Origin of the sequence: Capnocytophaga bilenii, from assembly GCF_017565765.1 — a bacterium.
GTDB lineage: Bacteria > Bacteroidota > Bacteroidia > Flavobacteriales > Flavobacteriaceae > Capnocytophaga > Capnocytophaga bilenii.
The window spans coordinates 57672-115342 of sequence record NZ_JAGDYP010000006.1 but is presented as its reverse complement, the minus strand read 5'-3'; the positions used below and the strand labels follow the sequence as shown (position 1 = coordinate 115342).

General features: G+C 41.5%; 26 protein-coding genes (2 of these 26 cut by a window edge). 10 read left to right on the top strand and 16 right to left on the bottom strand.

Annotation, left to right across the window (positions count from 1 at the left end; all coding sequences use genetic code 11):
• Window positions 1-499: the 5' portion of a class I SAM-dependent methyltransferase gene (locus tag J4N46_RS08745; RefSeq protein ID WP_208058982.1), read on the bottom strand. 284 nt of this gene lie to the left of the window's left edge; the window shows 499 of its 783 coding nt (coding positions 1-499); the start codon lies at window positions 497-499; its stop codon lies off the left edge, out of view.
• Between the two features lie 132 nt (window positions 500-631).
• On the opposite strand from J4N46_RS08745, the gene J4N46_RS08740 reads away from it, so the two are divergent.
• A complete protein-coding gene (locus J4N46_RS08740; RefSeq protein WP_009416422.1) occupies window positions 632-1120 on the top strand; it encodes a thioredoxin family protein in 489 nt (162 codons plus the stop codon).
• 63 nt (window positions 1121-1183) lie between these two features.
• Window positions 1184-2107 (top strand): aspartate carbamoyltransferase catalytic subunit, encoded by a 924-nt coding sequence (locus tag J4N46_RS08735; RefSeq protein ID WP_009416421.1) that lies wholly within the window; start codon window positions 1184-1186, stop codon window positions 2105-2107.
• 73 nt (window positions 2108-2180) lie between these two features.
• Here the strand turns inward: J4N46_RS08735 and J4N46_RS08730 are convergent, their stop codons facing one another.
• From J4N46_RS08730 to J4N46_RS08715, 3 genes are read right to left on the bottom strand one after another with little or no spacing between them, the layout of a single operon-like run.
• On the bottom strand, window positions 2181-3053 hold the full coding sequence (locus J4N46_RS08730; RefSeq protein ID WP_208058981.1) for a bile acid:sodium symporter family protein: 873 nt from the start codon (window positions 3051-3053) through the stop codon (window positions 2181-2183).
• A gap of 54 nt (window positions 3054-3107) precedes the next feature.
• Complete coding sequence (locus J4N46_RS08720) at window positions 3108-6944, bottom strand: reprolysin-like metallopeptidase (protein ID WP_236013902.1); 3837 nt, start codon at window positions 6942-6944, stop codon at window positions 3108-3110.
• Window positions 6945-6954: 10 nt separating this feature from the next.
• Complete coding sequence (locus J4N46_RS08715) at window positions 6955-10011, bottom strand: reprolysin-like metallopeptidase (RefSeq protein WP_208058980.1); 3057 nt, start codon at window positions 10009-10011, stop codon at window positions 6955-6957.
• A gap of 235 nt (window positions 10012-10246) precedes the next feature.
• Here J4N46_RS08715 and ctlX point away from each other — a divergent pair, with 235 nt between their 5' ends.
• The 4 genes from ctlX to J4N46_RS08695 are packed head-to-tail and all read left to right on the top strand — an operon-like array spanning window position 10247 to window position 13400.
• A complete protein-coding gene (gene ctlX / locus J4N46_RS08710; protein ID WP_208058979.1) occupies window positions 10247-11182 on the top strand; it encodes a citrulline utilization hydrolase CtlX in 936 nt (311 codons plus the stop codon).
• A gap of 1 nt (window position 11183) precedes the next feature.
• Entirely contained in the window at window positions 11184-12227 is a 1044-nt protein-coding gene (locus J4N46_RS08705) for an AAA family ATPase (protein ID WP_208058978.1), read from the top strand.
• 3 nt (window positions 12228-12230) lie between these two features.
• On the top strand, window positions 12231-12869 hold the full coding sequence (locus J4N46_RS08700; RefSeq protein WP_208058977.1) for a DUF4276 family protein: 639 nt from the start codon (window positions 12231-12233) through the stop codon (window positions 12867-12869).
• Window positions 12870-12878: 9 nt separating this feature from the next.
• The gene (locus J4N46_RS08695) at window positions 12879-13400 is read left to right on the top strand and encodes an adenine phosphoribosyltransferase (RefSeq protein ID WP_208058976.1); all 522 of its coding nucleotides are present in this window, start codon (window positions 12879-12881) and stop codon (window positions 13398-13400) included.
• A gap of 75 nt (window positions 13401-13475) precedes the next feature.
• Here the strand turns inward: J4N46_RS08695 and metE are convergent, their stop codons facing one another.
• From metE to J4N46_RS08635, 12 genes are all read right to left on the bottom strand, one after another.
• Entirely contained in the window at window positions 13476-15779 is a 2304-nt protein-coding gene (metE, locus tag J4N46_RS08690; protein ID WP_208058975.1) for a 5-methyltetrahydropteroyltriglutamate--homocysteine S-methyltransferase, read from the bottom strand.
• 64 nt (window positions 15780-15843) lie between these two features.
• Complete coding sequence (locus tag J4N46_RS08685; protein ID WP_208058974.1) at window positions 15844-18108, bottom strand: GH92 family glycosyl hydrolase; 2265 nt, start codon at window positions 18106-18108, stop codon at window positions 15844-15846.
• 31 nt (window positions 18109-18139) lie between these two features.
• A complete protein-coding gene (locus J4N46_RS08680; RefSeq protein WP_208058973.1) occupies window positions 18140-19003 on the bottom strand; it encodes a lysophospholipid acyltransferase family protein in 864 nt (287 codons plus the stop codon).
• A gap of 117 nt (window positions 19004-19120) precedes the next feature.
• Window positions 19121-20515 (bottom strand): DUF5723 family protein, encoded by a 1395-nt coding sequence (locus tag J4N46_RS08675; RefSeq protein ID WP_208058972.1) that lies wholly within the window; start codon window positions 20513-20515, stop codon window positions 19121-19123.
• Between the two features lie 78 nt (window positions 20516-20593).
• Window positions 20594-21355, bottom strand: a complete 762-nt coding sequence (locus J4N46_RS08670) for a carboxypeptidase-like regulatory domain-containing protein (RefSeq protein WP_009416408.1) — start codon at window positions 21353-21355, stop codon at window positions 20594-20596.
• A gap of 123 nt (window positions 21356-21478) precedes the next feature.
• Window positions 21479-22771, bottom strand: a complete 1293-nt coding sequence (eno, locus tag J4N46_RS08665) for a phosphopyruvate hydratase (RefSeq protein ID WP_208058971.1) — start codon at window positions 22769-22771, stop codon at window positions 21479-21481.
• Between the two features lie 423 nt (window positions 22772-23194).
• Window positions 23195-23662, bottom strand: coding sequence for a DinB family protein (locus J4N46_RS08660; protein ID WP_208058970.1), 468 nt, complete (start codon window positions 23660-23662; stop codon window positions 23195-23197).
• 179 nt (window positions 23663-23841) lie between these two features.
• Complete coding sequence (carA, locus tag J4N46_RS08655; protein ID WP_208058969.1) at window positions 23842-24942, bottom strand: glutamine-hydrolyzing carbamoyl-phosphate synthase small subunit; 1101 nt, start codon at window positions 24940-24942, stop codon at window positions 23842-23844.
• 256 nt (window positions 24943-25198) lie between these two features.
• Window positions 25199-40153: a T9SS type B sorting domain-containing protein gene (locus tag J4N46_RS08650; protein ID WP_208058968.1), complete on the bottom strand. Its 14955-nt coding sequence runs from the start codon at window positions 40151-40153 to the stop codon at window positions 25199-25201.
• Between the two features lie 489 nt (window positions 40154-40642).
• Window positions 40643-43801, bottom strand: coding sequence for an efflux RND transporter permease subunit (locus tag J4N46_RS08645; protein WP_208058967.1), 3159 nt, complete (start codon window positions 43799-43801; stop codon window positions 40643-40645).
• A gap of 38 nt (window positions 43802-43839) precedes the next feature.
• On the bottom strand, window positions 43840-45234 hold the full coding sequence (locus J4N46_RS08640) for an efflux transporter outer membrane subunit (protein ID WP_208058966.1): 1395 nt from the start codon (window positions 45232-45234) through the stop codon (window positions 43840-43842).
• 35 nt (window positions 45235-45269) lie between these two features.
• Window positions 45270-46379 (bottom strand): efflux RND transporter periplasmic adaptor subunit, encoded by a 1110-nt coding sequence (locus J4N46_RS08635; protein WP_208058965.1) that lies wholly within the window; start codon window positions 46377-46379, stop codon window positions 45270-45272.
• 599 nt (window positions 46380-46978) lie between these two features.
• Between J4N46_RS08635 and J4N46_RS08630 the strand changes: the two genes are divergently transcribed.
• The 4 genes from J4N46_RS08630 to sov form a co-directional block, all read left to right on the top strand.
• Window positions 46979-47647: a hypothetical protein gene (locus tag J4N46_RS08630; protein ID WP_009414839.1), complete on the top strand. Its 669-nt coding sequence runs from the start codon at window positions 46979-46981 to the stop codon at window positions 47645-47647.
• A complete protein-coding gene (pbpC, locus tag J4N46_RS08625) occupies window positions 47644-50019 on the top strand; it encodes a penicillin-binding protein 1C (RefSeq protein WP_208058964.1) in 2376 nt (791 codons plus the stop codon). Before J4N46_RS08630 ends, pbpC begins: the two co-directional genes overlap by 4 nt.
• Window positions 50020-50027: 8 nt before the next feature.
• Window positions 50028-50615 carry a Holliday junction branch migration protein RuvA gene (gene ruvA / locus J4N46_RS08620; RefSeq protein WP_208058963.1) on the top strand — a complete coding sequence of 196 codons (588 nt, stop codon included), beginning with the start codon at window positions 50028-50030 and terminating at the stop codon, window positions 50613-50615.
• Window positions 50616-50734: 119 nt separating this feature from the next.
• Window positions 50735-57671, top strand: the 5' portion of a protein-coding gene (sov, locus tag J4N46_RS08615; RefSeq protein ID WP_208058962.1) for a T9SS outer membrane translocon Sov/SprA. It continues 158 nt past the right edge of the window; only the first 6937 of its 7095 coding nucleotides appear in the window; its start codon is at window positions 50735-50737; its stop codon lies beyond the right edge, outside the window.

The following is a 57671-nucleotide window of genomic DNA, read 5'->3' as shown; positions in this document are numbered from 1 at the left end:
TGAGGTCTTTGAAGAGGTCGTTTTTGACAGCCTCGCTAACCTCATCAGGTTGCAACCCAAGTTCGTGAATGGCATAGTAGCCTCCTGCTTTCAAGATACGATAAGCTTCGGCAATGATAGCTCGCTTATGCTCAAGGGGTTGCATAGTGAGCATTGCTTCGCCATAAACTTTATTGACAGAAGCATCGGCGAGGGTAGTGTGGGCAGCATCGGCATTGATAACACGAGCACTTTCATACTTGATACTCTTCTTTGCCAGCGCAGCAGCTTCTTCATTTTTATCGATTCCTGTATAGCTAAAAGGCTTGTAACTGCAAGCGATATTGGCGGTGAACCCGAGTCCTGGGGCAAACTCTACGATGTCGTCTTTTGGAGTAATATCCAAATTTTTGACGAGCCACTCAGTAAGGACACGACCACCAGGGCGCAATACGCGTTTGCCTAATTTGGCGAGTATCCAGTGCCCTTGTTTTTCATTTAAAGTTGTTTCAGTACTCATAAAGATGATATTTAATATTTAGGACACAAAGGTACGAAATCTTTTTGAATTGAGGATATGAATGATTAATTTTTGGATAGCATTTGTTTAGAAAAAAATTATTATCTTTGCAGCATCAAATAATTTGTAGATATGAGAATGTATATTTTTATGGCATTGTTGTGCTGTACTACTACGGGGGTATTTTCCCAAAATAGTGAAGAGATAAATCAGGAACGAGCGAAATATGAACAGCCTTATCACCCTGAAGAGGACGGCGATAAGCGTATAACAGAACTGCTAAAGCAAGCTAAAAAAGAGCGCAAAAAACTATTGGTGCAAGTTGGTGGTAATTGGTGTGTGTGGTGCTTACGCTTTAACAACTTGGTTACGAAAACGCCTGAATTGAAACGCATTTTAGACAAGAAATATATTTACTATCATCTGAACTTTTCACCTGAAAACAAGAATGAAGCGGCTTTTAAGAAATATGGAAACCCCGGTGCAAAATTTGGGTATCCTGCTTTCTTGATTTTGGATAGCGATGGCGTTGTGCTTTTCACCCAAAAGAGTGAAGAATTGGAGGAAGGCAAAGGTTATGACCCTAAAAAGGTGAAAAAGTTCTTGCAAGGAAGATTATAAAGCTAAATAAAGCTTACTAAAATATTACTTTATATTTTTACGAATCACTTAAATGTATATTATATGAGTGAATTGAGTGTAAATCATCTATTGGGTATCAAATATATTACAGAGGAAGATATTCGGCTGATATTTGAGACAGCAGACCATTTTAAAGAGGTTATCAATCGCCCTATTAAGAAAGTACCTTCGCTGCGTGACATTACTATTGCCAATCTTTTTTTTGAGAATAGTACTCGTACTAGGTTATCATTTGAATTGGCTGAAAAACGACTTTCGGCTGATGTGATTAACTTTTCAGCCTCACAATCATCGGTTACAAAAGGAGAAACGCTTGTGGATACGGTGAATAATATTCTTTCGATGAAAGTGGATATGGTAGTGATGCGACACCCTAACCCTGGTGCAGGAGTGTTTCTCTCTCAACACGTAAAGGCTGCGATAGTGAATGCGGGTGATGGGGCTCACGAACACCCTACACAAGCACTTTTAGATTCGTATTCTATACGAGAACGCTTGGGGGAGGTTGCTGGCAAAAAGGTGGTGATAGTGGGTGATATATTACACTCAAGGGTGGCACTCTCTAATATCTATGCCTTGCACAAACAAGGTGCTGAAGTAATGGTATGCGGGCCTCAAACGCTTATTCCTAAATATATACACGAATTAGGAGTGAAAGTAGAGACAAATTTGCGCAAAGCACTAAATTGGTGCGATGTGGCAAATATGCTACGAATACAAAATGAACGTCTTGATATTAGTTATTTTCCTTCAACTCGTGAGTATGTGCAACAATATGGACTTACAAAAGAAATCCTCGACTCCTTAGATAAAGAAATTGTAATTATGCACCCAGGTCCTATCAATAGAGGGGTGGAGATTACAAGTGATGTGGCTGATAGCTCGCAATCAATTATCCTACAACAGGTAGAAAATGGAGTGGCAATACGTATGGCAGTTATATATTTATTGGCAAGCAAGTTGTAAGTAAAATATAAATACAAAAAAGCGCGATGTTTTTGAATGATAAACATCGCGCTTTTTTGTTGTATTAGGGTTACTATTTTTTTATTCGGATAGTAATAAGGGCAAAGGCTAGGGTAGTAAAGAATGAGAACATTGCATATACAAGGGCTGGTTTGGTCATATCAGTATTATGCATTAAAGTTCCTGCCACGAAAATAGCCAAAACCGTGTTTTGTAGTCCTACTTCTATACTAATGGTAGTAGCTTGTACTCCTGAAAGCCTGAAAGGTGGTTTAATAGCTATAAAATAGCTGAGAATCATAGCACTGAGGTGCATTAGCAAGGTAGCAGGTAATAGCCTGAAAATTTCATCTACTGAAATACCACTTCCCCCCGACTCTTCACCAGCAAAAAACTTGATAAGAAATACAATGCCCAAAAGAGATGTATTGATGACCTTTAGAGGAAACTTTATTTTTTGTGCTATATTAGAAAAAAAACGATTGAATAATAAACCTAAAACTGCTGGAACAATAATAATTTTGGTTACGTCCCATACCATATTGAGAATAGGTAATGATACTTCGGTATGACTGTCCATAAAGGTTACTACAGCCAAATTGGAAAGTAGCGGAATGGTGAGCAGTATAAGCAGACTATTCACAGCGGTGAGTGCTACTGCCAAGGCGGTATCGGCTTTGATAAGATAACTAATAAAATTAGAGGTTGTACCCCCAGGACAAATAGCTACAATAATAAGCCCTACTTTCTCGGCTGGAGAAAGTCCAGCAAATTCGGCAATAATAAAAGCGCATATGGGTAAGAACACCATTTGCAAGAAAAGCCCCAAAAGAAGGGGCTTTGAGTTTTTAAATATATTTTCAAAATCGGCAAAGCGTAATGAGCTACCTATAGCAAAGGTGATAAGCATCAATACTGCCGAGAGTAGGTAATCTATATAGGTCATTTTATATCTTGTTTATTTGAGTGGCAAAGGTACAAAAACTATTCCTAAAAGCAATTACCTAACGTATAAAAATCCTTTTTTCTCTTCTAATTTATTATTTTTGTAATATCTTAAAACATAGAAAAATGTACCTGCTAAAGGCTTACTGCCTATTATATTCTTCACATTGGCATATCCTCTAAATATTTCTCCTCTTTTTTGATAATGGTCACTTTCATATACTTTTAGTCCCATTTCGTCAAAAATAACTACTGAAATAGGTTTGTCTATATCAATATTTTCTATTTTGAAATAGTTTCTCGGATCTGTTGTTGAAATACCGTTGTAAATAATTACTTCTGTACTTTCGGGTATATCAGGAATTGTAGGAGTGCTCACTGTTGGGGTGCTTACTGTCGGAGTCGTTACCGTTGGAGTGCTCACAGTTGGGGTACTTACCGTTGGTGTGCTCACTGTCGGAGTACTCACTGTTGGGGTACTCAGTGTTGGGGTACTCACTGTCGGAGTCGTTACCGTTGGTGTGCTCACTGTTGGTGTCGTTACCGTTGGTGTGCTCACTGTTGGTGTACTCACTGTCGGAGTACTTACCGTAGGCGTACTTACTGTTGGGGTGCTTACCGTAGGCGTACTTACTGTTGGGGTGCTTACCGTAGGCGTACTTACTGTTGGGGTGCTTACCGTTGGAGTCGTTACCGTAGGAGTGCTAACCGTTGGGGTGCTAACCGTTGGGGTGCTCACTGTCGGGGTACTTACCGTTGGCGTACTCACTGTTGGGGTACTTACAGTCGGAGTGCTCACTGTCGGAGTGCTCACCGTTGGAGTAGTCACCGTTGGCGTGCTCACTGTCGGAGTCGTTACCGTTGGAGTGCTCACTGTAGGGGTACTTACCGTTGGGGTACTTACTGTTGGAGTGCTCACTGTTGGTGTCGTTACCGTTGGAGTTGTTACCATTGGGGTGCTCACTGTTGGCGTGCTTACTGTTGGAGTACTTACAGTTGGCGTTGTTACCGTTGGGGTACTCACTGTTGGGGTACTTACTGTTGGCGTACTTACTGTTGGGGTGCTTACTGTTGGTGTCGTTACCGTTGGAGTGCTCACTGTCGGAGTACTTACTGTTGGCGTCGTTACCGTTGGAGTGCTCACTGTCGGAGTACTTACTGTTGGCGTGCTTACTGTTGGGGTACTTACTGTAGGCGTTGTTACCGTTGGTGTACTTACTGTTGGTGTCGTTACTGTAGGCGTACTTACCGTTGGAGTGCTCACTGTCGGTGTCGTTACTGTCGGGGTGCTCACTGTCGGTGTCGTTACCGTTGGGTTAGGATTAATAGTAATTATTTGTTGATAACGATTTTTGTTATGAACACTATCCTCTACATACCACGTATAACGTACTTCTATCTTTTTGCCATTTTTGTCGTATTTACTTTCTTCACTTGAAGTTACTTCTAATACCCCACCGCAGTTATCAGTAGCAGTAAGATTTTCTCTTAAAGGCACTTCGTCTTCACTTTTTACAGTCATACTCTTCGGATAAGATGAAAGCTCCGGTTTTTGCGTGTCTTTCAGAAAGATTTGCTGTGTATGCCTAATAGGCAGTGCTCCATCAGCATAAGCTATCCAAGAGCGTGTAAATTTATAGGATTCTTTATCCCCTTCTTTCATTTCTTCTTCATAGTCTATATGAATATTATCAGCTCCTTCTGCTTTTACCTCAGCTTTTTCGGGTATTTCTCCCTTGCACTGCACGTGCATATCTTTAGGCAAATCTCCCACAAAGTGTAAACTATTGGTAAGAGCGTCTTTTTCGTAGTAGATAAATTGCTGTGCAGTAGCTGTGCGGTTACACTGGTCAGAGGCTACCCATTTGCGCAGTAAATAGGTAGTGTGATCTTCTTCCGTAAATGTTACTTGGGCTACCTTATTACGGCAGTAATTAGCAACTGCTGTAACAATAGGTACTTCTGGTACTTCTCCTTTTTTTACGGTTATTGTAGGTTCTGGCAAATTTTTAAAGGTAATATCAGGACTGTGCATATCCGATAAATAAGGATAGTCCTTGCTGACAGCATAAGCTATATGGTCAATTACTTCTATTTTAAAGTATTCTTCCATATATGAGCTACCTCCCTTCCACCCTCTAGCTTGTACAGGAAAAATAACAGTAGCTTTACCATTGTTCGGAATTCCTTCGGCTAACACATATTTATAACTTTTTCCATAATCGTCCGAAAAAAGTATACGCACTTTGCTATCTTCGCCAAAAATATTTTTATCAACATTCCAAAAGATAGTAGTTTCTTTTCCGTATTTAAATCTGCCTGCACTGCTTTTGCTTACATTAGTTATTCTAAAAGGAGTACCATCTACGATATTTACCTTAGTTTCATATACATCATAAAGAGTCGCGTGAGGTTTGCCGTTTTTGTAAGCCCCTACTTTGCCATCGGATACCCCTAACCAAAAGGTAAAATCTCCTGTTTCTTCGGGCTTTGTAAATTTATAATCTATAGGTTTCCATTCATTGCTTTCATTCTTTTTATAAGGCTGATAGAACTCTATACGATTGCTTTCTGTAGGGCGATTAGAAGGAAAGCGGGCTTTCCCAAATGCCAAAAAATCAGCTTGGTGAGCCATATAAAGTAGCGGGTCTCCATCAGGGTCGCTGGCTTCTATAGTAAACTGAAAATAAGTATTAGGAGGCAATTTGTAATTTTTTTTCAATGCAGAACGATTGATTACAGGAGCACGATTGTCCGATACCTCACCATAAGGAATATTAGCTTGTGGCACCCCTACCAATTGGGTACGCTCCTTGTCGCTATAGTAAGCATCGTGCAGATTAGTACGATTGCGAATCGTATAGATTGAAGGCAACGAAAAATAAGTGCCATAAGGGTCGTTGATGTAACTCATTATAGAGTTTCCTCTATCAGGCTCTGTAAATGATGAAGCCGTTTGTCCTCCAATAGTAAAAGTATGCGCCGAACCTAATAAGTGTCCTAATTCGTGTAGTATAATATAAAACTCGTGATTGGCAATACAACCACCTTTCAGTTTCCCTGTGATTTCGCCCAAATGTGCCAACCCACGATTATCCTTATATACCGAAAATACTATACCTGCATCGTAATTTTCTTCACCTATCAAGCTGTTAAAATCGCCTGTAGCTCTCTCAACTACCGTTCTTACTGTGGGAAAGTCATACACTTCCTTTTCTTTAGTAGTGATGATAAGGCGAGGGTCGTTTACCAATTCAAATTGGCAACCTATCTCTCTGCCACACACCTCATTAAGCCCTGTTTGCACTTCTGTCATAAAGGCTTTTGCTTTGTCAACATCTCTCTGGCAGTGCCTTACAAAAAAACTGTAGTCAATGAGCATTGCCAAGCGGAAGGTTCTCAGTACATTACTATTGTAAAGCACCCGTTGGTCTTCTGAAGGAAGTGCCATTTGGGTATTTTCACTACTTCTCGCCATAGAGCTTATTCGCGAGGTAGCAGTCCTTGGTGCGGCAGTATTACAATGTCCATCGGCACAAGTGCCACAGCTAAAATGACTCTTTTCAGTAGAAACTTTTAGCACTCCCTTTTCGCTACTTAAAAAATAAGTTTTTCCTTCGTGCCATACCTCACCCGATAGGGTTGTGGCATTGAGCGAAATGCTACCCGCAAAAGCACCATTATAGTAGGCTACAAAGGTACGAAAGCCCTCTTGTGCAAGCGAGTTATCGCGTTGGTACCACTTTAGAGCAATGTTTTTGCCCCCTGCGGGTACACTCCATTCTACAGAGTTGCCCTCTTCAAATAAACGTGCAATCTGAGATACATTTTCTTGTGCATTTATAGTTCCTATGGCTAAAAACCATAATGCTAATAGTCGTAATATATTCATATTGTTAGTGTTATCTTATGTATAAGAATCCTTTTTTACTTTCTAATTGTCCATTTTTATAATAAGTAGCAATATAAAAATAAGTGCCAGCTAATTTTTTCCGACTTCCTATTATATTGCCCACATTGGCAACACCCCTAAATATTTCTCCTCTTTCTTGATAATGGTCACTTTCATATACTTTTAGTCCCATTTCGTCAAAAATAATTACTGAAATAGGTTTGTCAATATCAACATTTTCTATTTTGAAATAGTTTCTCGGATCTGTTGTTGAAATACCATTGTAAATAATAACTTCTTCTGTCGGATTATTTACCGTTGGTGTACTCACTGTTGGAGTGCTCACTGCCGGAGTGCTCACCGTTGGGGTACTTACTGTCGGTGTCGTTACCGTTGGACTGCTCACTGTCGGACTGCTCACTGTTGGAGTACTTACAGTCGGACTGCTCACCGTTGGCGTGCTCACTGTTGGCGTGCTCACTGTCGGGGTCGTTACTGTCGGACTGCTCACCGTTGGGGTGCTCACCGTTGGGGTACTCACTGTCGGTGTCGTTACCGTTGGAGTACTCACTGTCGGGGTGCTTACTGTCGGTGTCGTAGTCTTAGGCTGAATGGTAATCGTCTGTGTATGAAAAACACTATTGCCACAACCATCGGTAGCTTCCCAGCGGTATATTACCTTATTTGCTATTACTTTTTTAGTAGGTAACACTTTCAATACTCCTGCACAGTTGTCATTAGCTGTCAAAAGTAAGTTGTCGGGCAAGTGACTGCCCTCCTCAAAAGTCTGATCAGTAGGCAATACCCCTGAAAAAGTAGGAGCAACCTCATCTTTCACTGTAATATATTGTTCAAAAATTAGTGTCGTATGGCACTCATCTACAAAATGGTAACTTCGTTTTAAGCTGTAATGATTAGCACATTGCTTATTGGTTTCCTCTTCTGTAATTTCCGATGTAATACTACCACAACCTCCTTGCGTTTCTATTTTTGCCGCAGCGGGTATTTCACTTGCACAAGCTACCGTAATATACTGATTAGGCAAGCTATTCACTACAAACGTAAGCGGGTCTGGCGTAGGCTCAGGTGTAGGTTCAGGTTCGGGGTCTGGTTCAGGCTCAGGATCAGGGGCATTTTTGTTCTTCTCTATCATAAAACCGCCTACGTGATAAGGTTTAGTGCACGAAAGAGCAAAAGCCAACCCATCAATCACCTCTATTTTTATGATGCCTTGTCCCCTTTCCTTGCCAAAATGTCCGTGAGTGCTCGTAATAGTGATATTAGGCAACTGCACCTCGCAAGTGCCGTTGTTGTCAGCTTGTTTTTTCAGTATATATTTAAAGGTCTTTCCCGAGTCGTCCGATAGCAAAATACGCACTTTGCTATTCTTCGCAAAAATATTTTTATCTACCTGCCAATGCAGTGTAATTCGTTCTCCTCCTTTGTAAGTTTTGTTTCGTTCCCATTTGCCATTGTCAAAGTCCTTAATAGCAAAAGGTTCTCCTTCAGCTATTTTTAGCGTTACCTCTTCCACATCGTATTTCACTACGTGGTTGCGGTCTGCCCTATTGTGGTCGGCAGCGGCTAACCAAAAAGTAAAAGTACCAGGACTATATCCTAAAGGCGAAGTAGCTGCTATAGGTACAAAAGTATTTCGTTCACTTTCAAGCCAAGTAGTCTCAAAACGTATATTGCCATTAGTTTTCCCCTTATAAGTCATAAAGCGGGCGTTAGATTTAGTAGAGTGAAAGCGCCTATCGGCTTGGTGGGCTATATAAGTAATAGTGTCGTTTTCGGCATCACTACCCGATAAGTAAAACTGAAAGTAAGTATCTTTAGGAATTACGTATGTTTTCTTTAAGTGTTTTCTGTCCAATACAGGCGGCTGGTTGTTGCTCTTCACGCCATACACAAGGTTAGAGCCGGTGCCTTCCACGCGTTTCCCCGCCTCTTGAGTGCGCGCCTCATCAGCATAATACGCCATCGAATTACCCAAAAATCTACGTATGGTTTCCAAATTCACCAATGAGAAAAAATCACGAGGGTAATCGTGCCCGTAACTCATAATAGATTGCCCCGATCCTATTTCTGTCTTGCTCGAATATTGTCCGCCGTTAGAAAAAGTATGGTCAGCCCCAAACATATGCCCTATTTCGTGAGCTATAGTTGAAGGTTTTATAGGGCGTGCAGCCGCATTCGCTTTATTATGTTGCTCATAAGCTGAATAAACCATTGCCAACCCGTTATAGTTTTCTCTATAATCTGTCAGAATAACTGCCAAATCATACTTTTTAGGGTCATAATGTTTGTTAAGGGTAATCGTACCGTTGTTTACTACTTCATTAGCTGCCTCTCTTCTGCGAAAGAGCTGATCTTTTGGAGTAGTAAAAATAAGAGCCTCATCATCTACCAAAGTAAAATCTACCCCTACATCATTGCGGTATAGTTCATTCGCAAAAGCAATGGTAGCATTCCAAAAAGCCTTAATTCTATTGATATCTTTATTAAAAAATTTTGAATCGTAAATGCTGTAATCTACCGGAAGTGCCAACCGATAGTGCCTAAATACCCCATCGGTATGAATAAGAGCCTTAGGGTAAAGCGAATTGTATATTTCAGGTTGTTCAATAGGAGGGTCATTCTTGTCCTCATTATCTTCAGGAAACATATTTCGCCCTGTAGGGAGCGATGGTGTTGTGGGCTGATTCCCACAAGCGCTCTCATCTGTAATTTCTGTAACAGTTAAGTAACCCTTTTTGTTACTGCCCAATACATACGATTTTCCTTTGTAAAACACTTCTCCACTAAGCGTTTTCAGATTCATACTGATAACACCTACAAAATGTCCTTGATGGTATCCTACGTAATTGCGAAAGCCATCAGTACTAAAATTGTTGTTACGCTCTTGCCATTCAATGGGTAAAGTTTCGGTTTTTTGAAGAGGAACTGCCCAGCTAACAGTTTGATTTTGCGTAAAATAATTGAAGATTTCTACTACTTTTTGTTGTGCGTTGGCGGTCTGCAAACCTATAATCAATGCACAACAATAGTATAATATTGTTTTCATTGTCCTATATTAGTTTGACACTGCAAAGGTACGAACTTATATTCAACTGGCAAAATATTTTAATATAAATTTTATTAATAATATTATTTGTTTAACAAAAATAAGTCTAACTACCCAACACTATCCACCGAAGCACACCCTCTCCCAATTTAAAATTCATTAAACATTAAGTATCAATAATTAAACATTATTTCGTATCTTTGCCCCGTTAATCATTTTTTCTTACATTTAACAAATGCAAATTACCAACACTGTTTTAATGATACGTCCTGTACGTTTCAGAATGAACGAACAAACGGCTGTCAACAACTATTTTCAAGAGAAAATAGATACAGAAAACCAGCAAATTAACCACCAAGCGCAACAAGAATTTGATACCTTCGTACAAAAACTTCGTTTGGTAGGGGTAAAAGTAATCGTAGTAGATGATATTTACGAGCAAAACACCCCCGATTCCATCTTCCCTAACAATTGGATTTCTTTCCATCAAAACGGAAACGTTGCCTTATACCCTATGTTTGCCGAAAATCGCCGCCGCGAGCGCCGCGAAGATATACTTGATAAAATAGAAGCCGAAGGCTTTCTTATAGAAAACGTATATGATTATACCAGTGCCGAAGAAGAAAATATCTTTTTAGAAGGCACAGGCGTTATGGTACTCGATAGGGTAAACCGCAAGGCTTATTGTGCGCTATCCCCCCGTGCCGACGAAGACCTCTTCATTGAATTTTGTGAAGACTTTGAGTACACCCCCATTATCTTCCACGCCTACCAGCAAGTAGGCGATAAGCAAGCCCTCATCTATCACACCAACGTGATGATGGCTGTAGGCGATACCTTTGCTGTAATTTGTGCCGATAGCATCACCGATAAAAAAGAACGAAAAAATGTGTTAGCACACCTCAAAGACGACAAGAAAGACATTATCTACATCACTACACAGCAAATGGAGCACTTTGCAGGTAATATGCTACAAGTACAAGGCGATAACAGCACTTATTTAGTAATGAGCGATGCTGCTTACCAATCGCTTACCCCTGCTCAAATCAATCAATTAGAACAACACACCAAAATATTACATACCAATCTCACTACCATCGAAACCTGCGGCGGTGGTAGCGCCCGCTGTATGTTGGCAGAAGTCTTCAACCCTCTAACCCCTAATGCCTAAAATGGAAAGTATCGATATAAAAGGCTTTAAATCGATTAAAGAGTTACAGCTCCCCCTGAAACCTATCAATATACTGATAGGAGCTAATGGCAGTGGGAAATCCAACTTTTTGTCGTTTTTTGAACTATTGCAAAATATATATCGTAAAAATTTACAAGGATATGTAGCTCTCAACGGAGGGGTAGATAAATTTCTGTACAATGGTAGTAAAGTAACACAAGAAATTGAAGGAAAACTTACTTTTTCTGCAAATTCGTACTCTTTTACATTGAAAAAAGGCGAAAATAACTTAACATTTAGCAAAGAAATATTAAGTTATTACGACAACAACTATGAAGTATCTAATTTTTCTTCTGAAACTTACTTGCATAGTTCAGAAAGTGCCAAATATATAAAAGATTATTTGGAAGAAGTACGAAAATACCATTTCCACGATACTGGTAAAAACGCTCCTTTTCACAAAGCATCCAATATTAATACTGATTTTTTGTATTTATATAATGACGGTAGTAATATAGGAACTTTGCTGTATAAGATTAAACAAGAAAAACCTAAAACATATAATTGGATTTTACAAACAATTCAATCTATAGCTCCTTATTTTTTAGATTTTGTATTAAATCCTAATGAAAATGGCTATATAGAGCTTCTATGGCGTAATAAATTCAACGAACAGCTCTATAATACTTATAATTTTTCCGATGGTACACTGCGTTTTATTGCCCTAACGACATTACTTTTGCAACCTAAGTTACCTCAAACTATTATTATTGATGAGCCCGAATTAGGTTTGCACCCTTTCGCTATAGCCAAATTAGCGGGACTTATCAAATCGGCTTCTCAGCGAGGTTGCCAAATCATAGTAGCTACCCAATCGGTAGAACTAATTAATTACTTTACCCCTGAAGACATCATCACAGTAGACTATAAAAATGGAGAAAGCGTTTTTGAACGTCTTGATGAAGCATCTTTAGCTATTTGGTTAGAAGATTTTAGCTTAGGAGAGTTGTGGAAAGGAAATTTTATTAACGGACAACCTTTTTAATATATGAAAACAATAATTATTATTTGTGAAGGAGCTACTGAAGAAGTGTTTTGTAGGAACTTACTTTCTCAGTATTTACAAAATAGTTGTAGGGTAGAAATACGTTTGTTAGGAGGTAATTGCAACTGGCAACGTATCAAAGATATAGCTGAAAAGGCTTTAAAGCAGCAGAAAGATGCGTTAGTTACTACTTTTTTTGATTATTATGGGGTGAAAACGAGGAAATTCCCTAATTGGAAGGAAACAATAGGAATGAATAATGCTAATGTTAGAGAACGTATTGAAATCTTAGAAAATGGAATGCGCGAAGAGATTGATAGTAATTTAAGATACCGATTTATTCCTTATATCCAATTACACGAATTTGAAGCCTTGTTGTTTAATAGCATAGAAATTTTTGACGATATGTTTGAGCTTGAGCAATATGATAGAACTAAACTGCTAAACATATTTAATGAATTTCCCGACCCTGAAATGATTGATCAAGGAACAGAAACCAGCCCTTCACATAGGCTAATTAAGATTATTCCTGCTTACAGAAAAATAATACAAGGGAATGCAATTGCCGAAAAAATCGGTATAGAACAAATACGTCAAAAGAACAAACATTTTAACGACTGGATAGAACAACTTATAAAATAACTTATAAAAATGGATAAAATAGCATACATTAAATCTAAAATACGCGATGTTGAAAACTTCCCTAAGGAAGGTATTATTTTCAAAGACATTACTCCCCTATTAATGGATGTAAAAGGCGTAACTTATGTAATTGACACTTTGGTAGAAAACCTACACGGGCAACGTATCGATAAAGTAATCGGTATGGAAAGTCGTGGTTTCTTCTTCGGAATGCTACTTGCTCAGCGCCTAAATGCAGGCTTTGTACCCGTACGTAAAAAAGGAAAACTACCCTGCAAAACTATTGCGCAAACTTACGACTTAGAATACGGACAAGACGTACTCGAAATTCACGAAGATGCCATCAACAAAGGCGAAAACATACTTATTCACGATGATATCCTCGCTACTGGAGGAACAGCCGAAGCTGTCGTAAAATTAGTTGAGCGACTTGGTGGCAACATCGTCCAACTCGATTTTTTAATGGAACTCACCTTCCTAAACGGGCGTAACAAACTTAAAGATTACCCTGTTTATAGTATCATCAGTTAGTACCCTATATTTATCAAAAGAGCAAAGCGGTTTTCCCACTTTGCTCTTTTTTATTGTTTTCTTAATTCTCAACTATTATTTGCTGTAAAGTGCTCTCAGCTCTTTAGCCGTTTCCACCATCGCATGCAACGCCGCTTTGGTTTCAGGCCAGTGGCGCGTTTTAAGTCCGCAGTCTGGGTTTACCCATAGCTGCTCTTTAGCCACTACGCTGATAGCTTTCTTCATCAAGTCTGTCATTTCTTGTTGTGAAGGCACACGTGGTGAGTGAATATCATACACCCCAGGACCTATTTCATTAGGATATTTAAAATCTCCAAACACATCCAAAAGCTCCATTTGTGAGCGTGAGCACTCTATGGTAATCACATCAGCATCCATATCTGCAATAGCTTCAATCATATCATTGAATTCCGAATAGCACATATGTGTATGTATTTGTGTTTCATCTTGTACCCCAGATGCCGAAATACGGAACGCTTTGATAGCCCAATCAAAGTAAGCCTTCCACTCGCTTTTGCGCAATGGCAGCCCCTCACGTATTGCAGGCTCATCTATTTGGATAACCTTAATACCCGCTTTTTCCAAATCCACTACCTCATCGCGAATTGCCAAGGCTATTTGCAAACAAGTTTCCGAACGTGGTTGGTCATCGCGCACAAACGACCATTGTAGGATAGTCACAGGACCCGTAAGCATACCCTTCACAGGCAATTTAGTAAGCGATTGCGCATATTGGCTCCAGCGTACAGTCATCGGTTCAGGACGTGAAATATCACCAAAGATAATCGGTGGTTTTACGCAACGCGAACCGTAGCTTTGTACCCATCCAAATTTAGTAAAGGTGTATCCTTTTAGCAACTCACCAAAATATTCCACCATATCATTACGCTCAAATTCGCCGTGTACAAGAACATCTATCTGAGTATCCTCCTGAAAACGAATAGACTCTTCTATCTCTTTTTCAAGAAGCTTATCGTATTCAGCTTGTGTAAGTTCTCCTTTCTTAAAGCGAGCACGCCAGCTGCGTACCTCATCTGTTTGCGGGAACGAACCTATGGTAGTCGTTGGGAATGCTGGCAAGTGAAGCGATTTGTGTTGAGCTTCTTTGCGAACATCAAACGAATGCAAGCGTTGCGCATCTTTATCAGTAATTTTCTGCACGCGCTCTTTCACTGCTTTATCGTGAATAAGCGTTGAAGTCTTGCGGTTTTCAGCAGCTTTTTTATTCTCTTCAAAGATAGCTTTTACCTGTTCACATACCTTTCCTGTAGCAAGAGCTTGTAGAGTAGTAACCTCTTTTACTTTTTGTTTAGCAAATGCCAACCATTGTTTAATTTCAGCAGTAAGTACTTTCTCATTGTTTTCAAGCTCAAGGTTGCAAGGCGAGTGCAATAACGAGCACGAAGTACTCACCCACAAGCGATCAGCTCCAATAGCTTCTTTAGCTTTTTCTATCAATGCCAATGAATGTTCAAAGTTATTTTTCCACACATTGCGCCCATCCACTACCCCAAGCGATAACTTTTTATCTGCAGGAAGTACTTTAAGCACCCTGTCAAGCTGTGCTGCAGCGCGCACCAAGTCTATGTGCAACACATCAAAAGGCAACGATACTGCCAACTCTGTATTATTATCTAGCGCACCAAAGTAAGTAGTAAGTACAAATTCAGTAGTAGGGAATTTACTTCTTAGTTCAGCATATACTTTTTTGTATACAGCCTCAGCACCTTCAGGAAGGTCAAGTACCAAGTAAGGTTCATCTATCTGAATCGTTTTTGCACCTGCACTCACCAAGCTTTCTACTATTTGCAAGTATACAGGCAATAAGCGATCTGCAAGCTCTAAACGGTGAAAACCCTGTTCTTTCTCTTTACCAAGCAACAAGTAAGTAACCAACCCTATAAGTACAGGTTTAGTGTCAAATCCGTGCTTTTTCGCCAACTGATACTCTTGCAAAGGTTTGTTTACAAGAATACGAAACTCCTGATTCTTAGTAAATTCAGGCACTATATAATGGTAATTCGTATCAAACCACTTAGTCATTTCCATAGCGGTGATATCGATTCCATCTTTCTGATAACCACGTGCCAAAGCGTAATAACGCTCTGTATCTCTCAACTTGTGAATAGGGGCAAAACGCTCTGGAATAGCGTTCACCGTAAATGAAAAGTCAAGCATCTGGTCGTAGAAAGAAAAATCATTCGAAGGAATCAAGTCTACACCTGCCTCCTTCTGTAGTGTCCAATTATGAACACGAATATTCTCAGCAACAGACAAAAGCTCTTCTTCGCTGATTTTACCAGCCCAAAAAGCCTCATTAGCCTTCTTAAGTTCTCGTTTTTCACCTATACGAGGATAACCTAATACGTTTGATTTCATATATTCTTTTTAAATTTGCGCAAAGATACAAAATTATTTTTAATTACCATCTATACCAAAAGTACTAATTTTTGAAGAACGTCAAATTCCCATTATCCCTAAACACAGCAAATGGCAATTCAAATCCCTCCATCTTCTTCCCGTTCAGCTGCACACTCTCTACCAGTTCACTACCCTTACTGCGTTCCACACTCTTTATCAAAAACTTTTTATTATCAGGCAATTGCAAGGTTACCGATTTAAATAATGGGCTACCCAGCACATACACATCATCAGCGGGCGTAACAGGGTAAAAGCCCAATGCCGAAAACACGTACCAAGCCGAAGTCTGTCCATTATCCTCATCACCACAATAGCCATCAGGGGTAGGCGCATATAGCTTTTCCATTACCTCCCGCACTTTGCGCTGTGTTTTTTCTGGCTTACCTGCATACTGATAAAGGTATATCAAATGCTGCACTGGCTGATTGCCGTGAGCGTAATTCCCCATATCCATCACCTGCATTTCGCGTATTTCGTGTATCGTAAAGCCGTAGTAACTATCGTCAAAAAGCGGAGGCATCTCAAATACTTGGTCTATTTTTTTCGCAAAAGCTTCCTTACCGCCCATCAAACTGATGAGCCCATTTATATCCTGAAATACCGACCACGTGTAGTGCAAGCTATTCCCTTCCGTAAAAGCATCACCCCATTTTAGCGGATTAAAAGGTGTTTGAAATTTCCCATCTTTATTCCTGCCGCGCATCCATTTAGTTTCTGGGTCAAACACATTTTTATAGCGTCCCATCTGCTCGTAGTATTGTTTGGCAATAGCCACTTTGCCCATCTTTTCTGCCATACGAGCTATGCAATAATCAGCATAAGCATATTCCAGCGTGCGTGCCACATTTTCATTAATATTCACATTATAAGGCACATAACCCAGTTGGTTGTAGTAATCTACCCCCTCACGCCCCACCGATTTCACTGGGCGACCTTTCTCTTGGGTAGCATTCTTCAGCATCGCCTCCAATAGTATTTCAGCATCGGCTTGCGCTATATTCCCCTTCAAATAAGCATCTGCTATTATCGATGCCGAATTAGAGCCTATCATACAATCTCTATGCCCAGGACTTGCCCATTCAGGCAGCCATCCACTTTCTTTATAAGTATTCACCAAGCCCTTCATTATCTGCTGATTCATTTCTGGATACAACAAATTGAACAAAGGAAATACAGCCCTGAAGGTATCCCAAAAACCATTGTCAGTATACATATACCCCGCCTCTACTTTACCGTTATAAGGACTATAATGCACTATTTTCCCTTCTTCATCTATCTCGTAGAATGTACGCGGAAAAAGCAATACCCTATACAAGCAAGAGTAAAATGTACGTAAATGGTCTATATTATCATCTTCCACCTGCACCTTTCCTAATTCACGCTCCCATAAGTCAAAAGCCTTTTGTTTTGTCTGTTCAAAAGTATCACTACCTATTTCCGTCTGCAAATTGCGCTCAGCCTGCTTTGGCGATATAAAAGACGAGGCAACTTTCACGGTTACCTGCTCCCCTCTTTTGGTAGCAAAACCTATTACAGCACCCGTATGGTCGCCGATACTTTCATTTTTCCCAGTCAGTTTATAGCCATCGCCCCAAGTGTTAGTCAGTTCAAAATCCTTATCAAAAGTAGCTACAAAATAATTATGAAAGTTTTCAGGCACACCACCACTATTATTACGGGCATATCCTATAATTTTTCTCTCTTCGGGAATTACCTTCACCATCGACCCTTTGAAGAAAGCATCTAATAATAAATACGACTTTTGATTTTCAGGAAAAGTAACCCGAAACTGCGCTGCGCGGTTAGTAGCAGTAATTTCTACGGAGGTGTCATAATCAGCCAAATACACCTTGTAGTAATGAGGTTGTGCCGTTTCAGCTTTGTGTGAAAACCACGAAGCGCGCTCCTCCTCTTTTATCTTCAGCTCACCTGTTACAGGCATCAACGAAAATGCCCCATAGTCATTTATCCACGGACTTGGTTGGTGGGTTTGTTTAAACCCTCTTATTTTATCAGCGTGGTATTGGTATGCCCATCCATCACCCATCTTTCCTGTCTGGGGAGTCCAAAAGTTCATTCCCCAAGGTACCGCTATAGCAGGGTAAGTATTCCCGTTGGATAAGTCAAAACGCGAGTCTGTCCCCATTAGCGTATTCACATAGTTAGTGTATGGCACGGTTTCCACTACAGCTGTAGCCACCTCTTGTCGTTTCTCTTCACGAGGGGCAACGGACTTATTACAAGCCACTACCACACTTAGCAAACTCAAAATAACAATCCTCCTCATAATTCATTAAATATTAGTTGTTAAACATTTATTACATTCTTTTAAATCTATTATGTGTCCAAAGATAATACGCAGGCTCATCATATATCTGCCTATTTACCCTTTCAAAAAACATATCTGTAATTTGGTAATCAACAAATTCTTGCGGATTTTCTGCCAATACCTCAAAAGTCGTCTGGTAATACCCGCGTTTCACCTTTTCTATTTTTGCAAAAACAATCACCGTATTCAGGGCTTTACCCAATCGCTCTGCCCCAGTAAATACAGGAACACGCAAACCCAAAAAAGGACGCTTATAATTTTTTTTGTTATTAGGCACTTGGTCACTTGCAAATCCATAACAATACACCCCCTGTTCATCTTTGTGCCGCTTCATCTCTTTGTGAGCCGTATAGCGCGAGAGCAAATAACTGTGATGTTTGGTTCGTATTTTCTGCAAAAACTTGTCAAAATACTTGTTTGATAAAGGCGTATAAAGCGCATACGATTTGTGTTTCAAGTAATAAGCCAATGACAGCAACCACTCATAGCTCGCATAGTGGCTACACATAAAAAGTATATTGCGTTCTTCATCTTCGTATTTTCGCAACACCTCTATATTAGTAAACACCATACGGCGCTTCATCTCCTGCTCGCTCATCTTATACGATTTTACCATTTCCAATAGCGTATCGCAAAAGTGATGATAAAACTTTCGCTCTATCACCCTCAATTCTTCTGTCGTTTTAAACGGAAATGCCGTATACAAATTCTTGCGTACCACCTTCACACGGTACTTTAGCAATACGTACATTACAAAGTAAAGCACATCCGAAACACAATACAACAGCCTAAAAGGTAATACCGATAACAACCAAATTATAGGGTACGTTACCAAATATATTATATAATCCATTAATTATAAGCAATTCGCATTAAGTAATTCGTCTGCAAATATACAGAAAAAAACTTTGCCAAATTCATATTCAGCAAAGTTTTTTCTATTATATACACTTTTTATTATAAAAGCAATTTATCTACTTTTTTCAGTAGGATAAGCTATGTGTCCAAAGCCAAGACCTACAAACACGTTCAAATCTTTTCCACCACCTGCTAAGTTGCTGATGATAGAGCTTGAACCTATTGTTAAAAATGAACCCAATCGCAATCCAAAACCTACACTTGTTTTAGTAACCTCGTTGTATGAGATAGGCAAGTAAGCTCCAAAATAGCTAATATCGTAGTGAGGAGTAAGCGAATAAGTAGAAGCGTAGTTTGCATTATACTGGTCTGCTTTAGATTTTGAAGCCACGTTGATATTACCAGCAGCACTCACATAAAGCCCATCAATAATGCGATAGTCAGCACTCAAGTTCAAAGTCGTAGGCAAAGAACTCTTTACAGTACGTCCTGCTACTTGTGTAGTAGCTGTAGTCAAACCTGCTTTTGTCAAAGCCTCTTCCGATAAGTCATCAAGAGACAATTTTATAGCCCCCGATGCAGGCAATTGGTATCTAAACGATTGTTTGTTAAGCTTATACTGAACATTTCCTATATCCATCAATGAAAGCCCTACTTTGAAGTCGTGCGGACGGTTGTGGCAAGTGCGGCAACCATCAAAACGGTATTCATATACCACACCAAGGTCTAACCCCATTGTAGAAGCCTCTTTCCCTAATAGCGAACTCGAACTTAAGTTGCTCAATTTCACCAAATCTGTACCCCCATTTAGCACTTCAAAATTGCCTCCACGAGAGTCTATATTCACCTTTAGTTTGTCATTTTCTACAGTAAGTGATGCCGAACCAGCAAAATCACGGAAGCCAACATACAGATTACCTGCTCCCATTATATATTTTACTGAAGCTCCTGCTTTAATAGCGTTATGTCCATCAAAATACAATTCGCCAGCCCACGAAAGCCCAAACTCAGAAAAACCGTGTAATACTATCTCTTGGTTCTTAAGATTGATACTATAGTTATTGCGAAGCTCCATATTTTTAACATCAGATATGTATGACTGTATTAGTTTTGCATCTATATCATTAATGTTGCCTAATGCACGCACACGTGTAAAGAACCCTACTGAGTGTTTATCGCCTATTTTAAAAAAAGCCGAAGGCCCCAATACATCTATATTCAAACGTGCATTGATATTGTTGTTGTTCAGTAAAGATTTGCTTGCACTCTCAAAGTTGTTGAAACTTTTTGCAATATCAGTACTCAATTTCACTGCATTAGTACCAATATTCACGTTGGCTAAGAACAAAGTTGCATCCCACGGACGTTTACTGCTAATCATATAAGCAGGATTGGCTGTGCGTTGCATCGTACCCGCATATTCACTTTCGCGAAAGCCCACAAACGATTGTTGCGCTTCAGCTGCAAAACCGCTTAATAATAACATTGTTAAAATTACTTTTTTCATTGTCTGTATTTATAAAAATCATTATTTCTATTCAGGGTACAAAGATACAAATTATTTTCTAATGCACAACCCTTTCCATTATTTTTCTTTGCTTTTATGAAGCACTCTGTATTCTTCGTAACATTGGCTGATAGCTTCCAATACCTGCAAGTCGTTTGCAGTCATTATAAAATCGTTAGAATAGTTGCACGAACGTATGATTTCTTCCAGTTCAGCCCTATCCACTTTTAGCAGTTCCAAAAGCGTTTCGCGGTCATAACGTGTAGAAAGTGCATCGCTCAGCTCATTATCTTTACGCATACTGCGCAGTTTTCGCAGTTCTTTTCCTTTGTTGCTAAATGAGCGATACAGCAAGTCGGCAGGGTTCATCACACTGTTCAGTACCCGCCCCACAGCACTGGCACTTGCCCTGCTTTCATAGCCTATTTCTAAGCCCGATATACTATAACGTGTGTTGTTGTTAATAGGTGCATTTTTTGCATCTATATCTAAGTAACCTGTTAGTTTATAGGGGGTTACTACTACCTCTTCCAAAGCGTAGGCAAGTTCTGTCATCCCTATTTTCAGCCCCTGATATTTCACCATATCATTGGTTACCAACACTTTAGTAGATTTATATCCTAAAAATGAAATATACAAAGTATCATTCACAGCCACATTTATCACAAAGTCGCCTTTGTCATTGGTGGTAGTTCCTTTCACCTTATTCAAGTTCAAAATATGCACATTAGGCATCGGTTTGTTGTGCTGTACGCTATATATATGCCCGTGCAACTCAGTTTCCTGAGCCACAAGCGGTGTTACACATAGCAATAGGATAAACTTTAGTATATTCTTCATTGTAAAAAATAGTTTTTAGACAAAATAAGAGGCTATCCGAAAAAAAACACAATTTCACTTTTGCAGTGCTCAACTTCCTTTTTCGGATACCCTCTTGATATTCCTGATATTATTAAGCTTTTCTTAGTTTTTCACGTTAAAAGCTTTTTCTTTAGGATAATAAGCCACACTACCAAGCGACTCTTCTATGCGAAGCAGTTGGTTATATTTAGCCATACGGTCTGAGCGTGATGCAGAACCTGTCTTAATTTGTCCTGTATTCAAAGCTACAGCAAGGTCAGCAATAGTATTATCCTCAGTTTCACCAGAGCGGTGCGACATTACCGCAGTATAACCAGCACGATTTGCCATTTCCACTGCTGCTATTGTTTCAGAAAGCGTTCCTATTTGGTTCACTTTGATAAGGATAGAGTTTGCGATACCTTTTGCGATACCTCTTTCAAGGATAGAAACGTTAGTAACAAACAAGTCATCACCTACCAATTGTACGCGGTCGCCAATTTTGTCAGTAAGCAATTTCCAGCCGTCCCAGTCATTCTGATCCATACCATCTTCAATAGAGATGATAGGGTATTTAGCCACCAATTCAGCCAAGTATTCAGCTTGTTCTGCTGAAGTACGCACTTTACCTTTAGAACCTTCAAAAATAGTATAGTCATATTTACCATCTTTGTAAAATTCAGATGAAGCACAGTCTAAGGCAATTTTAATGTCTTCACCCCATTTGTAGCCAGCTTTGTTTACAGCTTCTTTAATAGAGTCAAGCGCATCTTCAATGTCTTTGAAGTTAGGAGCGAAACCACCTTCATCACCCACAGCAGTACCCAATCCTTTGTTGTGCAACACCTTTTTAAGGTTGTGGAATACCTCTGCACCCATTTGGATAGCTTGTGAAAAGTCTTTTGCATTCACAGGCATAATCATAAATTCTTGGAAAGCAATAGGCGCATCAGAGTGAGCCCCAGCGTTGATGATATTCATCATAGGCACAGGCAAAGTGTGAGCATTTACCCCCCCTACGTAGCGGTACAAAGGCAAGCCCAATTCTTCAGCAGCAGCTCTTGCTACAGCTAGCGAAACACCAAGGATAGCGTTAGCTCCCAATTTAGATTTGTTAGGAGTACCGTCAAGTGCAATCATTGTTTGGTCGATAAGGTTTTGTTCAAAAACATTCATCCCTATCAATTCCTCAGCAATGATTTCGTTAACGTTAGCAACAGCTTTTTGTACGCCTTTGCCCAAATACTCCTTGCCACCATCACGTAGTTCTACAGCCTCATATTCACCTGTTGAAGCACCTGATGGCACAGCAGCTCTACCAAGAGCCCCAGCATCAGTCAATACATCTACTTCCACTGTGGGATTACCACGCGAGTCCAAAATCTGACGTGCATGCACGCTTACTATAATACTCATATTTTTTATATTTTGTTAAATTATTTACTTTCTTTACTTTTTTACACATTACCTACTAGCCCCACAAGTCTCACCTATCCCATAATCGCCCCCGCTGGCGCAAGCTTGCAACTTGTGCCCAATTCAAAATTCAAAATTCAGAATTCAAAATTCTCCTCCTGTCTCACAAGTCGCACCTGTCCCCCAATTCAAAATTCAGAATTCTCCTCCTGCGACTCACACTCCCACTAGTGCGTTACCCCCTTTGGCAAACTTTAAGAGTTTGCCAAAGTTTTTCAGAAGCATCACCCTCACAAGTCCCATTCGTCTCACAAGTCCCACTCGTCTGACAAGTCCCAAAAATCTGCCTGTGCGGCTCGCACTCCCACCAATTCAAAATTCAGAATTCAAAATTCAAAATTCTCCTCCTGCGGCTCGCATCTATCACCCAAAACTCTCTCTTCCCCAAAAGAGAGGAGGTTCAATACCCAAAGCACGAAGGTATGTATAGCCTTGTCCGCGGTGATGACTCTCGTTTTCAATGAAGTATAATATCCATTGAGCAAAGCTAAAAGTCATTTGATAGATAGTAAGCGGTTGAGTATAATCGCCTACTTTTTGCCATTCGCGGTCGAGGATTTCAGTAGCTCTATCCCACAAAGCCAATACTTCTGCTTTAGTAGTAGGAAAAGTACCCTCCAAGAAAAGAGTATGTTGTTCCTGAAATCTCTCTTTAAAAAGATAGTCCATCACTCTTAAAAACTCTTCTACCATTCCTGAGAACGGACGTAAGTTAGCTATTTTAAATTCAAAAAGGTCTTTTTCAGGAAAAGCCTCAATCACCTTACGAGTAAGAGCACGTACATCCTTCAAATTAGTAAGTAATGCTTCAGGAGTAAGTATTTCTTTCATATTATTATTTATTTTTTCAATCTTTTATATATCTCTACTAACAACCACTCGTCTCACCTGTCCCCAAAATCTGCCCGTGCGGCTCGCACCCTCCGCTGGCGCAAGCTTGCAGCTTGTGCCCAATTCAAAATTCAAAATTCAAAATTCAGATTTCAAAATTCTCCTCCTGCGGCTCGCACTTAGCGCCTTATCATCTCCACAAACTGGTCAAACAGATAAGTAGCGTCATTAGGCCCTGGTGCCGCTTCAGGGTGATATTGCACACTGAAACATCTTTTACCTTTAATGCGTAAGCCCATTACCGTATTATCATTTAGGTGTGTATGAGTAATTTCCACATTTGCATTAGCTTCTGCTTCAGCCCTATTTACTGCAAAACCGTGATTTTGCGAAGTAATTTCATCCTTGCCTGTCAGTAAGTTTTTCACAGGGTGGTTAATTCCCCTATGTCCGTTGTGCATTTTATAGGTAGAAATACCATTAGCTAGAGCGATAATTTGGTGTCCTAAGCAAATACCAAAAAGAGGCAAATCTTCTGCAATCATTTGTTTTACTAGAACTATAGCCTCTGTTAGCGGTTCAGGGTCGCCAGGCCCGTTTGATAAGAAATAACCATCAGGTTGCCACGCTTTTAGTTCTTCCAAAGGCGTGTTATAAGGAAACACTTTTATATACATATCGCGAGCAGCCAAATTGCGCAATATATTGCGTTTGATACCAAAATCAAGAGCTGCAACTTTGTATTTAGCATCCGGATTACCAAAAAAATAAGGTTCAGTAACCGACACTCGTGATGCCAATTCTAAACCTTTCATATTAGGAACATCGTTTAAACGTGCTTTAAGCACCTCCAAGTCGGTTGTTTCGGTAGAAATAACAGCGTTCATTGTGCCGTTGTCGCGTATATAGCTCACTAAAGCACGAGTATCAACATCAGTAATAGCTACTAAGTAGTTGGTATCAAAGAAATCTTTCAGCGTACTTTCCATACCCGCTCTTGAGGCTGTATAGCTAAAATTCCTACATACCAAACCCGCTATTTTCAGTCCATCCGATTCATCTTCAGAACTTGTAATTCCATAATTACCTATATGAGCATTGGTAGCTACCATTATCTGACCAAAGTAAGAAGGGTCAGTAAAGATTTCTTGGTAGCCTGTCATCCCTGTATTAAAACATACTTCCCCAAAAGCAGTACCTTCATAGCCTACGCTTTTACCGTAAAAAGCAGTTCCATCAGCTAAAAGCAATACCGCATCTTTTTTTTGTTGATACTTCATCGTTCTGTTGTAATTTTGTGGCAAAGATACAAAATAATGTTTAATTGTCAATGATTAATAATTATTTTTTTTAAACAATTTGCCAATTCAGAATTCACAATTCAAAATTCTCTCACCTATCTCACCTATCCCAAAAATCTGCCTGTGCGGCTCGCACTCCCACCAATTCAAAATTCAGAATTCACAATTCAAAATTCATAAAAAAACTTTGGCAAAGCCCCAAGCCTTGCCAAAGTTTTTCTTCATTAAACATTAATTATTTTTTCAAATACAACCAGCCCACTTCTTTATGTCTCTCATTAGCTGCATCGTAGTATTCTATGATGTAGTAATAAGTACCTTGTGGCAAGTGGTCGCCCGCGTCCATAGTAGCTCGTGCATTCGATCTTCCGTTAAATACCTTCGTCAAGTTGTCATAACCCTCTGCACTAAATACTTCTGCTCCCCAACGGTTATAGATGCGTACCGTATTATTTGGATAAGCCTCTATACCTCCTATATGGAAGTGATTATTCAATGCCGAACCGTTCAATGACACCCCGTTATAGATTATCAAATCTGCTGTAACAGTGATGCGTACAGTTGCTGTGCTACAGCCACCTGCGGTGCATAGTGTATATTCAAATTCATCAGTGCCCACAAAGCCGTTGTTTGGCTCATAAGTAATTGTACCGTCTCCGTTGTTGGTAGCTATACCATTGGCAGGAGGTGTAATTACATTCACGTGAGTTGCTGGCTTATCGGTTACTTTTATCTCTACAGGAGTATTGATAAAGGTAGTAGCCGTTATCGTATGTGCGTCAGGCACTTCGTTATCAGGCACTTCAAAATTCACTTCACCTGTTGTACAAGTACTTGGCGAAGCCGTTGTACACAATTGGTAAGTAATTGTATAGTTACCAGGTCTCAAACCTTCTGGTATTGTTATCGTACCATCAGGGTTGATAGTAGGCGTTACTGTATTACCACTTGCATTCGTTGTTACACTTTGAGTACTGATAGTCACCGTACTACTATTTACTGCAGTAGTGCTACCGTTAGGGTGCAATATATGGTCGTTATCAAATACACTTGGGGTTGTACGAGTACCCGTACCTGTAACTACAAAGCTATCTGGGTTAACAATCACCGTTGGCTGTGTAGGTACTACCGTAAAGGTTACCGTACCATTAGCACAAGTCGTTGGCGTTGTAGTTGTACACAATTGGTAAGTAATTGTATAGTTACCAGGTCTCAAGCCTTCTGGTATAGTTATCGTACCATCAGGGTTGATTGTTGGCGTTACCGTATTACCACTTGCATTTGTTGTTACCGTTTGCGTACTGATAGTTACCGTACTGCTGGTTACACTATGAGTGTTGCCGTTAGCATCTACTATGCGGTCATTATCAAATACACTTGGGGTAGTGCGCGTACTTGTACTCGATACCACAAAACTATCTGGTGTGATTACAATAGTCGGTGTTACATCACCTACTATTATCGTTGTTGTTCTGCTTACACAGCTTGTTGGCGTTGCTGTTGTACAAATATTGTAACTAATAGTATATACTCCATTAGGCGTTGTAGGTGGTACCGTTACTATTCCTGTTGATGGGTCTAATCTTGGCACTACCGAACCTGTTGGGGTCGATGTTACCGTAATTTGTACCGTTGGGTTAGCACCCGTTACAGTTGCCGACTGACTGCCGCCATTCACCGTACCGCCGTCCAATACATTCCTTGTAGTGGTTGCTGTACCGCTATGGGTGATGCTCACCGTTGGAACATTTGGCAACAATTGTGGTACAGTTACCGTTACAGTACCTGTAGCGCACTTAGCACCATTGCACACTTCGTAACCAATAGTGTATACTCCCGCTGGCGTATTACCACTCACCGTTACACTACCTGTCGATGGATTTAATACCGGCGCATTTGGCGTGGTTGGCGTATGAGTTACGTGTATCGTTACTTCATTGGTTGTTACCGAAGCTCCTCCTATGTTGTCATTGGTCAAGATATTACCTATAGTACCTGATACTACGCCGCTTGTTGTTACACTCGCTGCTACATCATCCGAAGTAATTGTTGGTGTTACATCACCTACTATTATCGTTGTTGTTCTGCTTACACAGCTTGTTGGCGTTGCAGTCGTACAAATATTGTAACTAATAGTATAAACTCCATTAGGCGTTGTCGGTGGTACCGTTACTATTCCTGTCGATGGGTCTAATCTTGGTACTACTGAACCTGTCGGACTTGATGTTACCGTAATTTGTACCGTTGGGTTAGCGCCCGTTACAGTTGCCGACTGACTGCCGCCATTCACCGTACCGCCGTCCAATACATTTCTTGTAGTGGTTGCTGTACCGCTATGGGTGATGCTCACATTCGGAACATTTGGCAACAATTGTGGTACAGTTACCGTTACAGTACCTGTAGCGCAGTTAGCACCATTGCACACTTCGTAACTAATAGTGTATACTCCTGCTGGCGTATTTCCACTCACCGTTACACTACCTGTCGCTGGATGCAATACCGGTGCATTTGGCGTAGTCGGTGTATGAGTTACACGTATCGTTACATTTCCTCCCGTGCCTGCAGTTGCCGAACCTGTACCTACGCGGTCGTTAGTCAATATATTACCTATAGTGCCTGGTACTACGCTGTTAGTTGTTACACTCGCTGTTACATCATCTGGAGTAACTGTTGGCGTTGTTGTTGTCGCACTGCTATTGCCCACAGTTATTACCGTTGTTCTGCTTACACAGCTTGTTGGCGTTGCTGTTGTACAAATATTGTAACTAATAGTATACACTCCGTTAGGCGTTGTAGGTGGTACCGTTACTATTCCTGTCGATGGGTCTAATCTTGGTACTACCGAACCTGTCGGGGTCGATGTTACTGTAATTTGTACTGTTGGGTTAGCACCCGTTACAGTTGCCGACTGACTGCCGCCATTCACTGTAGCACCGTCCAATACATTTCTTGTAGTGGTTGCTGTACCGCTATGGGTGATGCTCACATTCGGAACATTTGGCAACAATTGTGGTACAGTTACCGTTACAGTACCTGTAGCGCAGTTAGCACCATTGCACACTTCGTAACTAATAGTGTATACTCCTGCTGGCGTATTTCCACTCACCGTTACACTACCTGTCGCTGGATTCAATACCGGTGCATTTGGCGTAGTCGGCGTATGAGTTACGCGTATCGTTACTTCATTGGTTGTTACCGAAGCACCGCCTATAGTATCATTAGTCAAGATGTTACCTATAGTGCCTGGTACTACGCTGTTTGTTGTTACACTCGCTGTTACATCATCTGGAGTAACTGTTGGCGTTACATTACCTACTATTATCGTTGTTGTTCTGCTTACACAGCTTGTTGGCGTTGCAGTGGTACAAATATTGTAACTAATAGTATACACTCCATTAGGTGTTGTCGGTGGTACCGTTACTATTCCTGTTGATGGGTCTAATCGTGGTACTACTGAACCTGTCGGACTTGATGTTACCGTAATTTGTACCGTTGGGTTAGCCCCCGTTACAGTTGCCGACTGACTGCCGCCGTTCACTGTAGCACCGTCCAATACATTTCTTGTAGTGGTTGCTGTACCGCTATGGGTAATGGTCACATTCGGTACATTAGGTTGCAATTGTGGTACAGTTACCGTTACAGTACCTGTAGCGCAGTTAGCACCATTGCACACTTCGTAACCAATAGTGTATACTCCTGCTGGGGTATTACCACTCACCGTTACACTACCTGTCGCTGGATTTAATACCGGCGCATTTGGCGTAGTCGGTGTATGAGTAACTCTAATAGTTACATTTCCTCCCGTGCCTGCAGTTGCCGAACCTGTACCTACGCGGTCGTTAGTCAATATATTACCTATAGTGCCTGGTACTACGCTGTTAGTTGTTACACTCGCTGTTACATCATCTGGAGTAACTGTTGGCGTTGTTGTTGTTGCACTACTATTGCCCACAGTTATTACCGTTGTTCTGCTTACACAGCTTGTTGGCGTTGCAGTCGTACAAACGCTATAACTAATAGTATACACTCCATTAGGCGTTGTAGGTGGTACCGTTACTATTCCTGTCGATGGATCTAATCTTGGTACTACCGAACCTGTCGGACTTGATGTTACCGTAATTTGTACCGTTGGGTTAGCACCCGTTACAGTTGCCGACTGACTGCCGCCGTTCACCGTAGCGCCGTCCAATACATTTCTTGTAGTGGTTGCTGTACCGCTATGGGTGATGCTCACATTCGGAACATTTGGCAACAATTGTGGTACAGTTACCGTTACAGTACCTGTAGCGCAGTTAGCACCATTGCACACTTCGTAACCAATAGTGTATACTCCTGCTGGCGTATTACCACTCACCGTTACACTACCTGTCGCTGGATGCAATACCGGCGCATTTGGCGTAGTCGGCGTATGAGTAACTCTAATAGTTACATTTCCTCCCGTGCCTGCAGTTGCCGAACCAGTACCTACGCGGTCATTAGTCAATATATTACCTATAGTACCTGGTACTACGCCGCTTGTTGTTACACTCGCTGTTACATCATCTGGAGTAACTGTTGGCGTTGTTGTTGTCGCACTACTATTGCCCACAGTTATTACCGTTGTTCTGCTTACACAGCTTGTTGGCGTTGCTGTTGTACAAACGCTATAACTAATAGTATATACTCCGTTAGGCGTTGCAGGTGGTACCGTTACTATTCCTGTCGATGGGTCTAATCGTGGTACTACTGAACCTGTCGGACTTGATGTTACCGTAATTTGTACCGTTGGGTTAGCGCCCGTTACAGTTGCCGACTGACTGCCGCCGTTCACCGTACCGCCGTCCAATACATTTCTTGTAGTGGTTGCTGTACCGCTATGGGTGATGCTCACATTCGGAACATTTGGCAACAATTGTGGTACAGTTACCGTTACAGTACCTGTAGCGCAGTTAGCACCATTGCACACTTCGTAACTAATAGTGTATACTCCTGCTGGCGTATTTCCACTCACCGTTACACTACCTGTCGCTGGATTCAATACCGGCGCATTTGGCGTAGTCGGTGTATGAGTTACGCGTATGGTTACTTCATTGGTTGTTACCGAAGCACCGCCTATAGTATCATTGGTCAAGATGTTACCTATAGTGCCTGGTACTACGCTGTTAGTTGTTACACTCGCTGTTACATCATCTGGAGTAACTGTTGGTGTTACATTACCTACTATTATAGTTGTTGTTCTGCTTACACAGCTTGTTGGTGTTGCAGTGGTACAAATGCTATAACTAATAGTATAAACTCCATCAGGCGTTGCAGGTGGTACTCGTACTATTCCTGTTGATGGGTCTAATCTTGGTACTACTGAACCTGTCGGGGTCGATGTTACCGTAATTTGTACTGTTGGGTTAGCACCCGTTACAGTTGCCGACTGACTGCCGCCGTTCACTGTAGCACCGTCCAATATATTCCTTGTAGTGGTTGCTGTACCGCTATGGGTAATGGTCACATTCGGTACATTAGGTTGCAATTGTGGTACAGTTACTACCACATTGGTAGGCGTACAAGCCGAACCATTGCACACTTCGTAACTAATAGTGTATACTCCTGCTGGGGTATTACCACTCACCGTTACACTACCTGTCGATGGATTTAATACCGGTGCATTTGGCGTAGTTGGCGTATGAGTGATATTGATAGTAACATTTCCTCCTGTGCCTGCTGTTGCCGAACGACTACCTACGCGGTCATTGGTCAATACATTTCCTATAACACCTGGTACTGTAGTACGTGTATTGGTATTAGCCGTAAAGTTGTCAGCGGTTACTGTTGGCGTTACATTCGCTACGGTTATAGTTGTAGTACCTGTTACACAACTTGTTGGCGTAGCAGTAGTACATACTTGGTAGCTGATAGTATACACTCCATTAGGCGTTGTCGGTGGTACAGTTATCACCCCTGTAGTAGGAGTAAGATAGGGTACTGATGCCCCTGGTGTTGCAGGTGTCGGATTCACTATATTACCTATACTTACCGAACCTCCCGTACCTACTGTTGGCGATTGTGTTCCTCCATTTACGTGTCCGCCCACAAATATACTACGTGTAGTGGTCGCTGTACCACTATGGGTAATCGTAGCTGCAGGTATATAAGGTTTTATTTGTGGTACTGTAATCGTAGCCACAGCTGCTTGGCAATGAATAGGCGAGCTGCATAGCTGATAACCTATAGTATATACTCCTGCTGGCGTATTACTACTTACCGTTACACTACCTGTCGCTGGGTCTATTTGTGGCGCATTAGGCGTTGTAGGCGTATGGGTAAGCGTAATACTTACATTACCGCCCACACCTGCGGTCGCAGTACGTGTACCTACGGTAGCTCCCGTAAGTATATTACCTATTACCCCTGGTATTACTGTACGGGTATTGGTTGTAGCAGTAAACGTATTAGCACCCACTGTAGGCGTTGCCGCTCCTATGATAAGGGTTGCCGTTACTGTCTTGCAGTTATTGCTGTTAGCAACTTCACACACCATATAGCTAATGCTATGTACCCCCGCTGGCGTATTAGGCGCTACTACCAAGCGTCCTCCGGTTGTGCTGGTTACCCCCGATGGCAAACCACTAAAGGTTATCGTTACCGAATTTACACTTGGGCTGGTTACCCCTCCCAAAGTGATATTAGGTATTACACTGCTGGTAGTGCCGCCCGTAGTGTTATCGGGCACTTGCAATACCGTTGGGGTAACAACAAGAGGAGTTTTTATAAAGTTTATTACTGCCGTTTTAGTAGTAATATTACCAAAAGTACCTGTTGCTGTAAAGGTTACTGTTACACTACCTGCATTGCATAAGCTACCTGTATAGGTGTAAGTAGCTGTTACGGTTGCCGCTACATCGCAGTTAGTATCTGTAGCCGTAGCTTGTGCTATCCAGTTAGCCACTGCAGTTGTAGCAGTTGCCGATACACATAAAATATCTATATCAGCGGGTACACTTAGGGTAGGCGTACGCAAGCCCTCGTTAGTAAGTGTAGCCGTAAGCGTTACCACACACGCTGGTAATTCTTGTGTAACTATAATGTTATCCACTACCAAGTCGTGTCCTGCATTTATTACATTATGCATACGTACTACAGCGTAAAACTCTGTTCTACCTCCTACCTGAGTATCAGTAAGTGTTATTGACCTCGTACGCCAATCATTCAAACTTGTAGCTGGTGTTACAGCATATATATTATCTGAATGTATGGGTGTAGCTCCTGGCGCATTATAAGCCGTTTCACTTTCGTATAACTGCAATTGTACTTGTGGATAGTTAGCTGCCGTATTATTAGCTGGTGCTACCAAATCTGCTTGTACCAAGTTGTAAAAATCAGCTGTAAAGGTAAGTGCTGTATTAGGACGTACCGATAGCTTACGCGTATATATATCTTGCTTAATCGCTGATGCCGAACCATCTACATAAAGCTTTCTACCATTCGCATCACCCGATTTATCCGAAGGACTACGCCAATCTGGGGTATGCAAACTCAATGCATTAACTACTGTATATTCATCTACTGCAAGCATTGCTCCAGCCACGTGTGCTCGCGATTGTCCTTTTGCATTATATGCTGTATAAGCTCCTGTTGTATTATTGTTGAAATACAAGTCTTTGCCTACATACGCATTCTTCACTGCTTCTACACCTGCACCAAAATCTTCTTTTAGTACGGTTACTGTTTTGCTAACACTTTGGTACTGAACTGTTATTGTATGCGTAGTATCACTAAAGCTTAGCCCTGTAAAGGTAGCTATAGTACCCGTAACAGTAGTACTACCCAAAGTATATGTATATGTATAGCCTGTGGTAAGAGTAGGAGTTACTACAAAACCGCCTTTGCCTGTAGCACAGTCTATCGTCCTGCTCACCGTAAATTGTGGCACTACACGATCCGTAGCAATCACATCTGTATCTACATTGTGGTATTGCCCGCACGACTTAGGTGTCATAAGCACCGTAATGTCATCTATCGCCATATCATTACCCCAAGCGTGTGACGCACTACCCACCGACCTAATTTCTACAGTCAATTTCGTATAAGTACCCACATTTAGCTTGCCTTCGTATTTGCGCCAGTTGTTTAAGTTCGCTTCCACGTTAGTAGCACAAACCGAATATGGCATCTCACCTGTAGTTGTGCTGGTTACTACGGTACCATTAGGGGCTACCAAGCGTACCACCACATTAGGTTTCAAAGCGTGTTGCCCTGGCACAAAAGGTGATTCTGTACTATCTCCACGGAACAAGTTCATTGCATAGAACTCATAACTAATATCCGAACCTGGTAACACGCTCACTTCGCGCTTGTAGAACAAATCTCCATCTGTTTGGTTACCTCTAAAGTCCGACATATAGAAACGTCCAGTAGCATCTGTACCTCTTGAAGTATGGTCGTATACCGATACCCAACGTTTATCTACACCCGATGGATTACCCATCGCACAACTACCAAAAGGCGTTAATATTGCCCAATAGGTAGGTGCATCTGCCTGACTTACAACTTGATAATAACCTGAAGGTAAATTAGGGAAATTTCCAAAGGTCAAACTATAATCACTTGCAGGACCCGGCAGTGCCGTAGGAGCTCCGTTGCCAAAATCATCTTTAAACAACAATACCGATTGTGGCGGAGTGATATAATCGTATTTTACACTCAGGTATTGTGTACCGCTGGTCAAGCCCGTAAATATATAGGTAGTAGTATAAGCTTCGCCGTTCAGGCTAAACCAATAGCGCAATGCTGGGTCAGGATTTTCTATCCCTACGGTAAGTATACCTTTACCTTCGCAATCGTACTGCACCTGAGTAGTAACCGTAGGCGTACCCAATTTTTCAGGAACTACCACTTTAGTACTAAACACACAGCCTACACCGCCATTGCTACGTACCGATACGGTATAAGTACCCGCTTCCAACCACATTGTGTTGGTAGTTACCCAAGCTTCCCCTACACCAAATTGATATTCATAAGGAGCTGTTCCTCCTTCAACGTTTGATACTCGCACTTGTGCCTTATCAGCATTCTCTTCAGTGCCACAACCTATCAATTGAGTAACTCCTGCAAAAGCTCGCGTTACCCCAGGTAGTACAGTTGCCGTAACGGTAGCTTCACAACCTATAGACTGCGTAATGCGAATATTATCAATCGTCAAATCGTGACCAGAATTTATCACATTATGCATCTTCACTACTGCATATATTCGGGTACGTGTCCCTACATCACCTGCTGTAAGAGTAAGAGTATGCGTTTTCCACTGATTACCTACCGACAACAATTCTTCTATAGCCGATTGTGCCAATGGGACACTGCCGTTCTTATACGATGCTTCACTCTCGTAAAGCGCTATATTCACCCTCGGATTATTAACCGAAGGTACTGACGCATTATGTACTAAATTATAAAAATCAGTAGTAAAAGTAAGTGGCAAATTCGGTGCTATACTTACTTCACGTGTGTATATCTCTTGTTCAGGAACACTTACAATACCATCTATAAATAGTTTCCTACCATTTGCTTTTCCTGAGCGGTCTGTTGGCACTGTCCAATCACCGCTAAGTCTCACCATATTGCTTGCTATAGTATACTCACCTTCCATAAGATAAGTATTAGCAGGGTGATTCATACTTTGCTTATTACCATTATAAGCCGTATAAGCAGAAAGTGTATTCTCATTGAAATACAAGTTCTTACCTACATAAGGACTCTTCACAGCATCAGTACCTTCACCAAAATCTTCGTTTAGCAATACAAGCGTATTGGTTACAGGTGCATAGTTTATAGTAAAGGTATGCGTACCAAATGACAAATTAGCAAAAGTATTTACACTAGTAGCCGTACCACCACCTTGTAATGTATAAGTATAAACATAACCCGTAGTAGGCGAAGCCGTTACCACTACCGTACCATCAATACCACCACAACCCAATTGAGCCGCCGTAAAACTAGCTACCCCTACAGGATTATCAGTAATATTTTGTGTTATAGATACTACTTGCCCACAAGCAACTGGAGCTTGATACACAGTAATATCATCTAAATAAAAATCATTCCCCCAATCATCAGGCTCTATGTTTACAAATTGTATTTTTACACGGCTCACTCCATTAGGATTAATAGCTCCTAATTCTCTAGATGATACCAAATGCCATTGTCCATCATTAGGTATTTTTCCTGAGCTGATAGTTCTCAATACATTCGATGGATTATTAGCATCTACTATCTTGATTTGCATATTAGGCTCTTCCAATTTTCTTGGCAAAGCATTAGGCCCATTCGCATTTTGTATTTGATAACCAAATTCTATAGGATTAGTTGGGTGTATATCCACCTCTTTTTCCATAAATACTTTTCCTATATAAGCAGATGCCATATCTACATATAGAATTCTGTCATCAGGAGCTCCTGTAGTTGTTCCTTTGGGAGGTTCTCTAAAAATAGCATTAGGTGCTGTAGTAGGATGATAGAAAGGCATACGTGAAGTACCAAAAGGTGTTGGTGCTATCAAATCTTTATACCCTGCTACTGTATAGCGTCCTACTGCCCAAAGATTATCTACTCTTGGGTCTTTATAAGTAAAATCAGTCGCATTCACTGAAGAATTAGGAGCAGGATCGCCTGTACCAAAATCTTCACGCCATAATACCATAGGCGAAGGCGTATCTCTATATTCATATTTCACACTCACTTGGTGTGTACCGCTACTAACATTTGCAAAAACACTAGTAGTTGTAAAGGCGCCGTTATCTAATTTATAAAGATAAGTAAGTTCGTTTACAGGGCTTTGTACGCCTACTTGTAGTGTAGGTTTACCATCGCAGCCGTAGAACACCTCTGTTTTTATCACAGGTGCTGCCAAAGCTGCTGGTACATTCACGCTCATACTATATACACAGCCTATGCTACCTGCATTGCGTACCGAAACCGTATGCGTACCCACATCAAGCCAGCCCGTATTGCTCGCTACCCAACTAGCGCCCGTACCAAATTGGTATTCATAAGGAGCTGTTCCTCCTTCTATATTGGTAACTTGCACTTCAGCCTTATTAGCATTTAGTCCTGTACCACAACCTATTAGCTTCGTAACCCCCGCAAACGCACGCGTTACCCCCGAAGACACTGTCGCTGTAATGGTAGCCGAACAAGTCGCTAAATTTTGTGTTACCAAAATATCATCTATCGCCAAGTCGTGTCCTCCTGGTATAGTGCTCAACATTCTAACCACTACATACAACGAAGTGCGAGCTCCTACTTGGCTATCTGTAAGTGTCAACAATTGTTGATACCAATCATTACCATTTGTTGAATGTGGCACAGCATATGGCGATGTCTGGCTAATTAGGTTACCTCCTTCTTTATCGTAAACAGCCAATTGTACAATAGGTTCTGTTCCTGCATTTTTTAGCAAATTGAAGAATTGTGCCGAAAACTTCAACGATTTGTTAGGCAATACGCTTACTTGTCGCAAGTACAAGTCTTGTTGCGTCATAGTAGTAGGATTCACAAATAGTTTCCTACCATTAGCATTGCCACTCCTATCTATAGGAACATTCCAATTACCATTATTATCAATTAACTGATGTGCTATCGTATATTCATATTCTTCTAACGAAAGTGTATGAGCACGTGACTGCCCATTTGCATTATAAGCAATATAAGTCCCCGGTTTATTTGTGTTAAAGTATAAATTCTTACCTGCATAAAAACTCTTCACAGCATCGGTACCCTCACCAAAATCTTCATTTAACAATACAAGCGTATTGGTTATAGGCGCATAGTTTATAGTAAAGGTATGCGTACCAAATGATAAATTCCTAAAAGTATTTACACTAGTAGCCGTACCACCTTGTAATGTATAAGTATAAATATACCCCGTAGTAGGTGAAGCTGTTATAACTATCGTACCATTAGTATTAGCACAACCCAATTGAGCCGCCGTAAAAGTAGCTCCTGCAGGCTTATCTGTAACGTTAAGAGTGCTAGAAACCACTTGCCCACAAGCAACTGGAGCTTGCCATACTGTAATATCATCAATAGCAATATCATTACCAAAATCATCTTGCTCAAGATTTATAAACTGAATCTTAATATGCGAAACTCCATTAGGATTCAGTGTTCCCAAATTTCTTGATGAGATAAGATGCCACTGACCATCGTGTGGAATAGATCCTGAAGAAATCGCTGCTATCTGAGTAGCTGGATTAGCAGCATCTACAATCTTAATCTGCATATTAGGGTGAGACAACTCTCTGCCTGAATAAATACCATTCCCATCACAGCTTGCCAATTGGAAACTAAACTCTATTGGGCTATTGGGGTCAATAGTTACTTCTTTTTCCAAAAATATCTTGTTATAAGTAGCTTGTGACATATCAGCATACAAATAACGGTCATCATTACCTCCTGTAGTAGTACCTTTAAGAGGCTCTCTCCAATAAGAAGCTGGTGCTCCAGGCCAATAAGGTGCTCTAAGAGCTGCATAAGCTGTAGGTGCAATAAAATCTTTATAAGCGGCTACTGTATATTCAGCTTGAATAATTCCCGCTGTACGAGGATCTTTGAAAGTAAAGTAGTTTGTATCTACCCAACTATTAGAGGTTGGGTCTCCTTTGCCAAAATCTTCTTTCATCAGAATATAAGGTGAAGAAATCTCACGATAGCTATACTTCACACTCACTTCGTGCGTACCTGTACTAATATCGGTAAATATATAAGTAGTTGTAAAGGCACCATTATCCAATTTATAAAGATAAGTAAGCTCTTCTATAGGGTTTTGTACTCCTACTTGTAGCGTAGGTTTACCATCGCAATCGTAGAACACCTCTGTTTTTATCACAGGTACTGCCAAAGCTGCTGGTACGGTTACGCTCATACTATATACACAGCCCGCAGTACCCGCATTGCGTACCGAAACCGTATGCGTACCCGCATCTAGCCAGCCCGTATTAGTAGTAACCCAACTAGCGCCCGTACCAAATTGGTATTCATAAGGAGCTGTTCCTCCTTCTATATTCGTAACTTGCACTTCAGCCTTATTAGCATTTAGTCCTGTACCACAACCTATCAACTTCGTAACCCCCGCAAACGCACGAGACACCGGCGTAGTTACAGTAGTTGTAAGCGTTACTGTACAAGCCTCATAGGCTTGTGTAACAAGAATATCATCTATCGCAAAGTCGTTAGAAGCTTCACTATTAATCAAATCAGTAAATTGTAATTGAATAGTAGTAGCATTACCAGGGTTAAAAGTATGTGTTACCAAATACCAATCACTTGGGCTATATGCAGGATTAGTACGACCTGGCAATACTCCTGAAGTTTTTGAAGAGCCTGCTATAGGAAGGTTTGTAGCTTTATCTATAAATACTGTACTAATATTAGGCAGCGCATATGCATCTATATTCAGTACATAATATTGTAAAGTAACAGGCTTGTTAGGCTCTATATTTATATCTTGCTGGTAAAATGTTCTATTAGCATTAGCCCCATAGTTAAATGCTAAAAAGCGTCCTGTATTGCTATTATCACCGTGACTTTTTACAGGTTTCCACCCCCACCCTGTCATTGGAGTAAGGTTATCGTGGTTAGCAACTTGGTAATGCCCTTCAGCAGGAATATCAGCAGGATATCCAAATAGTTGATCACGACACACAAAAGGTTTAGGAACCACTGTTTCAGGTAATCTATAAGGGTCTCCTGAACCAAAATCTTCTTTAAAGAGTATTTTAGCTCCTTTAGGTGTAGCATTTACTGTTATTGTATGTACCCCTACTGCTACCCCATTAAACACCTTATTAGTTTGAGCTACTTGCCCATCTAAACTATAAGTATAATCGTAATTAGTAGTATCCGAAGCATTTACGGTTACTATACCCGTAGTAGCATTACAAGTAGCATAACTTACTGTAGTAGAAAAAGTATTGGTATTGCTGCTTACATTCACAGCTATATCCATAGAAGTTTCACAAGTATCTGCAGGTTGGGTAACCGAAATATTATCAATCGCTATATCATTCCCTGTAGTTCCAGGCGCATCAAAACGCACTACAAACCAAAGAGAAGTATCAGTAGGAAGTGTATTTGCTATAGTTTCTAATGCTATCCAATCATTACCTGTTTGATTGTTTTTAGATAACATATGAGGAATAATATTGCTAGTAGTATAAATAGGGTTAGTATTGTTCATCGCATCAGTTTCAGTCCTAAATATCTGTAACTGAGCTTGTACACGTTGGTCTTGTGGTACTGTATTTTTTACAGGGTTATATACATAGGCTGTAAATTGTACAGGCTTACCGGGTTGTATAGTAGCTTGGCGCTTGTACGCCACGTTCTTCTTGAAGGTAGCGTTTTCAGCATCGGTAATATTCGCATTATACCACAAAAAACGACCATTAGGATTGCCATCCTTGTCGTTACACACATACCACCAATAAGCACTATTCAAAAATGAAATGTCTGCAGTCGTAGCAATAGCATACGAAGAGTCTACCGTCAAGTTATAGCTTCGTGTAGCGTTGTCTATAGGACGTGTTTGTATACCTGTACCATCAAGAGGGTCAAAGTACACCCCTTTATTTACATAAGGGCTACTTACAGATTTTTGAGGACTATTAGCATCTTTCACCCCAAAATCATCGTAAAATACAATTGTTTTATTTACTGCTGAAGGAGCAGGAGTATATTTTACCGTTATAGTATGTTGTTGTCCCACTGTAAGATTCCTAAAATAAGGGTTACTTTGGGGTTGTCCGTTATATACATAAGTATAGTTATAAGTACCTTGGTCGTTTATTAGGCGTACATCGGCAGTAGTACCATTACAATTGTAAGTAATTGCAGGCGTAATAGTAGGAGTAGCTGTTCTGCCAGGAATTGTAATAGTAACACTATATTGTTTGTTATCATTACGGCGCACAGCTATAGTGCGAGTACCTGGGTCAAGCCAAGCCCTATTACTTGAGCTATAACCATTACCAAAATTATACGTATAATTACTCGTATTATCTTGGTCTACAGTCACAATCACCTCTGCTTTACCAGCATCAGTTCCTGTTCCACAGCCCACTTGGCGCAATATACTCGCCTTAGGCAACGTTTGTCCTACCGCATACTCCATAGCCCCTAAAGTGCTTATAATCAAGAGTATTACTGTAAGTAAATTCCTTTTCATCGTTAGATAATTCATCTGGTTTGTTAGAATTTTAATAATATATTCAGTCGTAAATAAAACAATTTATTTCAAGCCACAAAGGTAGTAACATTTTTTCAATCAGCCAAATATTTTCACACTTTTTTTCTGCCAATTCAAAATTCTCTTTACACAGCACAACTGCCCCGCTGGCGCAAGCTTGCAGCTTGTGCCCAATTCAAAATTCTCCTTCGTCACATACTCAGCTGCGCCAGCTCGCTGACTTTCCTTCGCTCATCCTTCGCTCATCCTTCGCTCAAGCTTCGCTCAAGGTTCGTCCGCTGGCGCAAGCTTGCAGCTTGTGCCCAATTCATAATTCATGGGGGTGAGGATTAAAAAAAACTTTGGCAAACTCTGAAAGTTTGCCAAAGTGTGTGGCGCATTTTGTGAGGGCGATTTGCCAATCGCCCCTACCCGGCTTGCAGCTTGTGCCCAATTCAAAATTCAAAATTCACAATTCAAAATTCACAATTAAAATTCCTCCGTAGGAGTCGCAAATATCTCATCTTTTTTAGGTTTCCCCGAAATACGCTCTTGTAAGTCTTGGAAAATCACAAAAAGCACAGGTATCACTATCAAACCAAAGAAAGTACCTATCAGCTGACCCACTGCTGCCCCCGTAGCTACCGAGCGGTTACCAGCAGCTCCCACACCCGTAGCAAACACCAGCGGCAACAAACCAACGATAAACGCAAAAGAAGTCATCAAGATAGGACGCAAACGCGCCATTGCCGCATTTATCGCCGCTTTAGAGAGACTTTCACCCATTCGCCTGCGTTGCACCGCAAATTCTACTATCAAAATAGCATTCTTTGCCAAAAGACCAATGAGCATTATCAGCGAAATTTGGAAGTAAATATTGTTTTCCAATCCAAACAACCACTGACCAAAATACGCCCCAAAAATACCAAAAGGCAACGACATCAGTACCGATAGCGGCAATAAGTAACTTTCGTATTGTGCCGAAAGGATAAAGTACGTAAACACCAAACTGAGTATAAAAATAAGGAGAGTTTGCGAACCCGCATTTTGTTCCTCACGAGTAAGCCCAGTAAAGTCAATGCCGTAGTTAGCGTTTAGCGTTTGGGCTGCAACTTCTTGCACCGCTTTCACCACATCACCAGTACTATAACCTTCGTTGTTAGCAGCCGAAATATCCACCGAAGTATAAAGGTTATAACGACTAATAGCCTGAGGACCAAACACGCGCTTCAAACTCACGTATTCCGAAAGAGGCGCCATTTCACCATTAGCAGTACGCACAAACATACCGCTGAGGCTATTCACATTTTTACGAGCTTCAGGAAGCGTTTGCACCATTACCCTATATTGTTTCCCGTAGAGAGTAAAGTCAGTAGCGTAATATCCCCCTATATAATTTTGCAAGGTAGAGAGTACGGTGCTCACCGATACCCCCGACTGCATAGCGCGCTCTACGTTTATATCCAACTGATACTGAGGGTAGTCCGTATTGAATGACGTTTTAGAGTACTTCACTTCAGGACGCGCATCAAGCGCTCCCATAAACTCTTGTGCCGTTTTATTAATTTCAGTTACATCAGCCCCTGATTTGTTCAGTAGGTTAAACGACACCCCAGCTCCCATACCAAAGCCCGATACTGCCGGCGGTTGGAAAAACACTATTTGAGCATCTTTTACCTTAGATGCTACCACAAAAGCCTTTTGTATGATAGCCCCTATACTTTGCTGAGGATCTTTGGCGCGCTCTTCAAAAGGTTTAAGTTTAAAAAAGCCCATACCATTATTGCTACCCGCTCCCGATAGCATACCGCGCCCTACCACAAAAGTAAAGTTCTCAACCCCTTCAATATCGTTCAGTTCATTACTCACTTGGCGCATCTCATTTGCTACCCGTTCCATAGAGGCACCAGGAATCATAGATAAGTCCATTAGCACAAAGCCTTGGTCTTCATTGGGTACAAAGCCCGTTTGCATATTTTTGTTAGCAAAGTAAATCCCCCCCCCTGCAATAGCAAAAAGCACTAAGGTTACCCATTTATGGCGCAAGAAGAAAGTAAAAGTTTGTCCGTACTTAAGCGTAGCAGCATTAAAAGCTACGTTAAACTTGTAGAAAAATTTACCCAACCACGACTTTTCTTCGTACGCCTTATCACCGTGAGGCTTCAAGAAAAGCGAGCAAAGCACAGGGCTAAGGGTAAGCGCGTTTATTGCCGAAATAACAATCGCAATAATAAGCGTAACCCCAAATTGTTTGTAGAACACCCCTGTAGTTCCTTCAATAAAAGTTACAGGCACAAACACCGCTGCCATTACGAGGGTAATAGAAATAATAGCCCCTGTAATTTCGTTCATTGCCGAAATAGTAGCAGGTTTAGCTTTTTCGTGAGTATGTTCCATTTTGGCGTGCACCGCCTCAACCACCACTATGGCATCATCCACCACAATACCTATGGCAAGTACTAAGGCAAAGAGCGTAAGCATATTGATAGAGTAACCAAAAAGGTTGAGGAAGAAGAAGGTACCCACGATAGATACAGGCACCGCAATTGCCGGAATAAGCGTAGAGCGAAAATCTTGTAAAAATAAAAATACCACCAAGAACACCAAAAGAAAAGCCTCTAAAAGTGTAGAAACTACCTTAGAAATAGCCGCATTCAAAAAGGTATTCACATTAAAGTTGATAGAATAAGTAACCCCCTCAGGCAATTCTTTTTCTATAGATTTAAGGTACTTTTCTATATTCTGCACCACAGCGTGAGCATTAGCACCAGGGGTTTGCGAAATACCCATTGCTATAGCCACACGCCCTTTGCTTTCCGAAAAACTTGTGTAGTTAAATGCATCAAGCTCCACCTCAGCCACATCTTTAAGGCGAAGCACACGCCCCCCGTCAAGGGCTTTAATTACGATATTCTCGTATTCTTCTACCTTGTTGTATTTCCCTTTATATTTAATAGTGTATTCGTAAGCACTACCGCTATTTTGCCCCAGCGTACCCGCCGCAGCTTCCAAGCTCTCTGCCGAGATGGCAGCCGTTATTTCGGTAGGATTCAGTTTATAGGCTTGTAGTTTCTGAGGGTCAAGCCATATCCGCATAGAGTAGTTTTTACCACCAAATTCATCAGCATCGCCCACCCCCGAAATACGTTTAAGAGCAGGAATAATATTGATATTTAAGTAGTTCTCTAAGTAAGTTTCGTTGTATTCAGGATTTTCAGAAAAGAAAGTAAGGAACATCAGCTGCCCAGCCTCTCGTTTTTCTACTGTTACCCCCGCTTGTTTCACTTCGGCAGGAAGGATAGCATTCGCATACGATACGCGGTTTTGCACCAATACCGCTGCATTGTCAGCATTAGTACCGTTTTTAAAGTAAACCGTAATATTAGCCGAGCCATTATTAGATGCCGATGAGGTGATATAGTCCATATTTTCCACCCCATTGATTTGCTCTTCCAAAGGTATCACTACCGATTTTAGTACCGTTTCGGCATTAGCTCCCCCGTAGTTAGCGTTTACCGATACCGTTACAGGTGCAATATCAGGGTATTGCGACACCGGAAGCGAGTTTATCCCCAATAGTCCCAAAATCACTATCAGTATAGAGATAACTGTTGATAGCACCGGTCTGTTTATAAAGTTTTTTATCATAAATTCTCAATTCAAAATTCTCAATTCAAAATTCAAAATTATCTCCACCCTCCTCCAAGGGCTTTATACAAAGTAATGCCATACTGCATACGAGTAAATTGCGCTTCAGCAACACTCAGTTCAGCATTAAGGCGATTCACTTCGGCAGTGATAATTTCTAAATAATTAATCATACCGCTATCAAACAGCTTTTGCGAATAATCTGTAGCCTGTTGGTAAGCTTTCATCTCTTGTGTTTTCAAGGCGATATAGTCAGTTTGCGATGAAAATTGGTGCATAGCATCAGCAACCTCTTTCCCTGCCGATAGCAATGTTTTTTTGAAGTTCAGCAAAGCCGTTTCTTGTGCTATTTTTTGCACCTCGTATTGGGTGCGTATTTGTCGGCGGTTCAAGATAGGTTGTGCCAATCCAGCTACTAAGCTAGCAAAGAGCGATTTGGGTGAAAACCAAGTTTCCAAATCAGTGCTACTAAGTCCGCCGCGAGCACTAAGGGTAAGCGTTGGGTAGAAAGCCGCACGAGCAGCATTAGTAAGTTCAAAAGCATTGCGCAAATTCAGTTCTGCACGTGCCACATCAGGACGATTTTGCAATAGTTTAGCTTCGTAGCCCTCTTTAAAATCAGTAGGAAATTGCTGCTCAGCAAGGGTAGTGCGCTCAATAGCGTGAGGAGCTTCGCCCAAAAGCACACTAATAGTATTTTCCAAAGCCCATATACTATTGTTGATGCTGATAAGCTGAGCTTGTGCATTGTATACCAAAGCCTCCATTTGTTTGGCAGCTACTTCAGTAGCCGAACCAGCATCTTTAAGCAGTTTAGTGGTAGCCAAACTCTTTTCTCTAAAGGCAATTGTTTGTTCGAGTACCTTTTTTTGTTCGTCCAGCATCAGCAGTTGGTAGTAAGCAGTAGCCAGTGTAGCCACCACTTCCGATTGCACAGCCTTTTGAGCTTCAGCAGTAGCGAGGTATGAAGCATAAGTAGCTCGTTTTTCAGCAGATAGTTTTCCCCAAATATCAGCTTCCCACGAAGCGTTCGCTGTAATGTCCCATAAGTTGTTATAAGAGCGATTGCCCACCCCTCCTGTCGCATTGATAGAGTTAGTGCTACGCGTATAATCTGCACCTACTGATAGTACAGGGTAAAAAGAGTGTTTGCTTTGTGCCAAATACACTTTTGCCGATTTTACGTTTTGTAAAGCCACCCGCACATCAAGGTTGTTGTTCAAAGCCTTGTTTATATGAGCTTGCAAAGTAGCATCGGTAAAGATATCGCGCCACGACACATTCGCTGTACTCAAGCTATCCGCAGGAACATTATCCGTGCGGAAAAGTTTTTCTTCTATTTTTGGCGGCTCATACGTTTGCCGAGCCCCACAAGCAGCAACCAACACCACCATTGCAGCCACCACCGTTATCCTTTTTATATTGTGTATCATTTAATTTGCTAATTCTCTAATTTGCTAATTCCCCTCTATTCCCTAAATATAGGATGTATAGCTTTTACAAGACTATCCATATCCACTTGTTTAGGCGTAAGTTTACTACCTTGGCGCAGAGAGTTGAGCCCTTGTACTAATATGACATCCCCAGTAGCCAAACCACTATTTACTACAGCATAGTTATTAGCGCGGTCTTTTAGAGTGATGATAGTACGCACAATGCTATCCGCTACTACTTTATAAGCGTATACTTTTCCTTGTTGTTCAAAAGTAGCTACTTCAGGTATTACCAATTGGTTGTTGAAGTATTGCGGTATTTTCACAATACCACTATTACCATTAGTAAGCAATCTATTAGGGTTAGGAAAAGTAGCGCGGAATTGTATACTACCTGTGGTAGCATCTATTTGTCCTGTTACAGCTTGTATTTTACCTTTTTCAGAGTATTCTTGCCCGTTTGCCATTACAAGACTTACTTCGGGCAAATTTTTTAGCTTTTCGGTAATGTTAGCTCCTTTAGCTGAAGCCAAAAAGTTTAAATACTCTTTTTCGTTCATCGAAAAGTAAGCATATACATCTTTTACATCCGAAACGGTAGTAAGTACCGTATTGTTAGCCGTTACCAAAGCACCTTCGCGGAAGTTAATAGCACCTACCACCCCACTTACGGGAGCTTTCACTACAGCAAAATCAATATTGCTTACAACCTCGTTGTAGGCAGCCTGAGCGCGCAGCAAATTAGCTTTAGCTGTATCCAGTTGCACTTTGCTAACGATATTTTGCTCTACCAATGGCAACAGCTTGTTTACCTCCACTTGGGCAGCATCTACAGCCGCTTTTGCCGATTGTGCCGATTGATTAAGCGTTTGAGTTTCTAGCTGAAACATCGCTTGCCCTTGTGTTACCGCTTGTCCTTCATCTACCAGCACTTTAGTTATATACCCCGATACTTTAGCCTGCACCGGACTATTCACTACACCTTCTATACTCACAGGATAAGAAAGAGTAGATACCGTATTGCGTTCTTTTACCGTAATTACAGGATATTGAGGCGGCTGCTGCGGATTATTACCTTGCTGTTTCGGAGTGTTGTGGCAACTTACTAATAGCATTGTAGCTGCTAATAAAAATGTTTTATTCATAAAAATTATTTAGTCGTTAGTCATTAATATAAATCAAGAGCCCATCACATATGAATTCAATCCCAATAGGCATCATTAGTTAGAAAATCGATTTTGATGAGTCAGAAAACTGTTTTTTTTGATGAGTCAGAAAAACAATTTTTTTTGCAGGCAAAATTACTCAAAAAAAAATTATAGATAACAATTACAAATGGTTAATCTTTTGTTAAAGTAGTTTCGCCCTGCTGGCGCAAGCTTGCAGCTTGTGCCCAATTCACAAAGTTCATACACCACCCCCAATTGCGCCACACACTTTGGCAAACTTTCAGAGTTTGACAAAGTTGTTCAGCCTTCGTCACATACTCGGCTGTGCCAGCTCGCCGACTTTCCTTCGCTCATCCTTCGCTCAAGGTTCGCTCAAGGTTCGCTGGGAGTGTGAGCTTGTAGGTTCTGCTTTACCCCCCGCTGGCGCAAGCTTGCAGCTTGTGCCCAATTCAAAATTCATAATTCATAATTCTTCCCAGCGAAGAATAAACACCTTTGGCAAAGTTTTTGCAAGACTATTTTTAAGATTTAGCAAATAGCTATAATCATTCCAAAAAACTAAACCCTAACGCCTAATGACAAAATACATTCTCATACTTATATCGCTCTTCTGCCTGCAAGTGGCAGCACAACCTTTTGAAACGCAGAAAAAACAAATTCCTGCAATTGCACCTCAAGAAAACGCACCCGAATTGCCTGCCCTACCCCCTACACTACAACTAAAAGCTCCCAACAATCCCTTTACATTGCTAAAACAACCACAACAACCTGAAAATCAGTTTATGAAACAAACTGAAAAATCCATTGATTTTACAGGTAAAAGCAATTTGGTGCACCGAAAAATAGAATTCAAACCCAACTATACCGAACTGAACGACCATAAAAGAGAAGATGCCCAAGTGCCCAAAGGCGACCAATTTTTTGGGGATTTTGTCAACAATGGAAACGCTATCACTGTGTATTGTCGCGACTATGCTGATGTAGACGGCGATCGTATCAGTGTATTTGTAAATGACGAAGAACAAGTACGCGATGTGTTTCTTACAAATACTTTTCGGGGATTTGTGATAAAACTCAAACCTGGGTTTAACAAAATAGAGTTTTTAGCACTCAACCAAGGCGAAGCCGGACCCAATACCGCCGAATTTCAAGTAATCGATGAGCAAAACAGGGTAATTGCTCACAACAATTGGGCTTTGGCTACGGGTTCTAAGGCGCAGTTTGTAATTGTAAAAAATGAATGAGTAAAAAACTATTTACTACCTTCCTGAGTTTCTGCAAACGAAAAATAAAACAGCACCCCATTATTTCGGCTATAAGTGGGGTGCTATTGGTGTGGTATATCTTCCTCTTACCTTCCGAGCTTTTTCCGCAACCTTATAGTACCGTGTTAGAGAGTAGCGATGGTAAGCTCTTGGCAGCCAAGATAGCCAACGATGGGCAATGGCGTTTCCCCCAAATCGATAGTGTGCCTTACCGCTTCAAAATGTCGGTATTAGAGTTTGAAGATGCTTATTTTTACTACCATTGGGGGGTAAACCCTATCTCGGTAGGGAAAGCCCTATGGAGCAATATAGGTAGTGGAAGAATAAAACGCGGAGCGAGTACGCTCACCCAGCAAGTGGTGCGTATCGCTCGCGAACACCAAGAACGCACTTATTTTGAAAAGATTATAGAAATGATATGGGCTACACGCCTAGAGTTTAAATACAGTAAAGAAAGTATTCTTCGCTTCTATGCATCGCACGCTCCCTATGGGGGGAATGTGGTAGGATTACCAATGGCTTCGTGGCGTTATTTTGGGGTGGCTCCTCATCAGCTGTCGTGGGCGCAAGCAGCTACCTTAGCAGTATTGCCCAATGCCCCTAGCCTCATCTTCCCTGGCAAAAACCAAGAACGCTTACTGAAAAAACGCAATGCCTTACTACAAAAATTGCGCTTGAAAAACATCATCGACCAAGATACTTACGATTTAGCACTTTTAGAGCCCTTACCCACCGAACCCCATCCTGTGCCACAAATTACCCCTCACTTGCTTACTTATGCAGGCAAAACCCATCAGGGACAACGCCTTAGCACTACTATCAACAGCCATTTGCAAGAAAAGGTAAACAATATCGTAAGTGGTTTTTACACTCATTATTCTCAAAGTGAAATCTACAATATGGCGGCTTTGGTGGTAGAGGTAAAAACGCGCAAGGTATTAGCTTATGTGGGCAATACGCCTACTGATAGCGATCACCAAAAAGATGTAGATATTATTCACGCTCCGCGCAGTACAGGTAGTGTACTCAAACCGCTGTTGTATGCCGCAATGCTACACGAAGGGGAACTGCTACCCACACAGCTCATCCCCGATGTTCCTACACAAATAGCCGGCTATTCACCACAGAATTTTAGCAATAGTTTTGAAGGGGCTGTGCCTGCTAATAGCGCTTTGGCTAAATCGCTAAACATCCCTTTTGTATGGTTGCTAAAGCAGTTTACTACGTATCGTTTTTACGATGTGCTACAACAATTGCGCTTGCGCAACATCAATAAGCACCCCGACCACTATGGGCTTTCTATCATCTTAGGAGGGGCTGAAAGTAATTTGTGGGATTTGGCACAAGCTTATACCAATCTCGCTTCACTAAACGAAGTTTTTGCACACCAACAGCACTACCGCAGCCAAGAATTTCAGCCTTTGCGTTATCTAAACGAAAGCGAATCTATAGATTTTGGAAAGGCTACTAACGAGCTCCCAACATTGCGCGCAGGGGCTGTGTATGAAATGTTCAATGCTATGAAAGAAGTGAATCGCCCTACCGATGATGTGGCGTGGCGGTATTACGAATCGGCACGAAAAGTCGCTTGGAAAACAGGCACCAGCTTTGGTAATAAAGACGCTTGGGCAATAGGTGCTACCCCCGAATATGTAGTAGCGGTATGGGTGGGTAATGCTACCGGCGAAGGACGCCCTACCCTCACAGGCGCAAGCTATGCAGCCCCTGTAATGTTCCGCATATTTAGCGCATTGCCTTCCACAACTTGGTTTACAGCGCCGTTAGACGACTTGCGCAAAGTAACAGTATGCGAAGACTCCGGATTTTTAGCCAAACCCGAATGCCCCCAAAAAACAATCTTCAGTACGCTTGCTCCTAAAGAAATAGGGCAATGTCCCTATCACAAAATAGTACATTTAGACCCCTCCGAAAACTATCAGGTAAATGCTAATTGCCAATCGGTGCAAGAGATGCACAGCAAAGCGTGGTTTGTACTTCCCCCTGTAATGGAATGGTACTACAAACAACAACATATGCACTACCGCAGCCTGCCGCCTTTCCGCCCCGATTGTACCGAAGGTACTACCCAAAAAGGATTGGCATTTATCTATCCCAAACACCAAAGTATTATCTATACTACTAAAGATTTCGGAGGCAAACTACAGCCTTTTGTTGCCAAAGCAGCAAACCGCAGTGGTAAGGTATTTTGGTATTTAGACAATCAGCATCTGGGCACTACCGACACCTTCCACGAAATGAACGTATATGCTAACAAAGGCAAACACTGGTTGCGCATCATCAACGAAGCAGGTGACGAAAAAGTAATAGAAATTTTAGTACAAAGTCACTAAACACTAATATGATCACACACTTAGAAGGAAAATTAGTAGAGAAAAACCCTACCAATGTGGTAATAGATTGCCACGGTGTGGGGTATTTTGTAAATATCAGTCTCAATACCTATTCGGCATTGGGAAGTACTGATAACGTGCGCCTATATACTTATTTGCAGATAAAAGAAGATGCCCACACGCTTTATGGCTTTGCCAATAAGGCTGAGCGTGAGGTATTTGTATTGCTAATTTCGGTATCGGGGGTAGGTGCAGGCACGGCACGCACGATGCTATCGGCACTAACGGCAGCACAGGTGCGAAGTGCTATCATCAATGGCGATGTAGCTACCATACAATCGGTAAAGGGTATAGGAGCTAAAACAGCCCAACGCGTAGTCCTCGACCTGAAAGACAAAATGCTAAAACTACAAGACCTCGCCGATGAACCTAGCGCAATAATTCACAGCAATAAAGAAGAAGCTCTTGCAGCACTCGAGGTATTAGGTTTTGTACGAAAACAAGCCGAAAAAGTATTAGATAAAGTACTCCGTACCGCTACCCAAGAACTATCGGTAGAAGAACTCATCAAAGAAGGACTCAATCAGCTCACATAGCAAATGATGAGTCATTAGCTTGTGGGTGGAATTGGCAAATTGGTGAAATTCACAATTCAGAGTCCATAATTCAAAATTATTTTGTATTTTTGCATTTTGTAAAACTATAGGCGTTATATATGAAGCACTACGTATTATTAATATTAGTAGCTTTTTGTACTTGTATCGGCATACAAGCACAACAGGTTACTACACAAAGCAATACTACATCACAAGGCGGCACTCAAACAGCAACTGTTGTAAAAAATGGTATTCCTACTATTGGGCTGCAACAACCCGCTTCTATCGTTCAGAAATACACTTATAATCCTACAATCAACCGCTATGTATATACCGAAAAATTAGGCAAATACGACCTTCGTATGCCTGCTTTCCTAACGGTAGAAGAATATGAAAAGCTCGTGATGCGCGAGCGTATGCAGAATTACTACGCCGATAAACTAACAGCACTAGCTAATACCCAGTCCGAAACTAATGCCCAAAAGAAAGCTCGCCGCGACTTGCTGCCCGAGCTATACGTAAATTCTGATTTCTTTGAAACTATCTTCGGAGGCAAAAACATAGAATTTACACCTACCGGTAGCGTGGGCTTAGATTTTGGCGTACGCTATACCCGCAACGATAACCCAGCCATTAGTCCGCGTTATCGCAGTTCGTTTGGTTTAGATTTTGAGCAGCGTATTAGCTTGGGGCTTACAGGTAAAATAGGTACGCGCTTAGACCTTAACGCTCAATACGATACTCAGGCTTCATTCAACTTTCAGAATATCTTCAAACTAAATTACGAACCTGACGAAGACGATATACTTCAGAAAATAGAGTTAGGTAACATTTCTATGCCTATAGCCAACTCACTGATTACAGGTTCGCAAAGTCTCTTCGGGGTAAAAACAGAGCTGAAATTTGGTCGTACTACTATCACGAGTGTTTTCTCAGAACAAAAATCGGAACGCAAAACCGTGAGCGCACAAGGCGGCGGTACTATTACCGAATTTGAATTTTCTGCTTTAGACTACGATGAAAACCGCAACTTCTTTTTGGCACATTTCTTCCGTGACAACTACGATCGTGCTTTAGAAAACTATCCGTTTATCAATAGCAAAGTGCAGATTACGCGTCTGGAGGTGTGGGTAACCAACCGCAATAGCCGTATGGGCAATATACGCAACATATTGGCTTTGCAAGATTTAGGAGAACCTCGCTTGGTGCGCAGCCGCCTAAAAGATAAGGCAGGAACTGGCTTCTTCAATACTACAGTGAATAATATGCCTGCCAATAGTGCCAACAAATACGACCCTACAAAAATAGGTACAGCCCAGTCAGTACTTACTCAGGCAATACGCGATGTGGCAACTGTGCAACAAGGTTTTGGTACCAACAGTACCTACGTGAGTCAGGGGTATGATTACGCAGTGATAGAAAACGCCCGCAAATTAGAAGAAGGCGTTGATTACAAAGTAGATAAAAAATTAGGGTACATCTCGCTAAGTACTGCACTTAGTGCCGATGAGGTATTGGCAGTGGCTTACCAATATACCTACGGAAGCCAAGTGTATCAGGTGGGCGAATTTGCCAATGACGGTATTTCGGCTACTTCCTACAACTCCCTTTTGGGTAACAATGCTATTACCAACAACCTTTTGGTGCTAAAAATGCTAAAAAGCAACCGCCTAAACGTAAAAGACCCTATTTGGGACTTGATGATGAAAAACGTTTATTCGGTAGGTTCGGCACAGCTTTCAGCAGAAGATTTTAGGATGAATATTTATTACTCCAATCCTTCGCCTATCAATTACATCGAGAAAGTGAACAATACGGGCTGGCCTACGGGCTTGGAAGATCGCATCTTGCTAAATCTTTTCAATTTCGACCGTTTAAATAAATACAACGACCCACAACCTGGAGGTGATGGTTTCTTCGACTTCCTACCTGGGATTACTGTAGATGAGCAATTTGGTAAGATATTTTTTACCAAAGTAGAGCCTTTTGGTGAATTTTTGTATAACACATTGGGTGGTGGAACGCAGTACGGGCAAACGGCAAGTTATAATGCCAATCAGCAGAAATATGTGTATACCGCTCTGTACAAGAACACCAAAACTCAAGCTCAAATGGACGGTGAAAAGAACAAATTTGTGATGAAGGGGCGCTATAAGGCTTCTTCGCGCAGGGGTATTTCGCTAGGGGCTTTCAATGTGCCACGAGGTTCGGTAACGGTAATTGCCGGAGGGCGTGTGCTGGTGGAAGGATTAGACTACCTTGTAGATTACCAATCGGGAACGGTGGAAATCACAAACCCTAGCATACAAGCAAGCAACCTGCCCATACAAGTATCTTTAGAAAACAACTTGATTTTCGGGGGACAAACCACTCGCTTTATGGGAGTGAATGTAGAGCATAAATTTAGCGATAAATTTGTGATGAACGGAGCTATTGTAAACTTGCGTGAGCGACCTTTTACGCAGAAAACGAGCTACGGACAAGAATCGGTGAATAACACCATTTTTGGCATTGGCGGTAGTTATTCTACCGAATTGCCTTTCCTTACGCGTTGGGTAAACCGCTTGCCTACAATAAAAAGCGATGCCCCTTCCAATCTATCGGTGCGAGGCGAATTTGCTTACCTAAAAGCAGGGACTCCTAAGGCTGATGATTTTGATGGTGAAACTACTGTGTATTTAGACGACTTTGAGGCTGCGCAAAGCACTATTGATATGCGCTCACCTTTGGCGTGGAAATTAGCAAGTACTCCTTTAGAATTTGGCGCAGCTGGTGGCAGAAATAGCAGTGCGCCACAAACGCTTTTCGGCAACGCTCCTGACGATGCCGACAACCTCAAAAATGGCTACGGGCGTGCTAAACTATCGTGGTATACGATAGACCCTATCTTCTATTCAGGCGAAAAACCTTCCGACATCAGCAGTGATGAAATATCAAAAAATAGTACCCGACGTATCTTTATTGAAGAAATATTCCCACAACAGCAGGTAGCACAAGGGCAATCATTGGTGCAAAGTACTTTAGACTTGGCGTATTATCCTAACGCTAAGGGTACTTACAACAACGACCCCAATTTTGGCACTAAAACCAAAGACGAAAAATGGGGAGGCATAATGCGCAGTATGAGCTATTCCGACTTTCAGGAAAGCAATATAGAGTTTTTGCAGTTTTGGATAATGGATCCTTACTATTCAGGAGAATACAGCGGTTCAGGTGACTTGGTGTTCAACTTGGGAAACATTTCTGAAGACGTGTTACGCGATGGTAGAAAACAATACGAAAATGGATTACCTGGGCTCTCTTCATCGTCCAGCGTCAATACTTCGTCTTGGGGTAAAGTGCCTGCTGCACAATCACTTGTATATGCTTTTGACGACAGTGCTACCAATCGCGGGCTGCAAGATATTGGTTTGGACGGGCTTACCGATGCTGAAGAGGCGCGTATCTACAACAACAACGTAGCTACTTCGCCCAACGACCCTGCATTAGATAATTACCAATACTTCTTGGCGCGCAGCGGTAATATTATGAACCGCTATTACAATTACAACGGAACGCAAGGTAACTCGCCTGTAAATATCAGTGATACCAACAGGGGCTCTACTACCCTACCCGACACTGAAGATATCAACGGTGATTACACGATGAACACTACCAACAATTACTTGGAGTATCGTGTGCGTATCAAACCTAATATAACTACCAGCGACCCTTATGTGAATGACATACGTACCGTATCGGTAGAAGCTCCTAACGGAAGACGAGTATCTACGCGCTGGATACAGTTCAAAATACCGATTGAAAGTGGTGCTATGTGGCGCGAGGGCTTTACTTTCCCTGTGCCTAACAACGATAAGCTGGATATTATCAACTCTATGACACATATGCGTATGTACCTTACGGGCTTCCCTCAAGAAATGCTATTGCGCTTCGGAACGCTCGACTTGGTGCGTGGCGACTGGCGTTACTACAACTATACGCTTAGCAGTGATAATGACGACCCTTCTGATGACGGCACAAGGGTAGAAATCAACTCGGTAAACTTGATAGAAAACGAAACACGCCAGCCTATTCCTTACCGTATGCCACCAGGGGTAAACCGCGAGCGTATCAACACGAATAATACGCTGGTAGAGCAAAACGAACAGGCACTTTCGTATATAGTGGATAACTTAGAAAACAACGATAGCCGCGCTGTATATAAAGCTTTGCGCTTTGACCTCCGCCAGTATAAGTACATCAAGCTATTTGTACACGCTGAGGCTTATAAAAACCACCCGCTAAACGATGGACAAGCTGTGGCATTTTTGCGCATAGGTACAGACTTTAAAGACAACTATTACCAAGTAGAAATACCGCTAAAGGTTACCCCTGCGGGTAGTACTTCCGAGCACGCTATTTGGCCTGATTTCAACCAGCTGACTATACCTATGGAGGTACTTACCAAACTGAAAGCTATAAGCATTCGCAATCAGTCGCTGGATCGCGTTACCTATTACGATGCCAACTTCAATGTGGTAAGCGAAAACACACCTCACCAAATGGGCGAAAATCGCTATGTGGTGAAGGGTAATCCTTCATTGGGGAGTGTGCGCTCTGTGATGTTGGGAATTAAGAACGTATCGGGAATTAATGGTTTGAGCGGTGAATACTGGTTCAACGAGTTGCGAGTAGCTGAATTAAACAACAAAGGCGGCTGGGCAGCTGTAGGTTCGTTGGACGCCAATGCTTCCGAACTCATAAACCTTTCGGCTACAGGGCGTATGCACACCGTAGGCTTTGGAGCTGTAGATCAAGCTCCTAACCAGCGCGCTTTGGAAGGCACGCAAGAATACGATGTGATGATGAATATCAACGCTGGAAAACTTTTACCTAAAAAATGGAATGTACAGATACCATTGGGCTTAAGTCAGTCGCAAAAACGAAGCACCCCCGAGTACGACCCTGTATATCAGGACATCAAACTTGAAGACCGCCTAAGCGTGGCACAGTCGGCTCGTGAGCGTGAAATCATCAAAGAACAAGCTGAGGACTTTACTTCCCGAAGAAGTATCAACCTTATAGGCGTAAAGAAAAACCTTGCTGAAGGACAGAAAAATCGTATTTATAACATCGAAAACTTCACTTTCAACTACGCTTATAACGAGAAAAATCACCGCGACTACGAACTGCGCTACGAAGATGAGCAGCAGGTACGCGCTGGCTTTATGTATAACTATACCTTCAAACCTACAAGTGTAGAACCACTGAAAAAAGTGAAATACTTTGCAGGCAAACGCTATTGGCAATGGCTGGCAGATACCAACCTGAATATTTTGCCTACAAGCGTAATGTTTACCAGCGATTTGAATCGTTCATTCACCAAACAGCTATTCCGCGATGTGCAATTTGAAGGCGTAAATTCAAGCCTACAGAAGGCTTTGCCAGAGCTGCAACAACGCAATTTTGTAATGAATCATCAATACGCTATCAATTACAATCTCACAAAATCGTTGCGATTGAATTTCAACGCTACGAATAATAGTGTAATTCGCAATTATTACTTATACGACAACAATGGCGATATTTCGGGAGTAGACAAAACCAAAAACATATGGAGTGATTTCTGGGATTTGGGTACGCCAGACCACTTCTTCTCCAAATTTCAGCTGAATTACGATTTGCCAATGAGTAAATTCCCATTCTTGCAGTTTGTGAGAGCTAATTACACCTACTCAGGCGATTTTGATTACCAACGAGGTTCTCAAACGCTGTTACAATTGGCACATCACGACATCAATACACTGCAAAATGGCAATACGCACAACCTGACAGCCAACCTCACCTTCGACCAATTATACCGTTATCTCGGGGTGAAGCCTACACCACGTGGCGAAAAAACGTCATTGGGCAAGAGCTTGCTGACGATGGTGAAAACCGGAGGGGTAAACTATTCGGTTACTAAAGCGCGTACACTACCTGGGTATACTCAGCAAGTGGGATTCTTAGGTACGCTAAAACCTTCGTGGAACTTTATGCTAGGCGACCAAACCGATCTGCGATACGAAATGGCTAAAAACGGCTATCTTACTGACTTTGTCGATTTCAACGACCAATATATCAGTTCAAAAGAAGAGCAATTGCTCATCACTGCCAACTTGCAGCCTATTACCGATTTGCAAATCAACTTGAAAGGCAATAAGCAGTATAGTGAAAACTATACCGAAACCTTCGAGGTGCGCAATTTTGTATATAACAAATTGGTAGGAAACGAAATAGGTAGGTTTAATATTTCAACAAACCTATTGGCTACAACCTTCAATAGTATTGACGAGTACAATTCGGCAGCTTTTGAGCGTTTCAAAGAAAATAGACTAACCATAGCACGCCGTTTGGCTGAAGAGCGCGGACTAAATCCTGCTCGTGTAGATAATGATGGCTACCCTATAGGTTATAGCAAAAAGAGCCAAGCGGTAATGATTCCTGCCTTTTTTGCTGCTTATTCGGGCAGTAATGCCAATAGCGTATCGCTGGGTGCTTTTAGAAGTATCCCTATACCCGAATGGAATATCCGCTACACAGGCTTGATGCGTATAGAGGCTATCAAAAATCACTTCAAACGCTTTTCGTTAGCACACGGCTACCGCGCGAGCTATTCGCTTAGCGAATTCCGTACTAATTTGGAATACGACCCTGCCAACCCTAATAAAACCAATACCGCAGGCGACTTCCTAAATGATAAGCTCTATGCTACAGTTACATTGGCTGAACAATTCAACCCACTATTGCGCGCCGATATGGAACTCAAAAACTCAATGAGCTTGCTGGCTGAGTTCAATCGCGACCGCACTATTTCTATCAGCTTAGACAATGACTACCTTACCGAGATACTGAAAAAAGAATACAAATTCGGCTTGGGTTACCGCTTGAAAGATTTGAGTTTTGCCACTCGCATCACAGGAGAATCTACTGTAATAAAGAGCGATTTGGTAATGAAAGCCTCATTGTCATACCTCAAAGAATTTACAGTAATACGCAATATGGAGACTTTCAACAACCAAGTAACAGCAGGACAAA

Bases quoted from the DNA above. Each gene is read 5' to 3' on its own strand.
- J4N46_RS08740 (WP_009416422.1), top strand. From the start codon at position 632: ATGAGAATGTATATTTTTATGGCATTGTTGTGCTGTACTACTACGGGG.
- J4N46_RS08735 (WP_009416421.1), top strand. From the start codon at position 1,184: ATGAGTGAATTGAGTGTAAATCATCTATTGGGTATCAAATATATTACA.
- J4N46_RS08730 (WP_208058981.1), bottom strand. From the start codon at position 3,053: ATGACCTATATAGATTACCTACTCTCGGCAGTATTGATGCTTATCACC.
- J4N46_RS08720 (WP_236013902.1), bottom strand. From the start codon at position 6,944: ATGAATATATTACGACTATTAGCATTATGGTTTTTAGCCATAGGAACT.
- J4N46_RS08715 (WP_208058980.1), bottom strand. From the start codon at position 10,011: ATGAAAACAATATTATACTATTGTTGTGCATTGATTATAGGTTTGCAG.
- ctlX (WP_208058979.1), top strand. From the start codon at position 10,247: ATGCAAATTACCAACACTGTTTTAATGATACGTCCTGTACGTTTCAGA.
- J4N46_RS08705 (WP_208058978.1), top strand. From the start codon at position 11,184: ATGGAAAGTATCGATATAAAAGGCTTTAAATCGATTAAAGAGTTACAG.
- J4N46_RS08700 (WP_208058977.1), top strand. From the start codon at position 12,231: ATGAAAACAATAATTATTATTTGTGAAGGAGCTACTGAAGAAGTGTTT.
- J4N46_RS08695 (WP_208058976.1), top strand. From the start codon at position 12,879: ATGGATAAAATAGCATACATTAAATCTAAAATACGCGATGTTGAAAAC.
- metE (WP_208058975.1), bottom strand. From the start codon at position 15,779: ATGAAATCAAACGTATTAGGTTATCCTCGTATAGGTGAAAAACGAGAA.
- J4N46_RS08685 (WP_208058974.1), bottom strand. From the start codon at position 18,108: ATGAGGAGGATTGTTATTTTGAGTTTGCTAAGTGTGGTAGTGGCTTGT.
- J4N46_RS08680 (WP_208058973.1), bottom strand. From the start codon at position 19,003: ATGGATTATATAATATATTTGGTAACGTACCCTATAATTTGGTTGTTA.
- J4N46_RS08675 (WP_208058972.1), bottom strand. From the start codon at position 20,515: ATGAAAAAAGTAATTTTAACAATGTTATTATTAAGCGGTTTTGCAGCT.
- J4N46_RS08670 (WP_009416408.1), bottom strand. From the start codon at position 21,355: ATGAAGAATATACTAAAGTTTATCCTATTGCTATGTGTAACACCGCTT.
- eno (WP_208058971.1), bottom strand. From the start codon at position 22,771: ATGAGTATTATAGTAAGCGTGCATGCACGTCAGATTTTGGACTCGCGT.
- J4N46_RS08660 (WP_208058970.1), bottom strand. From the start codon at position 23,662: ATGAAAGAAATACTTACTCCTGAAGCATTACTTACTAATTTGAAGGAT.
- carA (WP_208058969.1), bottom strand. From the start codon at position 24,942: ATGAAGTATCAACAAAAAAAAGATGCGGTATTGCTTTTAGCTGATGGA.
- J4N46_RS08650 (WP_208058968.1), bottom strand. From the start codon at position 40,153: ATGAAAAGGAATTTACTTACAGTAATACTCTTGATTATAAGCACTTTA.
- J4N46_RS08645 (WP_208058967.1), bottom strand. From the start codon at position 43,801: ATGATAAAAAACTTTATAAACAGACCGGTGCTATCAACAGTTATCTCT.
- J4N46_RS08640 (WP_208058966.1), bottom strand. From the start codon at position 45,234: ATGATACACAATATAAAAAGGATAACGGTGGTGGCTGCAATGGTGGTG.
- J4N46_RS08635 (WP_208058965.1), bottom strand. From the start codon at position 46,379: ATGAATAAAACATTTTTATTAGCAGCTACAATGCTATTAGTAAGTTGC.
- J4N46_RS08630 (WP_009414839.1), top strand. From the start codon at position 46,979: ATGACAAAATACATTCTCATACTTATATCGCTCTTCTGCCTGCAAGTG.
- pbpC (WP_208058964.1), top strand. From the start codon at position 47,644: ATGAGTAAAAAACTATTTACTACCTTCCTGAGTTTCTGCAAACGAAAA.
- ruvA (WP_208058963.1), top strand. From the start codon at position 50,028: ATGATCACACACTTAGAAGGAAAATTAGTAGAGAAAAACCCTACCAAT.